The organism is bacterium (assembly GCA_024224155.1).
In the GTDB taxonomy this organism is placed as follows: Bacteria; Acidobacteriota; Thermoanaerobaculia; order Multivoradales; family JAHEKO01; genus CALZIK01.
In genome coordinates this window covers 1-57,671 of the sequence record JAAENP010000211.1, presented here as the reverse complement: position 1 = coordinate 57,671, position 57,671 = coordinate 1, and the positions used below count along the sequence as shown (strand labels likewise).

The window sequence follows — 57,671 nt, the reverse complement described above, 5'->3', positions numbered from 1 at the left end:
GATGTCGGTGCTCCTGGAAGACCGCGAGGTAAACCGTAAGTGATCATGAACAAAAGGCTTTTGGCCGCGAGCTGTTCCCTTGACAGCTTTCGGACCCTAAAGAATAATCGCCGAGTCAAAAGACTTGCGGCCCGCTGAGGGAGAAAACCATGAAGCTCTCGGATTATCTCGAAGATCTGGACCCAAAACTGGCCGCTAATCTCGAGCGCGCCTTGGAGAGCGTGCGCCGGGAGTTCGAGGACAAACTCGCGGCCACCGTCGAGCAAACGGTAACGGCTGTGGCTGAGGAGGCAGCCGCGCTGGCTGCCGAGGCTGCCGCGGCTGCGGAGGCTCCCGAGGTCCCTGCGGCTCCCGCGCCGGCAGCAGCCATTTCACTCGAGGCGGCGGATGAGCTTCGACTAGCCACATTGGATATCGACGTGGCTGCATCGCAGTCCGAGATACTCGAAGCCCTTTCACGGGGGGTCCTGCGCTTCGCCTCGCGGGTTGCCATCTTCGTTCATCGCGGCCCGGAAGCACACGGTTGGAGTGCCGCCGGCTTTGGCGAAGCCGACGGCAGAATCAAAGAGGTCTCCCTGGGAGGCGATGTACCCTTCCCGATGGCCGACCACCTGAACGAGGGCTCGATCGCATTGTCGGCCGAGGATTGCGCGTTGATCTGCGATGCTCTCGCCGCCGGACATCCCTCGATGGGACTGCTCATGCCCTTCGTGCTCGGCAACCAGGTCGTTGGGATGGTCTACTGTGACCGTGTCGGAGACGACGTTTTCTCGGTCTCGGCACTGCAGCTGCTGACCTACGTAGCCGGGCAGACACTGGAAACCCTGCCGGTTCGCAAGCGAGAGTCAACGGCGACGCTCTCCATCGCCGGCGGGGGAGCCGAGGTGGCTGCCACGGTTGAAACGGTCGAAGAGGTTCCCCTTCCACCAGAAACGCCGATCCCGGCCGTGGAGGAGTTGGAAGAGCCAGCCTCTGAGCCACCGCTCGAGGCGGCCATGCCCGAGGAGGCGGAAGAGGAGTACGTCATCGACAGCGTCGAGTTGCCGGAGGCCGATGCGGGCCTGTCGACACCTGAGATTGACGAGTCTCCGGATCTTCCGCCGGAGATCGCCGCACCCTCCTACGAGCCCCCGCCCAGCCTCGATGAAGAGGACACCCGCCCGGCCGCCTACATGCCCGAGCCGCCCTCTCCGGCGGAGACTCTTCCACCGCCGATCGAGCAACCGACCGAGCTCCCACCGGTCGCACAAGAGCCGCCGAAACCGGTGACGGCCGAGCCTACGCTAGGTCTGAGCAGCACGCAGGTGGCTCCGCCGGACGACCTTCAGGGTCCGGGGTGGGCCTTCACATCTACCACCGGCGAGCCCAGCGAGGCGAGTAGCGAGTCGGAACACGAAGAGGCCCAGCGCTTGGCCAGGCTCTTGGTTACCGAGATCAAGCTCTACAACGAAGAGGCCGTTGAGGAAGGCCGCCGCGACGCCAACGTCTATACGCGCCTCCAGGAAGACATTGATCGGTCACGGCAGATCTTCGAAGATCGCATCGATCCAGCGGTACGCGATGAAGACGACTACTTCAAGCAGGCGCTGGTTCGAATTCTCGCCGGCGGCGATCCGTCGCTCTTGGGAATCTAGTCCTCCCTGGAAGGCGTACTCGGAGACATGAGGCGCTATCGATCAAGCCTGCTGCCGGCAATCGCCGGGGCGACGGTGCTGATCGGAGTGAGCCTCGGCCAACCGCTGGCGATAGGCACGACGACCGACGTCACGCCCGGCCGCGCAGTCTCCGACGTCTATCCGAACATCGACCGTCTCGCACAGTCAATCTCGGATTGCGACCTTCCGCAAGCGGGAGCCCTGCTCGAAGCGGAATCCCAAGCGAGCCAAGAAGCGGCGGTCGACCCGGCGGTGCCACCGCCCAGTCTGGTTCTGGGACTGGCCGCGCAGAGCTGCGGACACTTTTCGAAGAGTCTCGAACTGTTCCGGAGCGCGCCACCGGATGGAGCGTATGGCGACTGGCACCTGTATGGCCTCGCGCGCAGCACGCTCGAGCTGGGCCAGTATTCGGCGGCAAAGGCCGCCCTCGACAGCCTGCGAACCCGCTACTCGAGCTCGCCCTTCTTCGAGAAGGCGATCCTCGCGGCGAGCGATCTCGCTCGAGAGCGCGGCGATCTCGACGACGTCATCGAGGCCGCCCGTCAGGGCCGACTCTGGCAGCTCGAGAGTGAGACTTCCGAGGCCCTTGAAGTTGCGGCTTGGCAGGCCGGAACTGAGCTCGACAACGCCTCGATTCGGCGCGCTGCGGCAATCCAGCTTCTCGTCGAGCACCCCCTGGCCGCCTCCAACCTCGAGGTCGTCGAGGAGTTCAGAACCCCGGACGGGACGATTGAGTGGCTTCGGTTTATGACTCCCGCCCAGTTGGTGCAGAGGGCCGAAAGCCTTCTGAATGCCGGTCTGCGAGAGCCGGCAATGAAGACACTCGAAGACATACCGGTGAGCGAACGTAGGTGGGCCTGGCACTTGATTGAGGCCCAAGCGCTCACCGCTTCGAAACGCGGCGAAGAAGCGCTCGAGGCACTCGAGGGGCTCGTCCCTCACAATCCGCGGCAGGAGTACGACCTCGAATGGCAACGAGCGTTCGCTGCCCTGGAGATCTCGGCCCCGAAGTCGGGACGCAACCTCACATCCGTGCAACGACGAATGATGCGCGAGCGAGCGCACCAGCACCTCGAAACCGCCATCAGGCTGGATCTGGATCGCGACCGCACCCGGCATGCGCTCCGGATTCTCTTCGAGGACGCGCTCGAGGACGATCTCTTTGAACAGGCGCTCGAGGCCCTGCGCCGACTCAAGGCGATCGACCCGGACGACAAAAGTGGCGCCCGACAGCTGTGGCGCCTGGGGTGGAAGCAACACAGCGAGAACAATTACAGCGGCGCGATTGGTTTTTGGACCGAGCTTTCGACGCTCTATCCAACCAGCACCTACAATCGCAGCGGACTCTACTGGACGGCTCGTGCACATGAGATTCTGGGTAACGAGGCTCGCTCCCGGCGGCTGCTGACGAAAGTGGCAGATGTGCCCTTCACCGACTTCTATCGCCGACACGCCCTTCGTCGTCTCGGCGAAGACATCGGCAAGAGGGATGACCCGCAGACTCCCACGGAGCCGTGGCCATACGACCCGATCCTGTCCAGGGCGGAGCGGTTGTCATCCCTGGGCCTTCATGAGGCCGCGCTGGTGGAGATCGATGCCCTGGCGAAGCACGCCGAACCACGCGCCGCCGGAGCACTCAGAGCCCTCACTCTCGCCGCCACCGGCCAACGGCGCGAGAGCATTATCGAGATCAAGGGTGTCTTCCCCCTCCTGGGCACGCCGTTCCAGGGCATCGTGCCCGGGCGGGCTCGCCACCTCTACTATCCGCTCGCCTTCGACGACATCATCGAACAGCACTCGGTGAAGAACCGGCTCGATCGTAATCTGGTGCTGGCCATGATTCGCCAGGAGAGCGCTTTCGATCCGGGCGCCCGCAGCTGGGCGGGCGCTCGCGGATTGATGCAAGTGATGCCTGCCACCGGCCGAGAAATAGCCCGTCGCCTGGGTTTGAAATACAGCCGCGAGCGCCTGAGCGACCCTTCGTTCAGCATCCAGCTCGGCACGACCTACTACAGACAAGTGCGTTCGATGTTCGGCGACGACGATGAGCTGTCTCTCGCCGGCTACAATGCCGGCCCCTACCGGATCAAGCGGCTCTGGAAGCAAGCAGGTGCAAACGCCGAGCTGGATCGCTTTCTCGAGACCCTTCGACTCGAGGAAACCAAGTCGTACGTCAAGAGGGTCTTGCTCTTTGCGGACAGCTACGACCGGCTTTATGCCGAGGCCGGCTAGCACCTCTCCAACCTCGGAAAAATTGGTTATACTCTCCGCTCCCCGGCTCCGGGGAGTGTGGGTCCATAGCTCAGCGGTTAGAGCATCCGGCTCATAACCGGCAGGTCCCTGGTTCGAATCCAGGTGGACCCAATGATCCGCGGGCCAAGAGGCGATTGAATGTACGCGAGCGTATTGGAAGTCAGGAGACGAAAAGGCCGGAGAGAGTGTTCGTCCGAACTGGGACGTAGATGTGAACTCGTAAGGGGTGTTGCGACAGAGCGACACCCCTTCGGCCTTTTGGACCAAAGCACGAAATTGGGGGAGGGCCCATGGCCAATCAGTTGAGCTTGGTCACGAAGCTCCAGCAGGCGCTCACCGAGGCGACCGACCTCGAAGCGCTGCTTTCCGGAATTCCGGACTGGATGCAGGAGCTGCACACCGAGCACAGCAGTCGCAAAGCCGAGATCGATTCCCTCGCGGAGGCCCTGCAGGCGGCGGCCAGCGACCGGCGCGCCGCCGAAGCAACCGAGGCAGACTGCCAGGAGAAACTCAAGGGATATCAGGAGCAGATCAGCAAGGTTCGCAACCAGCGCGAGTATGGGGCACTGCTGCAGGAGATCGACACGGTCAAGAACCAGATCCGCGAATCCGAAGAACTCGACCTCACCGCTCTCGAGCAGTACGAGACGATCGAGAAACAACTCGAAGAAGCCAAGGCCGCCTTTGCCGACTTGGACCAGCGTTACGCCGAGTCCTTGGAAAAGTGGGAATCTGAGAAACCCGACATCGCCCAGCAGGCAGAGGAGATCGGAAAAAAAATCGCGGAACTGGAGGAGGCCCTGCCACCGCACATACTCGCCCACTTCAGACGGGTGTTCGAGCATCATCAGGGCAACGCCATGGCCGCGGTCCAAGAGGTGCAGCAGACCGGAAGGAAAGGCGCGCAGATCTGGCACTGCGGCGAGTGTAACTACCGAGTGCGGCCCCAAGCGGTTGTCGAGATCGCGAACCAGGGCAACCTGGTCCTTTGTGACAGCTGCAAGCGCATCCTGTACATTGCCGAGGCTTAGAGAGGCAGATGAGTACGGGCGTGCCCGAGCGGCTCGCTTCGGTCGAGAATCGCATCGTCGCAGCATGCGAGCGGGCCGGTCGCGACCCTGCTGAGATCACCCTCCTCGGTGCGGCCAAGCGCCAGACCGGAGATCGAATCAAGGCCGCCTACGAAGCCGGACTCCGAAACTTCGGCGAAAACATCGTCCAGGAAGCTCTGGCCCACAGCCGACTTCTGACCGGCCCCGCGGTCACCTGGCATCTCATCGGACCGCTCCAGTCCAACAAGGTCCGCAAGGCCGTCGAGATCTTCGACTGGATCCACTCGGTCGATCGACTGAAGATAGCCCGGCGTCTGGATCGTGAAGCGAGCGCGACGGGCAAGTCCATCCGAGGCCTGCTGGAGGTCAACCTGGGCGACGAGTCGACCAAGCACGGTTTCGCCGTCGCCGAGCTCGACCACGTCGTGGCCGACCTTCGATCCCTGGAGCACCTCTCGATCTCCGGCCTGATGGCGATTCCGCCGGTCTCCAGCACCGAGGCCGAGGCGCGCCGCTGGTTTCGCCAACTGAGAATGCTACGTGACCGGCTGTTTCAAGGCGAGGCTTCTCTGTCGATGGGAATGAGCGGGGATTTCGAGATCGCCATCGAGGAGGGGGCGACTCACGTTCGGATCGGGAGTGCGCTGTTCGGGCCACGGGCTGAACGTCCCGCCCCTCAGGATCGAACCCCCGAGATCGGAGACTAGGAGCGCCGTCGTGAGTGACCTCATCATCACCGACCTCGCCGAAGTCGCGACGCCTACCGGCAGCGAGCCCCGGCGGGGCCGCCGGCAGGCATCGATCAAGCGCTACTCGAACGCCGTCGTTTGGTGCCGCGATGGCCGCATCGCGTTCGTCGGAGCCGCCGACGAGCTCACCGAGCGATTCGGTCCGCAGGCCGAGATCCCTCGGCTGAACGGCAACGGCGGCACCCTGATTCCGGGATTCGTCGATCCGCATACCCACCTGCCCTGGGCCGGAAGCCGCGAGCACGAGTTCGCCGACCGCCTGGCCGGCAAGACCTATCAGGAGATAGCCGCCGCCGGGGGCGGCATCCTAGCGACGGTGCGGGCGACCCGCGAGGTCGACGAGGAGGACCTCGTCAGGCTCGTGTCCCGGCGTATGGACCGAATGCTCGAATTCGGAACCACTACGGCGGAAGCCAAGAGCGGCTACGGACTCAACCTCGACGACGAGCTCAAGCAACTGCGGGCCATTCAAGTAGCGAGCAGTGGACATTCCGTCGACCTCGTTCCGACCCTTCTGGCCGCGCACGAAACACCTCCCGAGTACCGCGACCAGCGCGACCGCTATCTCGATCTGGTCTGTCAGGAGATCGTGCCACGGGTGGCCGAGCAGAAGCTGGCCGTTTTTTCTGACGTGTTCTGCGAATGCGGGGTCTTCACCCCCGAGGAGTCCCGCCGGGTTTTGGAGGCCGGCGTCCGCCACGGCCTGGCGCCACGCCTCCATGCCGACGAGTTCGTCGACTCGGGAGGTGCCCGCCTCGCTGCGGAGCTCGGCGCTCTTTCAGCCGATCATCTGATCGCGGTTTCCGACGCCGGCATCGAGGCTCTGGCCGACAGCGGAGTGACCGCCGTCCTCCTCCCGGGCACCAGCTTCTTCCTGATGAAGCACGACTACGCCCCGGCGCGCCGCCTGATCGAGGCCGGTGTCCCGATCGCGTTGGCGACCGACTGCAACCCGGGCTCTTCCCACACGGAGTCGATGCCCATGGTTCTGGTGCTGGCGGTGTTCGAGCTCGGCCTGTCGGTCGAGGAGGCCTTGACCGCCGCGACCCTCAACGCCGCCTGCTGCCTGGGGCTGGGTGAGGAAGTCGGCTCGATCGAGGTCGGCAAGCGGGCCGACCTGGTGCTACTCGACGCGCCCAACGCCTTCCACCTCGCCTATCACTACGGCATCAACCCGGTCGCCGCCGTGGTCAAGAACGGCCGAGTGGTGAAGAGCTAGTTGACCGAGTCGTCCCGGCTGGGCTCCGGCGCCTCGGCAAGCGGTCCGAAGTTCTTTTCGTAGCGCTCGAGGTTTTCGGCGAGCGCTCGCACGATCCGCTTGAGGTGGCCGGGGCTGGTCACCAGACGAGCGGTGACAATGGCCTGCGGCGGCACGGCATTGATGAAGTCGAGGATGAACTCCTCGCGGGTATGAGTGACCCGAAGAAGATTCGAGTATCGACCCTTGAGCTCCTCGTCGCTGACTTTGACATTGAGCCCCTTGACCTTCTCAGACATCGTGCTTCCTCCCGCGGTTCAAGCTAACTGACCGTCGGCACCCTGGACCATTTGACCCCGCCCTCGAACTGCCATTCGTGGCTCGGAAAATAGACGCCGACGCCCTGCTCCCGAGCGGTCATGGTGAAACTGAGAATCCTTCGCTGGTAGTCGTAGGCGTAGCCGTCGCGGGCGTGGACCGCCACATCCAATGAGTACTCACCCGGCGCCAGCCGAAGCTCCGGGCAAACGACCCGAACGGTTGCCCAGCCGTTTAGTGCGTCGGACTCGAAGCCCGCCAAGGTGGTGTTGGTGCCCCAGCACTCGACTCCTCGGAACGTAAAGATCCCGACACCGAAAACAAAGTCGTCGAGCTCCTGCTGTGCCTTCACTTGAATCTCGAACACGACTCTGTCTCCGGAATCGAAGTTGTAGCGCTCGGAGCCGTCGCGGTTCAGCATTCGGGCGGTCACAATCTCGGCCTCGCGGGTGCCCCAACGCAGAACCTCGGCCTCCGCATCCTCTTCCGGCTCTTCGGTTACCGCGCTTTTCGCCGAGTCCTCGGCGGTCTCGACCACGCCGGCGGACCCGACCTGAACCGCTTGCTCACGCTGCTCCTTTGCCTCTTGATGCACCCGGCCTTCGGCCTCGGCGACCGACTGTCGATAGGCGTTCACAACCCGTCGCGGGTCTCCGGTCAACCTTTCGCCCCCCCCTTCCAGCCAAAGACACCGATCGGCGAACTCCTCGACCAGGCTGAGCGAGTGAGTAACCAACAGAACGGTCCTACCACGGGCCAAGAACTCTTCGATCCTCCGGATGCATCGGTGCGCAAATGCTTCGTCGCCGACGGCCAAAACCTCGTCGACCAACAAGATGTCCGGATCGGTGTGAATGGCCACCGAGAAGCCGAGGCGTACGTACATGCCGGACGAGTAGTTCTTGACCGGCTCGTCCATGAACTTCTCCAAGCCGGAGAACTCGACGATTTCGTCATAGCGCCTGTCGATCTCTCGTCGCGAAAGGCCCAAGACCGCGCCGTTGATAAATACGTTCTCCCGCCCGGAGATCTCGGGATGAAACCCGGCCCCGAGCTCGATCAATGCGGCCACCCTGCCGTTGATCCTGATCTCACCCGCGGTGGGCTTGAGAATGCCCGCGACCATCTTTAGCAAGGTGGACTTACCCGAACCATTGGACCCTATGACCGCGAACGCCTCCCCGGGCTCGACGTTGAAGGAAAGTCCCCGGACCGCGGGAATCAATTCATCTTGGCGCAGACCGTCGGTCAGGCTGCGCTCCAGCAAAGCGCTCTTCAGGGTTCGAAGCTTGTAGCCCGCCGCCATTCGACGGTAGTCCTTTGAAACGTCACGGGCCTGGATCGCGAAACTCAAACCGCTTCCGCCAGACTGTCTGATAGCCGGCTGAATAGCCATGTCCCCAGGACCCAGGCAATCACGGCCCAGCCGATCATCTGCAGAAGAAGCAGCGGTTGCAGGGCGTCGCCTTTGAAGAGTGTCTCCTGAAAGGCAGTCGAGAAGGGCGCGAGCGGGTTCAGCCACCCGATCGCCCACTGTCCCGGTTTCCAGGGAATGAAACTCAGCGGGAAAAGGATCGGAGTGAGATAGAGAAGCACCGCCAAGACGTTGGTCAGGATGTCCTTGACGTCTTTGAAGTGGACGTTCAGCGCGGCAAGACCGAGGGTCAGCCCCCCGACCACCAGAAATTCCAAACCGACGATCAGGGGAAGCCATGCGGCCCCCCAGCCACTGACCGGGTAGCCGAGAAAGCGACCGATCAGGAGCCCGCCACTGAGCACCGGCAGTGCCAGCAAAAAGTGAACCAGATTCGACAGCACGAAGACCATGGGCAGAATCTCGGCCGGAAAGACCGCCTTTCGGATCAGGCCGGCACCCGCCAGCAGTGAGTCGGTCCCTTCGAGCAGCGAGGTGGACACCCAGACCCACGGAAACAACCCGCACATCAGGAACAGTGGATACGGCTTGGCGGCTCCCTCCGCGAACCTCGGGCTGAAGATGTAAGTGAAGACGAACGAGTACACCGCCAGCAGCAGAAGCGGATTCACCAAGGACCAGAAGAAGCCGAGGAAGGAGCCCCGGTAGCGGCCCTTGAGCTCGCGCACGACCAGCGTCCAAAGAAGGCCGCGGTAACGCAGCAAGCGTCGAGTTACATCCAGCATGTTGAACTTAGGGTAGACGAAACCGGGTCGGCCACGCGAAGCAGCCGATTCATTCTAGAGAAACAGCACCCGGTCAACCAGGGGCGTGCGCCTCGCCTATCCGGCGTTGCGGCGGCGCTGTGCCTCTTCGAGCCGGCGTAGCCTCTCCAGGAGCTGACGGCGCCGCTCTTCGATGTCCTTCTCGTAGTCCTTCAGATTCGTATCTTCGACGACATAGACGCGGGGAAACTTCTGAACATCGCCGCGCTCATCGAACTGAATCGTACCGGTCACGCCGGTGAAATCCCTCAGTCCCCGAACTTTCTTCCACACTTCGGTCGCCACCAGCTCGCCGTCCTTGAAGGCTTCGACCAGAACCATCACGGCGTCGTAGCCGTGGGCGGCGTAGAGATCGGGATTCAGACCGTATTTGCTGCGGAAGGCCTCGACGAACGCCTGGATCTTGGGGTCCTCGCTGGAGGCGTCAAAGGCGGCCTGGGTCAGAAAAACACCTTCGCCGGCTTCGCCGGTCTGCTCGATCGCCGCCGGAGCGGCAAAAGCCGAAGTCGTCAGGATCCGGTTTCGATACCCCTTGCTGCGAAGCTCGCTGATCATCATCCCGATATCCTCGGCAAAGGCGGCCAGGTAGACACCCGCGGGATTGAGTGCGATCACGCGGTCGATCAGACCGGAGAGGTCGGCTCCGGCCGGGTATTCGATCACTTCGATCACCTCACCGTCGTTGCGCTCGAACTCGGCCTGAAAAACCTCCTTGATGCCGCGGGCGTAGGTGTCGGATTTCGCCACGATCACGGCGGTTTCCATCTCGAGCTTGGCGGAAGCGAAGTTCCCCATCTTGGTGCCCTCGCGAGAATCTGAGGGAAACACCCGATAGAAGTTCTTCGAGATCCCAGTGAGCTGGGGATTCGAAGCCGAGGGTGAGATCAAGACCCGGTCGTAGCGATCCGCAACGGCCACCATTTCGAGCGCCTCGTCGGACATGACGCCGCCGATGACCGCCACCGCGCCGGCTTCGAATTCCTCCTTGAGCTTGGCGGCTGCCAACTCCGGGTTGCCTTCCGAATCGACCACCGTGAGCTCCAGCTGAAACGGCAGATCCGGATTGGCCCGGAGCTCTTCGTAGGCAAGCTCGACCCCCTTCTTGACCGCCTGCCCGTAAATCTCGAAAGAGCCCGTTATCGGGGTGATCACAGAGATCTTGATTGCCTTGTCCTTCTGGCAACCCAGAAGCGCCAGCGAAATTCCCAAGAACGCCAGGTATTTTCGAGTCATGGGCAATACTCCCGCAAGAAAATTGTGCTCCGCTCCACAATATCAACCTTTTCGGCAAAGTCCGCCCATCTCATGTTCAGACCTGCCGAAACCCCTGGCGGTTCCCCTCGATTCGACCCCGGGGAGCTACAATGGCCCTGATGACGGGGTCCCGCAAACTAACGCTTCGCTGTCCAGATTGCGAAAGCCGTCTCGTGATCGACCGCGAGACCGGCGAGGTACTGTTTCACAAGCCGAAGAAAGCCGCCCCGGCAGGGGGCCAAGACTTCGATCAACTGCTCGAGAAGCTCGACGAGGACAGGGTTCACGCCGAGGATCTCTTCGAGCGAGAGGTCTCGGCCCTCAAGAACCGGGACCGCCTCCTGGAAGACAAGTTCGAAGAGGCCCTCCGGGAGGCCAGGGAATCTCCAGAGGACGAGCCTCCCCCCCGCCCCTTCGATCTCGACTGAGCCCCGCCCCGGTCTCAGAACGAGCGGCTAGCCTGACCTTCTCACCAGCGTTCTTAGCGAGACGCCGGAAGTGTTTGAGGATGCAAGGCTTGCGACCGAGGCTGACGCAGGCGTACTCGACGTACGTCGAGGAAGCCGATGGGAGCGTAACGCTGCAGATTCAAGCATTTACGGCGTCGCAGCAGAAGGTTGGTGAGAAGGCCAGGCTAGAGCCTGAAGCTCAGATAGTACGACCTGCGCCCTCTGCTCACCACCAGCAGCAGGCCGCCGCGATCGAGCGCCCGCAGCACCTCGTGCGCCAACTCGTCGGTCGTCTCGACCGGTTGGCCGTTGGCGGCGAGTACCAGGTCACCTCTTTCGAGGCCTTTCCGATCGGCGGCCGACCCGCGTCGGACGCCGACGATCACCAATCGACCTTCAAAGGGCTCGACGAACAAACCGATCTGAGCTTCGAGATGGCTGATGCCGAGATCCGCAGGCGGAGTCTCGACCGGTAGGTCCAGAGCGCGCTGGCTGCCATCCCGCCAGATCTTGATCGGCACGCGGCTGCCAACGGCCACGGAATAGACAGCCGTCATTACGTCTTCCTTCGACGAAACCTTGCGGTCGCCAACTTCGAGCAACACGTCCGAGACACGAAATCCGGAGCGCGCGGCCGGCGATCCGGGATGAACCTGTTCGACGATGGCTCCGCGGTCGAGGGGAAGATCGTATTCCCGGGCTAGCTCTCGATCGAGGCTGACCAGTCGGAGCCCGGTCCAGATCGGCTGCAACGAGCCATAGCGCAGCAGATCGTCGACGACCCGGCGCACTCGATCGGCCGGGATCGCGAAACCGATGCCCTCCGCTCCGGCTACGATAGCGGTGTTGATTCCAATCACATCCCCTTCGAGGTTCACCAACGGACCACCCGAGTTCCCGGGGTTGATCGACGCGTCGGTCTGGAGAAAGTCCGTAAACAAGCGCTCGCCGGTCTCGGCCGGCACCGTTCGGCCACGCGCCGAAAGCACGCCGGTGGTGACGGTGTTCGAGAGGCCCAATGGATTGCCCAACGCGATCACCGTCTCACCGATCAGCAGGTCCGAGCTCGATCCCAGCTCGACGGCCGGCAGGTTCCGACCTGCCACTTTCAGCACGGCCAGATCCGAGTCTCTGTCGAAACCCAGAACTTCCGCCTCCAGCTCCCTGCCGGTACTCAGCGTCACGAGGATCCGGGAAGCTCCCTCGATCACGTGAGCATTGGTCACCACCGTTCCATTCGCGGCCACCACGAAGCCCGAGCCGAGAGACTCGACGCGGCGGCGGCGGCCGAAAAGCCGGCCGAAGAAGGGATCCGCCTGGCGAACGATCGCCTCGGCCGAGATGTTGACCACCGCCGGGGCGACCCGTTCGACGATCTCGACCACCCGTGTGCGTCGGGACTCAGCGGCCCAGGAGGGCTCGAGAGCTACCGCCAGCATCAGGCAGCCGAGCACGGCCGACTTCAGCTGCCGGATCATTCCCCGGCCTCCCGAACGGCGATCGGAGCCGCGAGGATTCGATCCGGTATGCCGAAGCTCTCCACCAGAGCTTCGGCCTCCGGGCGCACCTCTTGTGCTATCCGCGTGATCAGGTTTCGAATCGCTTTGGCCTTGGGGCCTTCGAAATAGCCGTTCGCCAAGAACCAACCGCGCCGTGTCTCGAGCCGCCAGAGGCAGAAAAGGCAGGCGAGGCGGTCCAGGATGTGGCCCAGTTCCCGGCCGCGATGGTCGGAGGCCGCCGCCAGAATCGCCTCTGCGACAACGCGCTCGACATGGGCTTCGGCCATCCTCAGTGCGTGATCCTGGCAGTCGTTGAACGCCTCGAACGTCTCCATACCGCGCTCGAGCCGGTTGCGCAGACGCTGGGCCAGCGTTTGGAGCAGCCGATTCTCTCGATATCGAAACGCACCGGCCAGAAACTCGAAGTCTTGAAGGTGCTCGTCGTCCGTCGTCCGAGTGACGACCGGGTTGAGCTCCGAAACCGCCGCTATCGCCTTCGACGCCATCAGCTTGACCAGGCCGCCCAGCCTCAGGTCGGAGAACTGGTGGCGATACTCGGTCAGTCGCGACTTCGCGACCAGCAGCATCAGAACCGTGTTGTCGCCTTCGAAGGTGGTAAAAGCATCGGTATCGTCGCGCAGCCGACAGATGCGGTTCTCCACCAGGTATCCCTGTCCTCCGCAGGCTTCCCGGCACACTTGCAACGTCTCGACGTTGAACCAGGACGCATAGGCCTTGAGGCCGGCGGCGAAGGTCTCGGTCTTGCGAGCCTCGTCGCCGGCAGCCAGAAAGCGCCGAACCAGGCGCTTGTGGGCAAAGTCGATCGCAAACACGGCCGCCAGACGCGGCAGGAGTTTTCTTTGATGGGCTTTGTAGTCCAGCAACAGGGTTTCGGGACGCCCCGCGGCTCCGAACTGCCTGCGCCGAGTCGCGTAGCGGATAGCAATTGCGAGGCCGGTTTTGGCCGACGCTATCGAGGCTCCGGCCACGCTGATCCGCCCACCCACGAGAGTGCCGAGCATAGTGAAGAAACGCTTCGAAGAGCTGGCGATGGCGCTCGAATACTCGCCCTCGGCGCTCACCGAGGCGAACCGATCGAGCAGATTCTCGCGCGGAATGCGCACCTCGGTGAAGGTGATCCGGCCGTTGTCGACCCCGTTGAGCCCCTCTTTCCGGCCACAATCCTCGATGGCCACACCGGGCAGCACTTCCCCGTCTTCGCCCCGAATCGGAACCAGAAACGCGTGCACCCCGAAGTCGTCCTCGCCGAGACGGAGCTGAGCGAAGACCGTCGCCATCTTGCCGTCGACCGCCGCGTTCCCGATCCAGTCCTTTCGATCGCCCGGGGTCGGGGTCGTGATCACGAACTCTCGCCGCTCGGAGTCGTAGCGAGCGACCGTTTCCAGTTCCTGAACGTTGGAGCCGTGTCCGGTTTCCGACATCGCAAAGCAGCCCGGCAGGGACATGTTGCCGATCGACTCGAGATAGGCGCGGTGATGTCGCTCGGTTCCAAGCTGCAAAACACTGCCGCCGAAGAGTCCGAACTGGACGCCGAATTTCACCAGGAGGCTGGAGTCATGATGAGCCAGAGTCTCGAAGACCGCGATGAAAGCCCCCAGATCGTCGGCTCCGCCGTAGGCTCCGGGAAAGCTGAGAGCCCCGAGCCCCTCTTCGGCAAGCCGCCGGCACCAGCGAGTCACCAGGCGGCGATGAGACGCGCGATCCATCTCCCACTGGTAGTGGAACTCCGACTCGCTCAAGAGTTGCCGAACACGGTCGCGAACGGAAGCGTAGGGCGCATCCAGTGATTCCTGCAGAACCGATGGTGAGAATGAAGCCCGTTCACGCTCGGGCTCCCCTTCCGGCGCCGGGCGAGCCCCGCTCAGAAGCTCGCGCGAGGCTTCGGCTCCGGCGAGCCCCACCGCCGCTTCGAGGTCGGCCAGAGTGGACTCCACGACCGGGTCGGCGGCCATCGTGCGCCCGTCGAGGTCTTTCTCCACCAGATGGCAGCCTAGACCGGCCAGGGTCAACTTGGCGTCGTCGGGCAGCGCCGGCGCGATCTGACGGATCGTCCTCAGAATCGCCGCCAGCTCTCTGGGCGATGGCGGGTCGGCCGGATCGAGCCAGCCGGCCAGACGTCTTCGGCACCCCGGGTCGAGACCTCCTTGCGAGGCGACCTGCTCTGCGATTGCCTCGATCTCGCCGCTACTGAGCTCGCCGTCGGCCCAGGCGACATAGATCAGCGGTAGAAATGGCAGTAGAGGCCGATCCTGCACGAGCTCATCGATCGAATGCGCACGTTTCGAATCGGGCTGCTGGTTCAATGTCTTGCTCCTCGCATCGCCTCGGGAGAACTACCGAGAGTCGCCGATTCTGGCTCTTTCGCGATCTGCGCGCTCCCCGAGCTTTTCGAGTTGCTCCTCCATCTGCAATCTGACCTCGATGTCCTCGGTCTGGGATATCGCCCGGTCGAAGAGCTCGAGCCCTTCGTCCCAGCGACCGTCGGCGAGCGCGGCCCGCGCGGCCAGCAAGAACTCGGCCCGTCGAATCTCGCGTCGCACCCTCTCTTGAAGCTCGCGCTCGGCCAGGACGGCGAGCGGGCCTTCGAGAAGGGCGCGGGCACGGTCCGTCGAGCCCATCTTCAGGTTGAGTCGAATCAAGGTGTGAACGATTTCGACCCGCGTCGGAAGAAGCTCTCGGGCGCGCTCACCGAAGACCAATCCGTCTTCCGCCTCGAGTCCCTCGAACAGATGAACAAAGGCCAGCATGACTTGAGCCTCGGCGTAGGACGGCTCGAGAACCGTTGCGGCGAGAAAGGCGGTCTTGGCCTCGAGAGCCAGCTCCTCCGGACGTCCTGTCTCGTCCCGGCGTGCGAGCTCCAAGCGCCGCAAGAGATGACGGCCGTAGCGTAAGTACGACCGTGCCGAGCGGGGTCCCAGGGCAAGGGCCTGGTCGAACAACACACCCGCTTCCTCGATTCTGCCCTGATCATCCCTGACACCTGCAAGCCCGGCCAACGCTTCCGCGCTTTCGGGCTCGTGAGCCAGCGCCAGGTCGAAGAGCTCCTCGGCGTGCCGTTCATGACCGAGCCGGGCGGCCAGTTCCCCCAGCACCGTCAGGACCGTGCTCGGCGAGGCCGCAGTTTGTTCGATCCCGATATGGCCGAGATCCTCGAGCGCCAGGCTCGTCGTCGGCAGCGACTCGGCCACGACGTAACGGCGCAGCTCGGATTCGAGCTCGCGCCCCGAAACTCCGAGAACCGAAAGCAAGCTCTCGCTGCGATCGGAACCCGACGCCACCTCTTCGAGGTAGGCCGCAAGCAGGTCCGCGCCTCGAGGCCTCGAGAGGAGATAGTGCGTGAGACCCCACGATACGGCATAGAACCGGCCTGCGCTTCCGAGAGAGTGGATCGGAGCGTCCCGAGCCTCTCCGACGACCTCCAACACTGACACGTCCCGGTTCTGCCGCCACCAGCGCAAATGACGGTCCACGGGACGACCGATCACCGCAAACCCGCTCTCGACACCGAACGTGCTGTAGTACTCGGCAAGGCCCTCGTTCAACCAACGAGGCACGCCCGGGAGATTCTGGTTCACGATGTGATGCACGTACTCGTGGATGATGATGCCCAGACCGCCGCTCATCCTCGGGTCGGCGTTCAAGGTTATGAAGTTGCCGTCTCGGTGGCCGAGGAACTGGCCCAGTATCCGAGTGCTCGTCGAATCGCTCTCCGACTTGAACGGCGCGTACGAGTCGGCATCGCGAAACGCGACGATCCGGGTCGGAACCGGAAAGCTCGAGTCGATCCCCGGTGCGAGTTCGTTGAAAGCCCTCCGGAAGCGCTCGAGATCCAGGAGAATCTCGGTACTGAGCTCCGGGTCGCCGTTGCTCAAGAGCCGGAACGAGGCCGACTCCAGGTTCTGCCAGCCCTCGGGATCGAGATCGGCACGAACCGGCGTCGAGACCAGTGCCACGAGCACTAGACAGCCGGCTGACAAGGGGACTCGTTTCGCCTGGACTGGCCGCATCGGACTTACGAAAAAAGGACGAGCAGAATGCTCGCCCGAGCAGATACCAGTTTAACATCGACAGCCGAACGGAGATCCGAGCTTCTTCCCCATGGGTTCAGCCATCATTCACGCCGAGCTCCTGCTGCCGGACGACCTCTGCTCGTTTGACACCGTCTCCGAGCTGGAAGAGCCTCTCGATCGGCGTCTGATCGCGGCCGGAGCCGGCGAGGTGCTCGGTGGCGGTATCGGATCCGGTTGGTACCGCTTCGACCTCGAGCTGACCGACTACACCGCGGCGATCACACTCTTGTCGGAATGGGCGCTCGACCTCGGGCTCCCCGAGGGCTCCTGCCTGCGCCGCAAGGGCGAAGCGGCAGCTACCGTGCTGGTTGCCGAGCCGGACTGACTCTCAAGCCGCGGGGAACCTGCTCCGGGCCGATTCCCAAGCTACGAGGGCCTGCTTGCGCGTCACTCCCCAGCGATAGTTGCCCAGAACGCCGCTCTTGCGAATCACCCGGTGACAGGGAATCAAGTAGGCCACCGGGTTGGCCGCGACCGCGCTCCCCACCGCGCGGGTGGCTCCGGGACGACCGGCCGCGTTGGCCACGGTTTCGTAGGACACCAGGCTTCCTCGAGGAATTCCCAGTAGAGCCTTCCAGACCGCGAGCTGAAAGTTCGTGCCGCTCACCCTCACCAGAATCTCGCTGGCGTCGTCGCTCGGCTCGAAGATCCGTCCGGCCAACTCGCCGGTGTGTGCTTGATCTCGGGTGATCGCTGCCGCAGGCCACGATCGACTCAGCTCGGTGATCTCCTGGCGCTCACTGCCGTCCACGAACGCCAACCGGCAGATGCCTCGACCGCTGGCGGCCAGAAAGACCCGGCCGAACGGGCTCGCGTGAACTCCGAAGACGAGCTCGAGGCCGTGCCCCCCGCTCTTGTACTCACCCGGAGACATCGCCTCGAGCTTGACGAAATGATCGTGCAGCCTGCCCGGACCGGAGAGGCCCACCGCCAGGCTGGTGTCGAGGACATTGATGGACCGATCGAGCAAATGCTTGGCATGCTCGACCGTCAGAAACTCGAGAAACCTCTTCGGGCTGACTCCGGCCCAACGCTTGAACAGGCGCTGGGTCCGGTTGCCGCTCAGCCCGACGGCATTCGCGACCTCGGCCAGTTTGGGTTGTTCCTCGACACGCTCGGCGAGAAAGCCGATTGCGCGCTCGACTCGCGCGTAGTCAGTGGATCGTTGTTCCGTCATCATGCCCGTACCCTAGCCGCGCCCGGAACACCGGGCCACCCGTTTCTTGCCTTCATCGATTCCAGCCGACGACCAGCAGAACTCCCGACACCGCCACCACGATCAGAAGAAGCCAACGGACGAAGCGAGCGCCGCGCTCGGTCGCGAGGCGCGTCGCCCACCAGGCGCCGGCCATGTTGCCTATCCCCAGCGTCAGGCCCGGCAGCCAGGAAACCTGGTCGTGGCGGATGAACACGGCGAGCGCGAAGACCGTGAAGCACAGGACAATCAGGACCTTGATCGCATTGGCGCGCACGAGATCATAGCCGGCGCCCAGGACCAGGCACACAAGCAGGAAGATCCCCACTCCAGCCTGAATGAAGCCACCATAGACCCCGACCAGGAAGAGCCCGACCCACAACGCCCAACCATGGCCGGGCAGATCCGACTGTCGACCCACTAGCCAGCGTTGCGGCCGAAATGCGATGACCGGCAGCAGCAGCAAAAACAGGGCGCCGATCGTGCGCCGCAGAATCTCCTCGTCCAGGTCCACCGCCAGGCGCGCCCCAACGATCGCACCAAACACGGCGGGCAAGGCCAGCCAGCCACTCTTGCGGATCTCCAGAACGCCGAAGTCTCTAAATCGCGACACCGCGACCACGTTCTGCATCAGAATCGCCAGCCGATTCGTGCCATTGGCCACGGTCGGCGGCAGACCGAGGAAGATCAACGCCGGCAGCGTCACCAGAGACCCGCTGCCGGCGAGCGTGTTGACGAAACCGGCCACGAATCCCGCCGCGATGAGAAGAGGATAGGCGTAGCCCGGCATCCGCTTAGTTACTCGACTCGACTCTCACCGGTGTTACTCTTCCCCCGCTTCCGAAGTCTACCTTCGGCGGAACCAACCGTCGGCCGTTATGCGGCGGCCGAGTTGAAGACAGAAGGAGTTCGATCGATGGCGAGCGGCGCAGCAGGATCCGGGACAGCATGGCTGATCTTTGCCCTCATGACGGTGGCGACCTGGGGTCTCTATGGCCTCTTCTTGCACGAAGGCCAAACCTCGATGGGCGATCCGACCCTGGGGCGCTACAAAGCGTTTCTCTTTGTCGGCGTGGCCTATTTCATTACCGCGATCGTCGGTCCCCTGGTTATCCTGGCGACGAGCGGGACCGACTGGAGCTTCCCTGGCAAGGGCATGGTCTGGTCTCTCTTGGCAGGGCTGGTTGGCGCCGCGGGCGCCTTTTGCGTGCTCCTGGCCTTCGGCGCCAAGGGCAGTCCGGCCGTGGTCATGTCGATCATTTTCGCGGGCGCGCCGGTGGTGAACGCGATCGTCGCCCTGCTCTGGCACCCCCCCGCCGGCGGACTTGGAGCCCTACGTTGGCAATTCGTGCTCGGCATTCTGCTCGCCGCGCTGGGCGGATTCATGGTCACGAAGTACAAGCCCCCGCCGGGAGCTGCCACCCATGCGGCGCAAGCGCCGCTGCCGGTGACCGCCGACAAGGCACCCTGACCCGGTCGCCCGCACTTTCCGGGCTCACCCTTCGAGCAGCATACCCACCAGCAACCGCTCGCGTGGGCGGTTGTCGAAATTGAGCATAACGATCTGCTGCCAGGTGCCCAGCGCCAGCGCTCCGGATCGAACCGGAACCACGAGCGAGGTTCCGAGTACGGCCGAGCGCAGGTGGGAGAAACCGTTGCCGTCGTGCCAGCGTTCATTGTGCGCATAGTGACCGGTCGCCGGCGCCAGCCTCTCCATAGCTCGCTCGAGATCGGCCAGGGCTCCGGACTCGTACTCGATCGTGGTGATGCCGCCGGTCGAGCCGACCACCTGTAGGCAAGCCACTCCATTCTCACAGCCGGACTCGGCTACCCAGCCGGCCACCGTGCCGGTCACGTCGGTGTGCCCGAAAACCGCCTCGAGCGGAAACCTCGTTTCGAAAGCTCTCATTCTGCTTCCCCAGGAAAAAGTAGCACTTTGACGCAACCGGCTTCGCGCCGGTCGAAGCGCCGGTAGGCGTCGACCGCATCCTCCAGGCGGATTCGGTCGCTGACGATGCCGGCGATATCGAGCTCGCTATCCCCTGCCAGCTGCAGTGCCTCGTCCATGTAGGAGCGCACCGGGCATCGACCCGCCCGGTACGTCAGATTATTGTCGTAGGCCTCGCCGGGGGAGAAAGCGAACTCGGACTCGGTGTGAACCCCGGCGGCGGCAAGCGTCCCACCGGAGCGCAGAAGGTCGACGCCGAGCCGCGTCGCCTCCGGCGAGCCGACCATCTCGAGAACACAGTCCACGCCCCGGCCTCGGGTTGCGTCATCGACGTGAGATCGAACGGTCCCGCCTGGATCGAGAGCTTCGGCTCCGAAGGCCTCCGCCAATCGCCTGCGCTCGGGCACCGGCTCGATCGCGAGAACCTTGCCGGCGCCGCGATGGCGACAAGCGACGATGGCCATCAAACCCACAGGGCCGCACCCTATGACCGCGGCGACCGAGCCCTCTCCCACCCCCGCCATGTCGGCGGTAAAGAGACCGGTCGAGAGAATATCGCCGGCAAAGAGCGCGGCCTCGCGGGGGGTTTGATCCGGCACGACCGCCAGGGTCGTGTCCGCAAGGGGTACGCGCACGTATTCCGCCTGCCCGCCGTGCAGCCCGCGGCCCTTCTCGATCCAGCCGAAGAGCTCGCCCTTCTCGCAGCGAGCGGTCAAGCCCTCCGCACAGAAAAAACAAACCCCGCAGCTGGTGGTGAAAGGGGCGACAACCCGGCTCCCCGGCCGGAGCAGCCGGAGACCCTCTCCGCACTCGACCACCTCTCCCAGAAACTCGTGCCCCATCACCGTTCCGGACTCGATGCCGATCTCGTTGCCGCGATAGGGGTGGAGATCGGACCCGCAGATGGCCGAAAGCTCGACCTTCACGATCGCGTCGGTAGCGCTCTGCAGCACGGGTCGTGCAACCTCCTCGAGGCGCACGTCGAACGGAGCGTGGAACACGACCGCTTTCACGTCGAGGATTATGACCGAAGAGAGAGCGCACGGCCGGGCAGGTACCGGCCCTGCCGATTCGATAAGATGCCGCCTCGTGGCGGCATGCGTCCTGCACCCGTCGTCCCCTTCTGAAGCGAGGAAATGCCGAAATGCCGATGAAATCTGCAATGAACCTCTGTCTTCGCCGGAGCGCCGTCTTGACGGCGTTGCTCATCCTATCGATGCTGGGCTGTGCCTCGACGGCACCGATGACCGACTCTCCCGGCGCGCCGGCAGCTAGCGCCATGGCCGAGCCGACGACGACGGAGGCGGTCGCAAAGGGTCCTTCCAAGTCCCCCGGTGACACGGAGTGGATGAAATGGGCCAACTGGAGGGGTCCCTGGCGCAACGGCGTCAGCCCGGAGACCGATCTCATCTCGTCCTGGTCGGTAGACGGCGAGAACCTGCTCTGGAGGGTTCCCTGGGTCGGAAGATCGACTCCGATCGTCCTGCCCGGCAAGGTCTGCGCCAACGGCAGAGTCGGCGAGGAGATTCGTCGCCAGGAGATCGTAGCGTGCTTCGATACCGCCACCGGCGAGCAGCTCTGGGAACACCGATTCAACGTCTTTCACACCTCGGTACCCTGGACTCGCGTCGGTTGGGCCCATATCACCGGCGATCCGGAAACCGGCTATCTGTACGTGCAGGGGGTCGGCGGCATCTTTCTGTGCCTCAACAGCGCCACCGGAGAGGTGGTCTGGTCTCGGCGCCTGATCGAGGAGCTCGGCTTCATGGAAGGCTACGGCGGTCGCACCCAGACGCCGTTCGTCGACGGCGACAAGATCATCGTGACCTTTTCGAACACGTCCTGGGGTCCCGAGGGCAAGCCGCTGCATCGTTTCCGGGCCTTCGACAAAAGGACGGGCGAGCTGCTCTGGGTGTCCCAGCCGGCGCCTTCCCAGGCGGATAAGAACACGCAATCGACGCCCAATCTGCTCGTGGTCGACGGCCGGCGTCTGATCGTTGCCGGCAACGGCGGCGGCGGAATCTACGCGGTCGAGGCCGAGACCGGCGAGCCGGTCTGGGGTTTCCAGCTTTCCAAGCGCGGTATCAACAGCTCCGTCCTCGTCGACGGCACCCGGGTTTTCGTCTCACACAGTGAAGAGAACGTGGACGAAGCGACCATGGGCCGGGTGGTCGCGATCGACGGCACGGGCACCGGAGACGTCACCCAGACCCACGAAATCTGGCGGGCTGCCATCTCGGCCGGTTTCACCACCGCGGCCCTAGCCGAAGGAGTTCTCTACGTCGTCGACAATTCGGCCAATCTCCATGCTCTCAACGCGGACACCGGGGAAGAGCTCTGGGAGCTCAGCATCGGCCGGGTCGGCAAGGGTTCTCCGGTGTGGGCCGACGGCAAGCTCTATCTGACCGAGGTCAACGGCAGAGTCGTGATCGTCGAGGCGGGCGAGACCGAGGGCACGATTCTCGATGTCGAAGAGATCAAGATGCCCGACGGGCGCACCGCCGAGATCTACGGCTCGGTGGCAATCGCCGACGGCCGAATCTTCTTCACCACCGAGGAAGGTCTCTACGCGATCGGGGACCCGGAGGCGGCATCCGCCTCGGCGGCTCCGGTCGAGAGGGTAGGCGCCGAGATGGCAAGCGAAGCCATGGGCCATCGCGCACCGGCCAAGTTGCGCGTGATCCCTGCCGAGGTCTATCTGCGCTCGGATGAGACCGCGGACTTTCGTGCCATGACCTTCGATCCCTTGGGCCGGCCCCTAGGCGAGCAAGAAGCGACCTGGAGCCTGACAGGTCTGACAGGCACGGTAGATAGCGACGGTGTCTACACTCCCGATCCGGGGGCCGCCTCGGACACCGGTATGATCGTAGCCCGGGTGGGCGACCTCGAGGCCAAAGGGCGAATCCGGGTCCTGCGCTACCTGCCGCTCGAGGAAGATTTCGAATCGACCGAGCCCGGCTCGCGTCCGTCCTACATGATGGCCTATCTGGCCCGGTTCTCGGTCACCGATCTGAACGGTAACCGGGTACTCACCAAAGGACCGTCGCCGATCAAGATTCACCGCCACATCACCTTTCTCGGTCACCCCGCCGAAACCGACTACACGATCGAGGCCGACATCATGGGTACCAAGAACCGGCGGCGAATGCCGGACATCGGCCTGATCAACTCCGGTTATACCCTCGATCTCCTTGGCGATCATCAGCGAGTCCAGGTGCGCTCTTGGCAGGCCGGCCTGCGCATGATGCAGCAGATCGACTTCGCCTGGGAGCCGGACGTCTGGTACCGGATGAAGTTCGAGGTCCGCGCGCAGAACGGCGAGGCCCTGGTGCGCGGCAAGATTTGGCCCCGCGGCGAAGACGAGCCCAGCGGCTGGACGCTCTCGGCTACCGACCCCTTGCCGATTCCATCAGGTGCCCCGGGACTCTCCGGTTTTTCCCCCACACCGCTCTACTACGACAACATCCGTGTCATGAGGAACAACTAACCATGAAAAAGACATTCTCACCCCTTGCAATGCCGGCCCTTGCAGTTCTTCTGGCCGCGCTAGCGGCTCCCGCGTCGGCGGCCGACGACGTCGCCATGTTCGGGGGCACGCCGTCACGCAACATGGTGTCCGATGAAACCGGCTTGCCCGGCAGCTGGGACCTCTCGACCGGCGAGCACGTGCTCTGGCGCCAGCCGCTTGGCACCCAGAGCTACGGCGGACCCGTGGTCGCCGGCGGCAAGATCTTCGTCGGCACCAACAACGAGGGCCGCCGCAATCCCAAGCTCGAAGGCGACCGCGGTAACGTCATGGCGTTCGACGCCATGACCGGCGAGTTCCTCTGGCAATCCGCTCACCCCAAGCTCCCGGCCGGCCGTGTTCACGACTGGCCTCTTCAGGGAGTGTGCTCGGCGCCCTACGTCGAGGGTGATCGCCTCTACTACGTCTCCAATCGGGCCGAGTTCATCGCCGCCGACACCGAGGGTTTCCGCGACGGCGAGAACGACGGCCCGATCACCGACGAGGTCAACAAGAGCGAAATCGACGAGGACGTCATCTGGCGACTCGACATGATCGAAGAGCTCGCGGTGTTCCCCCACAATCTCGCGGTCGGCAGCGCGCTCGCCGTGGGCGACATTCTCTATGTGGTCACTGGAAACGGGGTCGATGAAGGTCATATCAACGTCACCTCGGTGCGAGCTCCGAGCTTCATCGCGGTCAACAAGAACACCGGCAAGGTGGTCTGGGAGTCCGACCTCCCAGGAGAGAGCATCCTTCACGGCTCCTGGTCGAACCCCGCCTACGGCGTCATCGGCGGCAAGCCGCAGGTGGTCTTCCCCGGCGGCGACGGCTGGCTGTATTCGCTCGACCCTAAAGACGGCTCCCTGATCTGGAAGTTCGACGCCAACCCCAAGGGCTCCACCTGGGAGCTCGGTGGCTCCGGCACCAAGAACAACATCATCTCCACGCCGGTGATCCACAAGGATCGGGTCTACATCGGGGTCGGCCAGGACCCCGAGCACGGTGAAGCGCCGGCCCACTTCTGGGTCGTCGATGCCACCGGTAGCGGAGACATCACCGGGTCCGGCGTGGTCTGGCACCGGGGCGGTACCGACTTCAACCGCACGATGTCGACCGCCGCAATCGCGGATGGCATTGTCTACATAGCGGATCTCTCCGGGTTTCTCTACGCTCTGGATGAGGACACCGGCGAGCACTTCTGGACCTACGATGCGTTTGCGGCGATCTGGGGCTCGGCGTTCGTCGCCGACGGCAAGGTCTATCTGGGCGACGAGGATGGCGACGTCGTCGTGATCAAGGCCGGCAAAGGCAAAGACGGCGAGCCGGAAGTTCTGGACGAGCTCAACATGGGCAGCGCCGTCTATACGACCCCCTTGGCCAAGAACGGCGTTCTCTACGTCGCCAGCCGGAACAAGCTCTTCGCGCTCAAGCAAGGCGCGAAGGAGAAGACTCCGCCCGGCGAAGAGCCCGCACCCTGAGACCAAGAGAAAACCATGAACGTCGCACCCGGAGGCAATCTCGAAGCGCGAGCTCAAGAGGCTCGCGCCGCGCTCGACGCCCACGTGCGCGAGATGATCGCCTGGCACTTTTCTCCCGACACCGGGAGCCCCTTCTGGCTCGACTACGCTCGCAAGCTACCCTTCGATCCGCGCGAGAAGATCCAAAGCTATGACGGCCTGAAGCACCTCGGCCATTTCGAGGACGAATGGCTGCGCGGCGGTCCGGTTCGGCGCTGGCTCCCCAAAGGGCTCGAAGGTGAGCCGCTCTACGTTTTCGAGACCGGCGGGTCCACCGGGCTTCCCAAGACTCGGCTCAACATTCAGGACTTCCGCATTGACTATTCCCAGTTCAGCGAGACGCTCTCCGACGAGACCTTCCCAAAAGGGTCGGACTGGCTGATGCTCGGGCCGTCTGGCCCTCGCCGGCTGCGGCTCGCGATCGAGCACCTGGCCCAGGTCCGCGGCGGCCTGGCGTTTCACGTCGACCTGGACCCGCGCTGGGTCAACAAGATGATCAAGGCCGGCAAGCATCAGGACCTCGAAGATTACAAGGAGCACGTGGTCGACCAGGGCCTCAAGATCCTCCGCGGTCACGACAACGTCAAGTGCCTGTTCACGACGCCCAAGCTGCTCGAAGCGCTGTGCGAGAAGATCTCGCTTGCCAAGGCGGGGATCACCGGTATCTTCTGCGGCGGCACCGAGATGAACGCGCAGTTTCATCGCTTTGCCCGCGAGGAGCTCGTGCCCGGCGTCGACTTCGTGCCCACCTATGGCAACACGCTCATGGGCCTGGCCTGCTCGAAGCCGTTCGACCCGGAGACCAAGGACTACACGATCACCTATTATCCGCCCCATCCGCGCGCGGTTTTCAAGCTTGTTGATCCCGACGACCCCGAGCGGGTGGTCGAGTACGGCGAAACCGGCCGAGTCATGCTGACCACCCTGACGAAGGACTTCTTCATGCCTCGTTTCCTCGAACGCGACGAAGGCGAGCGCACCGAGCCGATCGACCTCTACCCCTGGGACGGCGTCTCCAATCTGCGTCTTTTCACGCGCTTCGAAGAATCCGTCGTCGTCGGTGTCTATTAACGGCTCACCCCTCTCGGAGACCCGAACGATGCTCCATATTCCGCTCTTACGCGCCGGCAAGACCTACCGAAGCCTGAGCACCAGTGTTCTGGGTCACCTGTCAACCGGTGAGCCGGTGGCCGAAATCAGCCAAGCCAACTCCGGCCTGATCGCCAGAGACCTGGCCGAAATCGCTCGCGCTCGCCGCGAGCTCGAAAGCCTGACCACGCGCGAACTGGTGGAGATCTCGAAGAAAGCGGGTACGCTCTTCGCCGAGGCCGACCTGCCGCTGGGAGACTCGACTCAATCAGCGGACGACTACGTGCTGCAGACCTCGGTCACAACCGGGCTACCCCAGAGCATGGTGCGGGCCAACATGGCGAAGGCCCGGTTTGTCCTGGAAGAGATGGAGACCGTACTCGGAGGGCTCACTCGGGGACTCGACCTCGACATCCTGGACCAGGGCTTCGGCGAACAGGGCGGACGCATGGTCTCCTACCGCCGCGAGACCGACGCGTTGGGAGCCGTGCTGCCGTCGAACTCTCCCGGTGTGCACTCCCTCTGGCTGCCGGCGATTCCACTCAAGACCGCGCTGGCTCTGAGACCCGGAAGCCGTGAGCCCTGGACTCCGTTCCGACTCGCCCAAGCGTTCATTGCCGCCGGCTGCCCGGAAAGCGCCTTCCACTACTACCCCTCCGACCACGCCGGTGCAGGGCAGATCCTGCTGCGCACCGGGCGCTCGATGTTGTACGGAGACCGGGCGACCGTCGACCCCTGGCGCTCCGACCCGGCGGTCCAGATCCACGGCCCGGGCTGGAGTAAGGTCGTCTTCGGAAACGACGCGGCCGGCACCTGGTCGGACCACCTCGAGCTCATGGTGGCATCGGTCGCCGACAACGGCGGCCGCTCTTGCATCAACGCTTCGGGGGTGTGGACACCGGCCAACGGACGTGCGATCGCCGACGCCATCGCCAGAGAGTTCGCCGAGATCGAAGCCCTGCCCCTGGACCATCCCGAGGCGCGGCTGGCCGCTTTTCCGAGCCGAAAGGCCGCCGAGAGCCTGTCCTCGGTCATTGATTCACAACTCGCTCGGAGTGGCGCCGAGGACATGACCGCCCGCTACCGCTCGGGCTCCCGGGTGACCGAGGTCGAAGGCTGCTGGTTTCTTTTGCCAACGGTCGTGTACTGCGAGGATCCGGAACACCCGCTGGCTTCGGCCGAGTACCTCTTTCCCTTCGCCTCGGTCGTCGAGGTGCCGCAGAACGAGATTCTGGACAAGATGGGCCCCAGCCTGGTTGTCACCGGTTTGACCGAGGACGCCGAGTTCCGCCGCGACCTTCTGACCTCGACCCATGTCGAGCGGCTCAACCTCGCGCCGATGCCGACCAGCAAGGTGGCTTGGGACCAGCCGCACGAAGGCAACCTCTTCGAGCACCTATACCGGCAGCGCTCCTATCAGGGCGTGGCTTAGCCACTCGAGCATCGGATGATGAACTCGACGGTCGAAGCCTGGTCGGGTGAGCTGGCCGGAGTCCGGGTCACGACCGGCGCGGGTAGCCTGGAGCAGCTCGGCAAGGAGGTGTCGGCTCTCGGCGCGACCCATGCACTGCTGATCACCGACCCGGGGCTTGTGCGAGCCGGACACGCTGAACGCGCCCACGAGGCGATTCGCAGCGCCGGCCTCGGAGCCTCGACTTTTACCGAGGTCCATGAGAATCCGTCGACCGAAGACGTCACGCGAGGTGTCGAGGCAGCTCGATCGTCCGGGGCGGACGCGCTCGTGGCCCTCGGCGGCGGCAGCGCCATGGACTGCACCAAAGGGACCAACTTCGTCCTGACCAACGGCGGCGAGATGTCGGACTACTGGGGCTATGGCAAGGCCTCCCTGGAGATGCTGCCGATGGTGGCCGTTCCGACAACCTGCGGCACCGGCAGCGAAGCGCAGTCCTACGCCCTGATCTCCCAAGCCGGTAGCCGTCGAAAGATGGCCTGCGGAGATCCCAAGGCCCTTTTCCGAGCCGTAGTCCTCGATCCCGAGCTCACGATCAGCGCTCCGAAATGGGTGCGGTCGGTGTCGGGCTTCGATGCCGTTGCTCACGCGGTCGAGAGCCTGGTCACCACCCGCGCCACCGAGGTGTCGAAAGCCCTGTCCGAGCGCGCCTACGAGCTTCTGGATGGTGCTTTCGAGCAGGTGCTGGGCGATAAGCCGCGGATCGAGCCCCTGGGCCGTATGCAGCTCGGGGCCCACCTGGCCGGCGCCGCCATTGAGAAATCCATGCTCGGGGCGGCTCATGCGGCGGCGAATCCGTTGACCGCCCGCTGTCGAATAACTCATGGAGAGGCCGTGGCGCTGATGTTGCCTCACGTGGTTCGCTTCAATTCCGAGGCGGCCGAAGAGGCTTACGCTCGGCTTCTACCCGGAGGCTCCCGAGCATTGGCAAGGCGACTCGAGACCCTCCGCCACCGCGGCGGCCTGGCCAAGTGCTTGCAGGACCTAGGGGTTGCGCGAGACACTCTCGGCTCGCTGGCCCGACTCGCGATCGAGGAATGGACCGGCAGTTTCAATCCCCGGCCCGTCACCGAACGAGATTTCATCAAACTCTATGAGCAAGCCTATGCATAGGAAACCTTTGGCGACCGTTACCTGCGGTTCGGCCTTCATCGCGCTCATCGCCTGTCTCGCTCTCGCCCAACCCGCCGGCGCCGAGTGGACTCAGTTTCGCGGTGGCCCCTCGCTCACCGGGGTCTCATCCGAAACCCTCACCGCCGAGCTTGAGCCACTGTGGAGTTTCGAGGCAGGCGACGCGATCGAATCCACCGCCGCCATCGCCGGCGGCCGGGTCTTCGTCGGCTCGCTCGACGGCTCGCTCTACGCGCTCGATCTGGCCGACGGCTCGCTCACCTGGCGCTACGAGACCGGAAACGAGATCAAGTCCTCGCCGTCGGTGAACGGCGGTGTGGTCTACTTCGGTGACGAGGCCGGTGTCTTTCACGCCGTCGGCGCGGCGGACGGCAAGCCCCGCTGGACGTTTCAGACCGACGGCGGCATCATCTCCTCGGCGAATTTCTTCGGCGATCTGGTTCTCTTCGGATCCTACGACCAGTTTCTCTATGCCCTGGATAGAAAGTCCGGCGAAATGCGCTGGAAGATCGAGACCGAGGGTTACGTCCATTCGACGCCCGCTATCGCCGGGAAGTACGCCGTGGTTTCGGGCTGTGACGGCTATTTCCGGAAGGTCGATCTCGCCAGTGGCGCCGAAGCGAGCAAACTCCAGATCGGTTCTTACGTAGCTTCAAGCATGGCGATCGACGGCGACCTGGCCTTTACAGGCACATTCGACAATGAAGTGCTGGCGATCGATTGGCAGAACGAGAAGATCATCTGGCGATACAACCACCCCGAGAAGAACTTCCCGTTTTACTCGTCGCCGGCGATCACCGACGGGATCCTGGTCATCGGTGGGCGCGACAAACTGCTCCACGCGCTCGACCCACAGTCGGGCAAGATCTCGTGGACGTTTCCGACCCGGGCCCGGGTGGATGCGTCGCCGGTGATCTCGGGAAACCGCGTGTACGCCGTCGCGGGAAACGGAGATCTCTTCGCTCTCGCTCTCGAGGACGGGACCGAGCTGTGGCGTTTCGAGATCGCGGCGCCGGTGACCTCGTCGCCGGCGATCGCAGAGGGCCGCCTGGTTCTTGGAACCCTCGACGGCGTCGTGCTCGCCTTCGGCAGGGCTTCAGAGCAGAAGGGAAGCGGCTCATGACCCAGCCCGAAGCGGCGACATCCGGACGGCTCACTGAAGAACAGGAGCTTGGCAGCGTCTTCGTCTCCAACTACCCACCCTACTCCGCCTGGAGTGAAGACGCCGTCGCCGAGGCTCGCCGCGCTCTCGACGAGCCGCCGATTGAAGGTAGAGACCTTGGACTCTATCTACACATTCCGTTCTGCCGGAAGCGCTGCAAGTTCTGCTACTTCCGCGTCTATACGGACAAGAATTTCGACGAAATCGGCTCTTATCTCGACGCGCTGTGCCGCGAAGTCGAGATGTACTCCGAACGGCCCGCGATTGCGAACCGCCGGCCGCGCTTTGTCTACTTCGGCGGCGGCACCCCGTCCTATATCAGCGCTAAGCACTTGAGAGCTCTAGTCGAACGACTGCAACGGGCGATCCCCTGGGACGGTGTCGAGGAAGTCGCCTTCGAATGCGAGCCGGGCACCTTGACCGCGGCCAAGCTCGAAGCCATCCGGGAAATCGGCGTCACCCGTCTTTCTCTCGGAATCGAGAATTTCGACGACGACATTCTGCGACTCAACGGCCGGGCCCACGTCTCGCATGAGATCAATCGCTGCATGCCCTGGATCCGAGACCTCGACTTCGAGCAGCTCAACGTCGACCTCATCGCCGGCATGCTCGGTGAGACCTGGACCAAGTGGAAGCAGACGGTGGCTCGAACCATCGAGGTGGGCGCGGACAGCGTCACCATCTACCAGCTCGAGCTGCCGTTCAACACGCGCTTCACCAAGAACATCCTGGACGGTGAGTTGGAGGTTCCGGTGGCCGATTGGGACCTCAAACGCGAGTGGCACGCCTACGCTATCGAGGAGTTCTCCAAAGCCGGTTACGAGACCTCGAGCGCCTACACCCTAGTGCGAAAGAGCGGCGAGGAGAACCGGGCACGATTCCTCTACCGAGACTCGGTATGGAACGGCTGCGATCTTCTCGGAACCGGGGTCGCCTCGTTCTCGCACGTCAGCGACGTGCATTTTCAGAACTGCGACGGCTGGGGCGAGTACCTGGCTCGAATCGGGGACGGCGAGCTGCCCTTGAATCGCGCGTTCGCAACCCGCCCCGATGAGCGCCTCACGCGCGAGTTCATCCTGCAACTCAAGCTCGGGCGGCTCGAGGCGCAAGCCTTCTCCAAGAAGTTCGGCGTCGACGTTCTCGAGCGCTTCTCCGAGCCACTCGGCCGGCTTGAAAAGGAGGGTTGGCTCGAGGTCTCCGGCGGCGCCGTCAAGCTCTCCGGTGCGGGCCTGCTCCGGGTCGACAGCCTGCTTCCGGATTTCTACGAAGACTCCTACCGCAACGCCCGTTACACCTGAAGAACTGCCATGAGTCGAGCTCACCGAACGCGTACTTTCGCACTGCTTGTCCTCCTGGGTTGTGCGATCGGCGCCGCCCGCCTCCCCGCCGCCGACTGGCCTTCGTATCGCGGCGAAGACGGCGCCGGTCGATCGGCCGAGACCAACCTGCTCACCACGTGGTCCCTCGGCGCGCCCGAGGTGTTGTGGCGCATCGATATCGGACGGGGTTACTCCGGTATCGCGGTCCGGAACGGTCTGGTTTTCACCCAGTTCGGCCGAGGCGGCGAGGAGATCGCCGCCGCGTTCGATGCCGAGACCGGTCGTGAGGTCTGGCGCGCGATCACCGGCAAGGACCGACCCGATGGCCAGGGCGGGGGGCCCCGCTCGACGCCCACGGTCGAAGACGGTCTGGTCTTCGTGGTCGGCGCGTCGGGCGGGCTGCACGCATTCAAAGCGGCCGATGGAGCGCGCGTTTGGTCGCGCAACCTGGTGGCAGATTTCGGAGCACGAGTTCCCCAGTGGGGGGTTTCGGCCTCGCCCGTCGTGACCGGGGACCTGCTCTTGATCGAGGCCGGCGGCAGAACCGATCATGCCCTACTCGCGCTCGACAAGAAGACCGGCGCGGTTCGTTGGCACGTTCGCGGTGACAAGCCCGGATACTCGACACCGATCGTGGCCAGAATTGCCGGCCGCGAGCAGGCGGTGTTCTTTACCGCCGACGCGCTGGTGGCGACCACCCCCGCAGACGGCAGCGTGCTCTGGGAGTACACGTGGAAGACCTCGTACGGGGTCAACGCCGCCATGCCGGTCTTCGTGCCTCCGGACAAGGTCTTCATCTCGACCGGCTACGGCAAGGGCGCGGCTCTGCTGAGAGTCAGCTCGACCGGCGCGGAACTCGGCGTCGAGGAGCTCTGGCGCAGCAAGATCATGCAGAACCACTTCAACTCGTCGGTTCTGGTGAACGGCTATCTCTACGGCTTCGACAATGCCACGCTCAAGTGCATCGAAGCCGCCTCGGGCCAGGAGGCCTGGGCCAAGCGCAGCTTTGGAAAGGGCTCGCTCCTCTACGCCGACGGACACCTGCTCGTCCTGAGCGAGCGCGGGGTCTTGCTTTCGGTCGAGGCCACACCCGAGGAGTACAGAGAAACCGGGCGCGCACAGATCCTCAAGGGCAAGACCTGGACCATGCCATCACTTGCGAACGGCCGGCTCTTTCTGCGCGATGAGCGCGAGATGGTCGCCGTCAGTCTTAATCCCTAGGAGACCTCATTTGCGAAACCTGTTCTTGACAGCGGCCCTCGCCGCGTTGACCTCCTTCGCCGCCGTCGATCCAGTCGCGGCTCAAGCCCCGACGCAGGGCGACTCGGAACCGAAGGCCGGGGCGACGATCCAGAACGAGGAGTCGGTTCCGGCCGCCGAATACGTCGAAGAGCTCTTCGTAGAAGAGAGCCTGCCATTCCTTCCCGACACCAATACGATCACGGCCAAGCTCCCGCTCCAGACCGGGTGGACACCGGCCAACGTCGGCGTGGTCGACCTCGAGACGCTATCCGAGCAGCAGGCTCGCATCCTCGGCCATGCCCTCGAGAACGTCAGTGGCATCAACGTCCACACCGGCAACGGCGTCTTCGACTTTTTCGTCCTGCGCGGCTTCGATTCGCTCAACAGTGGCCTGGTTCTGACCGACGGCGCTCCGGAGCCCGAGACGACCTTCTATCAGATGTACAACACCGAACGCGTCGAGGTCTTCAAGGGACCGGCCGGGTTCCTCTATGGCAGCAACCCGCTGGCCGGAGTCATCAACCTGGTGCGCAAGCAGCCGGTGCCCCAGGACTTCGGTTCGTTCAGCCTGAGCCTGGGCTCCTGGAACACGGCCGACGGTTCCATCGACCTGAACCGTTCCAACGACAGCGGCAGTGCGAGCTTCAGGCTCAACGGCCTTTTCCGGTCGGGCGACGGCTATCGTGACGGCCGCGAGCAGGACGTTGCCGCCATCAATCCGGCGTTCACGTGGCGACCGGACGATCGGACCGCGATCCACCTCAACCTGGAATCTCTCAGCTCGGAGTACGTGCCCGACGCGGGATTGCCTCTCGTCAACGGTGCGCTGCCCGCGGTTTCGCGTGATCGCTCGTACGCCTCGCCGTTCGATTTCTCGGAACAGGATCTCTTGCGCGTGCAGCTGGATCTCGAGCGCACCCTCTCGGACCGGCTCGAGTTGCGCAACAAGCTCTATTTTCGTGAGCTCGATTGGAAGACCGACGGCACACTTCTCAATGGCGCCTTCCCGAGCTTCTCGACCGGTCGAATCGAGGTCTTCCGGACTCTCGTCGACCTCGACGACCGCCAGGATTTCGTCGGCAATCAGCTCGAGCTCCTTTGGAGTCCCCAGGACAGCCGCCATCAACTCCTCGCCGGTGTCGAGATAGCGCGGTTTTCGGACGACTATTCGCTCGATGTCGGTCTGCTGCCGTCCATCGACCTCCTGGCGCCGGTCGAAACCGCCACCCGGCCGATTTTCTTTCTGCCGAGCCAATCGACCCAAGGCGACTCGACCAGCGATATCGTCGCGCCCTACTTGATCGAGCGCTTTCAGGCGACCAAGAAGCTGATGCTCTTGGCCGGCCTGAGGCTCGATGCCATCGACTTCGAAGACGCGGTCAGCGGGGCCTCCCGAAGCCAGGAAGAGGTCAGTCCGATGCTCGGGATCGTGTACTCACCCACCGAGGGATCTGCCTTTTACATCAACGCAGCGGGCTCGTTCGCTCCCCCGTCGCCTCGGGTCGTCGGTGAGCGCGAAGCGGAAGAGAGCCGACAGATCGAGGTCGGGACGCGCCGCAGTTCCGGCAACGGACGTTTCCGCTCCACCTTCGCCCTGTACCGGCTGGAGCGCGACAACATCGCCATTCCCGACGACAACGGCTTCACTCAACAGGCCGGGGACCAGCGCTCGCAGGGTCTCGAGGTCGAGCTGGCGGGCGACCTGGCTCGCGGGCTCAGCGCCACGTTTAGCTACGCCTACACCGACAGCGAGCTCACCCGCTTCAGCGAGCTCGTGGCCCTGCCCTTTTCAAATCCGCCGTTCGCTGTCTTCGACCGCTCGGGCAACAGCTCCACCTTCGCGCCCGAGCATCTGGCGAACCTCTGGCTGAGCAAGACGCTCTCGAACGGATTCAGAATCGGCGGTGGTGCGCGCTTTGTCGACGACCAGTTCATCTCCGAGGACAACTCGGCATCGATTTCGAGCTACGTACTCCTGAACGCCGCGCTTTCCTACGGCCGAAACGACTGGCGCTTCGGCTTGAGGCTGCGCAACCTGACCGACGAGGACTACGAGACCCGCGGATTCGGATCGAGTGCAGTTATTCCCGCCGAGCCGCTCTCGGCGTCTCTGTCCTTCGAGTACCGGATATGACCTTCTCGACAATGGAATATGACGCCGTCGTCGCCGGCGGTGGCCCCGCCGGCGCCACCGCGGCCACTCTGATTGCTCAGCGTGGCTGCAAGACTCTGCTGATCGAACGCTCCCCGGCGCCCGAGTTCAAAGTGGGGGAGTCTTTGATGCCGGCGACCTATTGGATCTTCGAGCGGCTGGGCGTGCTCGATCAGATGAAGGCCAGCCGCTTCCCCAAGAAGTACAGCGTGCAGTTCTTCAGCTCCGACGGCAAGGCCTCGACGCCGTTCTACTTTCGCGACCACGATGCCCATGAGAGCTCCCAGACCTGGCAGGTTCTGCGCAGCGAGTTCGACCAGATGCTCCTAGACAATGCCGTAGCCCAGGGCGTCGAGGTCCGGCGTGGCGTCACGCTCAAAGACGTTCTTTTCGACGGCGACCGAGCAGTGGGCGCCCGAGTGAGCACGGGCGATGACGATCCAATCGATCTTGCGTCCAGGGTTTTCGTCGACGCCACGGGCCAGCGCGCTTTCTTGGCCGGTAAGCTGGGGCTTCTCGATATCGAGCCGAGCTTGAAGAACGCCGCCTTCTTTAGCCACTTCAAAGGTGGCTACCGCGATAGCGGGGTGGACGAAGGCGCGACGATCATCTTTCACACCGACGAGAGGAAGTCCTGGTTCTGGTCGATTCCACTGCCGGACGACACGGTCTCGGTGGGCGTGGTCGGCGACATCAGTCACCTCATTCTGGGTCGCTCGCGCGACCCGCAGACGGTCTTCGAAGAAGAGCTCGCGCATTGCCCGGCGATCGCCGCCAGAATCGACGGCGCCGGGCAGGCCATGCCGATGAGGGCCATCCGTGACTTCTCCTACAGCTCGGCCAGAAGCGCCGGCAACGGCTGGGTTCTGGCCGGAGACGCGGTCGGCTTCATCGACCCGGTGTACTCAACCGGCGTCTTTCTGGCACTCAAGTCGGGCGAGATGGCTGCCGATTCCATCTGCTCGAGTCTCGAGGCCGGAGACCTGTCGGCACAGAGCCTCGGCTCGCACATCGAGTGCTATCGGCATGGGGTCGACGCGATGCGGCAGCTGGTCTATGCGTTCTACGATCCGGAGTTTTCGTTCGCCCGTTTCCTCGCGCGGTATCCAGGCTGCAAGGGCGAGCTCGTCGACCTGCTGGTGGGTAACGTCTACCGCAAGCCCCTGGACCGGATTCGCGCGGCTCTGGCCGAAGAGGCCGGCCGTGATCGTTCGGAGATGGCTCCGACGCGAAGCTGACGGGAGCCCTGCAGCAGTCGGGAGGGGACACGAAGGAATCGTGTCCCCGATCGTGTAGCCTTCGTGGTTCCATGAAACCGGTACCGGACAGCCGTCTCTTCAAAACCACTGGGCTCTTCGCCCTTGTCGTGGTCGTCCTTTTCGCGCTGCATCAGGACTTCTGGCTGCGGGACAACCCCAGCCTGATCGCGGGGCTGCCGATCGGACTCCTCTATCACCTCGGCTACTGCGTTCTGGTCTCGATGGTGCTGGCTGCCTTTATTTCGAGGCGGCGGCAATGACTCTGGCGATCGTCCTTCTCTATCTGGCGACCGTCTTCAGTATCGGCATCCTCAGCCATCGCCTGTTCAGAGGCACCGGCGTGGATTTCTTTCTCGCCTCGCGCACCATCGGTCCGTTCCTGCTATTGATGTCCCTTTTCGGGACCCACATGACGGCCTTTTCGCTACTTGGAGCCTCCGGCGAGGCCTACCATCGGGGCGTTGGGGTCTTCGCGCTGATGGCCTCGTCGTCTGCTCTCGTCGTGCCTCTGGCCTTCCTGTTTCTGGCTCCCCGCGTCTGGCGACTGGGCGAGCGACACGGCTATCTGACCCAGGTCGAGTTCTTTCGCGACCGCTGGCAATCCGACGGGCTGGGCCTCCTTCTCTTCGCGGTCATGGTCGTTCTTCTGGTTCCCTATCTCCTGATCGGCATCAAGGGCGGCGGCATCACGCTGGCGCAGATCACCGGCGGCGCTACCCCGGAATGGGTAGGCAGCGTCCTGATGTCGGTGGTCGTCCTGGGCTACGTCTCGATCGGCGGCCTGCGCGGCACCGCCTGGGCCAACACGTTCCAGACCCTGGTGTTCATGACACTCGGTGCCGTGACCTTCTTTCTGATCACCCACAAGCTCGGCGGGCTCGGCAGCGCCATGGAACGCCTCGACAAGACCTCTCCGGATCTCCTGGCGCGCGGTCAACACATCGCACCGCTCGAGCTCCTGACCTACACCGCGATTCCGCTCTCGGTGGCGATGTTTCCGCATATCTTCATGCACTGGTTGACCGCGAGAAGCGAGCGCGCGTTCCGGCTTCCGATCGTCGCCTATCCCATATGTGTCGCCATCGTCTGGATTCCGAGCGTGGTGCTCGGCCTCCTGGGCAACCTGGATTTTCCGGGCCTGGTTGGTCCCGAGGCCAACGCCGTGCTGGTCAAGATGATCGGCGAGTACGCCCCCGGAGCCATGGCCGGTATGCTGGCAGCGGGCGTCTTCGCCGCGGTAATGTCTTCGCTCGACTCCCAGGTACTGTCGCTGAGCACCATGTTCACTCGCGACATCGTCCGGCATTACGGCTTCCACGATCACCTCGGCGACCGGCGGTCGATTCTCGTGGGCCGGATCTTCGTCCTCGGAATCTTCGCGGTGGCACTGACTCTCTCCCTCACCGTCGACCGCAGCCTGTTCAAGCTCGGTGTCTGGTCTTTCACCGGCTTCGCGGCGCTGACACCGGTCATCGTCGCCGCCCTGTACTGGAAGCGAAGCACCCGTACCGGAGCGTTCGCGGCGGTTCTGGTCACCGCGGGCCTCTGGATTTGCTTCTTCGCCCAGGCGGGGTGGCCCGGCTATACGGTGTTGGGAATCGGCATCATGCCGGTCGCGGTGATCCTGGCAGCCTCGGCAACCGCGATGGTGGTGGGATCGCTGCTCTCCGAGGCGCCACCCGAAGAACATCTGGCGAGATTCTTCGAATAGGACCGTGAGCCAGCGTCTACTGAAAACCAGTTGGGAGGGGACACCATGTGAATGGTGTCCCCGAATCCCCCGATGAGGATCGCCTATATCGCCGCCGGCGCCGGTGGCATGTACTGCGGCTCGTGTATTCATGACAACACGGTCGCGGCGCAGCTGCAGAAATTCGGTCACGAGGTGGCGCTTCTGCCCACCTACACACCGATCCGCACCGACGAGGCCAGTGTCAGCGGAAAACGGGTGTTCTACGGCGCCGTCGGGGTCTACCTGGAGCAGAAGAGCGAGTTCTTTCGGACTCGCCACGCGGCGATCGACTGGCTCTTGAACCGTCCTTTCTTGCTCAACCTCGCAGCGAAGTTCGGCGGTTCGACCGATGCCCGCGAGCTCGGCGAGCTCGCCCTGGGTGTGCTTCAGGGCGAAAACGGATCGGCCCACAAAGAGCTCGACGAGCTGGTCGGCTGGCTGCGAGACGAGTTCAAGCCCGACGTCGTCCACATCACGAACTCGATGTTTCTGGGCCTTGTACGCAGACTCAAACAAGAGCTGGGAGTTCCGGTTGTGGTTGCGGTGCAGGGAGAGGATCTCTTCATCGATGATCTTCCGTCCGCGTATCGCGAAAAAGTCGTCGCCGAGATGCGCGCACGTGCGCAAGATGCCGACATCTTTCTCGCCCCCAACGAGTTCTACGCCGACAGAATGGCCGAACTGCTTGGCGTCGAGCGCCACAAGCTCACCGTAGTACCGCTGGGCCTCAAGCTCGACGGGCACCGCGAGCCACTTGCCGACCGAGGAGCCGGTGAGTCGCTCTCGATCGGCTACCTTGCGCGGATCTGCCCCGAGAAGGGCCTCCACATTCTGGTCGACGCCTTCCTGGTCCTGGCCGCGGAAGACGGGCGCGAAGATCTTCGGTTGCGGGTCGCCGGCTATCTCGGTGCCAAGGATCGCTCCTACTATCTGGACCTGGAAAGAAAGCTCCACGAGGCCGGTCTGATCGAGCGCTTCGACTTTCTCGGCGAGGTCGATCGACGCGCCAAGATCTCGTTTCTGCGCTCGCTCGACGTCTTCTCGGTGCCGACCGTCTACCGCGAAGCCAAGGGCATTTCGGTTCTCGAGGCCATGGCCAACGCGGTGCCGGTCGTCCAGCCCGAACACGGGTCCTTCCCGGAGATGATTCGAGCCATCGGCGGTGGCACCCTGGTCGAGCCGCGCTCGGTCGAGGCCCTGGCCGAGGGGCTGCGAGAACTCCTCGACGCGCCCGACGAAAGGAGTCGTCTCGGCGAAGCCGGCCGAGCCGCCGTCCTCGGGCGCTTCGGCGAAGAGCCGATGGCGGAAGCCACGGCTGCGCTCTACCAGACCCTGATCGACGGCTAGCGGAGCAGAGCGGGCCCCACCGCGGGCACAGGTGTGGGCGGCCCGCTCGCTCCTATCTGCAGTATTCTGGTGTCCGTGAGCGTCACCAAGCAGCCCGTCCACACCTATCGCCGCCGCATCGAGTTCGTCGACACCGATGTCAGCGGCAATATCCACTTCTCCCGCTTCTTCGTTTTCATGGAGACCGCCGAGCACGAGCTCCTGAGATCGCTGGGTACCACGGTTCACCTCGAACAGGACAACCGGACGATCGGCTGGCCGCGGGTCGACGCTCACTGCAAGTACCTCAAGCCGGTTCGATTCGGAGACGAGCTCGAGGTTCGAGTCTTCATCGAGCGTCAGGGCACGAAGTCCATGACCTACCGCTTCGGCTTCCATTGCCGTGGCGAGCAGGTGGCCGAAGGCAAGATGTCTTCGGTCTGCTGCGTCCTCGGGGACAACGGCGCTCTCCAGACAATTCCAATTCCCGACGTCATCGCCGACAAGCTCCGAGCGGCGCTTGTGGGCACATCCGACTCCGGAAAGACATCAGGGGCAGGAGACACGCCATGACCGAAGCGAAAGCACTTCGCGTTCAGGACCTCCACAAGAGCTTCTCAACCGGCGATGAGACGGTGAGGGTGCTCGATGGAATCTCGTTCGAGCTCGGAGAGAACGAGGCGGTTGCCGTCACGGGCCCGTCCGGCTCCGGCAAGAGCACCCTCCTCCATCTTCTGGGAGCTCTCGACACACCCACATCCGGGACGATCGCAATCGACGGCAGGAGTCCCTTCGATCTCGCCGAAAAGGAGCTCGCTCGCTTCCGCAATCGCACCCTGGGATTCGTTTTCCAGGAGCACCATCTCCTGCCGCAATACACCGTGCTGGAGAACGTCCTCTTGCCGACACTCGCCTTCCCGCCGCCGCCCGACTCCGCCGAAGCGACGGCGCGCGAACTTCTCAAACGGGTGGGCCTGAGCCACCGCCTTTCTCACCGGCCGGCGCAGCTCTCCGGAGGTGAGCGCCAACGGGCCGCGGTGGCGCGAGCTCTGGTCCAGGGGCCCAAGGTAGTGCTGTGCGACGAGCCCACCGGCAACCTCGACCGCGCGAACGCCGACGGCGTGGCGAAGCTCTTGTTCGAGCTTCATCGCGAAGCCGGCAACGTCCTGATCGTGGTGACTCACAATCAGGAGCTCGCATCGCAATTCCGACGCCGGTTCGACCTGGTCGACGGCAAGCTCTCGGACATCTGATGCGCGGGCTCATCCACTTCTGGCGCTCTCACCTGGCGGTGACAATCGGAGCCGCGGTGGCCTGTGCGGTCTTGACCGGCGCTCTCATCGTCGGGGATTCGGTTCGCGGCAGTCTCAGCGATCTGGTCCTGGATCGACTCGGTGAAGTGGACCAGGCCGTCGTCAGCGACGGTTTCATTCGTAGCGAGCTGGCCGAAGACCTCGCGGCCCAAGCCGGAGACGGTACCGCGAGCGGTCTTCGAATCGAGCCAGCCATCTCCGTCAGAGGATCCGTGCGGCACCGTGACAGTGACGACCGTCAGCGACGCGCCTCGGAGGTCCAGATCTTCGGCGTGAGCGCCGGCTTCTGGGATCTCTTTCCGAAAACCGGGGCGTTCGCCTTCGAGCAGAGCGTTGGACGAATCGCGCCCTCTGCGATCGTCAACGAGGCCCTGGCCCGCGAGCTCGACCTCCAAGCCGGTGACACCGTCCTAGTAGCGGTCGAGCGACCGGCGGAGGTACCGCGCGAAACGCTGGTCGGACGCGAAGAGGCCGAGGACACCATCGAGCGCTTCCGTCTTGCGGTAACCGCCATCATGCCGGACACCGGCGCCGGCGGCTTTCGCTTCAGTCCCCAGCAAGCCGCTCCGCGCAACCTGTTCGTCGAGTTGGAACGACTTCAGAGGGCACTCCTGGGCCGAGACCACCGAGGGCGCGTCAACACCTTCCTGATGTCTTCGGATACAGAAACAGCCGACTCGAGCCGAACCAGCGTGGCCGAGCTGGTAGCCGAGACCGTCGAGTTGGAGGACCTCTCACTCATGCTCGAGCCTACCGAGTATGGCTTTCGCCTGGGCAGCCGGCAGTTCGTGCTCGCCGATGCCACCACGGAGACGGTCATCGAGCTTGCCGAGGACAACGGGCTGGCCCTGCGTCCGTCGCTCACCTACCTCGCCAACTCACTCACCTCGCCGAACGGCTCGGTGCCCTACACCACCATCACGGCGCTAGATCCGGTAGGCGATTCGCGGTTGCGTCTACCGGGGCTCTCGGGGCTGCCGGCCTTGACGCTGACGAGCGGCGATTCGGTTCCTCGGCTGGCCGAAGACCAGATCGTCGTCGACGCCTGGGCGGCCGAAGATCTCGGAGTCGACCCCGGCGATCTCACCGGTCCAGGCACCGACCTCGACGCCGGGCTCGGTCAACCTATCCAGCTCACCTACTACAAGCTCGGGGCCCGCGACGAGCTCTCTGAGAAGACCGTAACGCTCGAGCTCGCCGGTGTCGCGGCCCTTGCCGGGCCGGCCGTCGACCCCGGTCTCACGCCCGATTTCCCCGGCATGGCCGATGCCGAAGACATCGCCGCTTGGGATCCGCCGTTTCCGGTCGAGCTGGGGCGGATTCGAGACCGCGACGAGGAGTACTGGGACCTCTACCGCGCCGCGCCCAAGGCCTTCGTCTCGCTAGCCACCGGACGCAAGCTCTGGTCGAGCCGCTTCGGTCACACCACCACCGTGGAGATCGCACCCGCACCGGGCGGCTCGACCGAAGGTCTCGAGCGTCTGCTGCGCGAGGACCTGCCCCGGCGACTGGCGCGTGGCAGTGGGCTGACGATCCTCGATCTGCGTGCCGACGGTCTCGAGGCCGCCCGCGGGGCTACCGACTTCGGCGGTCTGTTCTTGGCTCTAAGTTTTTTCCTGATCGGTTCGGCAGCGCTTCTGGTGGCCCTGCTCTTTCGGCTCGGAGTCGAGCAACGCGCCCGCGAGGTTGGTCTGTTACGCGCGGTCGGCTTCCCGGAGGCCAAGGTTCGACGCCGCTTCCTGGTCGAGGGCCTCGTGCTTGCAGCGGTCGGTTCTCTCCTCGGCGTCGCCGCGGCCGCCGGCTACGCCGCCGCCATGTTGGCGGCTCTTCGAAGCTGGTGGCTGTCGGCGGTTGGCACGACCGGGCTCGCGCTCCACCTGGCTCCGATCTCGCTCGCGATCGGCTGGCTGGCTTCGGTTCTGACCGTCGCATTCACTCTCTGGCTCGCGCTGCGCAACCTGAGACGGGTTCCGGCCCCGAGTCTTCTCGCCGGCGCGGTCGAAGCGGTGCGAGCGAAACCTGCCTGGGTGTCGTCTCGGAGGATTGCGTGGGTGGCGGCCGCGACGGCGATCGTCCTGCTCGCGGTCGCACCGTTTCTGGGTACCCAGGCCCTGCCGCTCGTCGCCATGGGAATCGGCTTTCTTCTGCTCATCGCCGGAATAGCCCTGTTGGCCAATTGGCTGCGCTACGGCAAGCGCTCGGCGAGTCGGCTCTCCGGCATGCTCGGACGAAGGCCGGTGATTGCGATGGGTGCGCGCAACAGCGGCCGCAACCCGGGCCGGAGCCTGGCGAGTGTCGCCCTGATCGCGAGCGCGGTTTTTCTCTTGGTGATCGTCGGAGCCAACCGCCGAAGCGGGGTCGTCGACGCCGACTCGCGAGACTCCGGCGCCGGCGGCTTCCGGCTGCTTGCCGAGAGCGACGTTTCGATCCACGTCGACCTCAACGACTCGGAGCTACATTCCGGGCTCGGACTCTCGCGTGAAGACTCCGCGATCCTGGCGGGCTCGCAGATCTGGCCGCTCCGCCGCCTGCCGGGCGAAGACGCCAGCTGCCTCAATCTCTACCGACCCGGCCGGCCCAACGTTCTCGGAGTTTCGGACGAGATGATCGCGCGCGGAGGCTTCTCCTTCCAGTCCGCTTCCGAAGACGTCGAGAATCCCTGGGAGCTGCTCCAGCGCGAGCTCGAGCCCGGCGTGATCCCCGCGATCGCCGACTACAACTCGGCGGTTTGGATCCTCCACCTCGGTCTCGGCAAAGACCTCGTCCTCGAGAGCCAAAACGGAGAGGAAGTGCGTCTGCGCCTCGTCGGGCTGCTCAAGAAGAGCATCTTTCAAAGCGAACTGCTGGTCTCGGAGCAGAACTTCCTCGAACACTTTCCTCGCCAGACCGGCTACTCGTTCTTCCTGGTCGAATCTCCCGCGGGCGACGACCTCGCGCAGGGAACCGTCACCGAGATCCTGGAGGGCAATCTCGACCGGTTCGGCTTCGACGTCACCTCCTCGGCCGAGCGCATCGCGAGCTTTCAGGCGGTCGAGAATACCTATATCGCCACCTTCCAAACTCTCGGCGGCCTCGGGCTGCTGCTCGGCACCATCGGACTGGGCGTGGTGCTGCTCAGGAACGTTCTCGAGCGCCGCAGCGAGCTCGCCACCCTGCGGGCCTTCGGGTTCCGCTCCGGACTGCTCGCCCGCATGGTGCTCGCCGAGAACGGCGTCCTGCTGATGGTCGGTATCGCCATCGGCACGATCGCCGGCATCGTCGGCGTCCTGCCCAACCTGCTTTCCGAAGGCCATCAGCTGCCGGGGCTGTCGCTCGCCGCAACCATCCTCCTGGTCTTCGTGGTCGGCATGCTGGCCAGCATTTTCGCGGTCGCCGGCACCGTTCGAGCACCGCTGTTGCCGGCGCTCAAGGGCGACTAAGCGAGAAGCTCCCGATGACAAGGCACGTCGCTTTCTTGCGCGGAATGAACGTCGGCGGCCATCGAATCAAGAATCCCGCACTCTGCAGCCACTTCGAGGCCCTCGGGTTCGCCAACGTCTCAGCCTTTATGGCAAGTGGCAACGTCATCTTCGACGCGCCGGACGAGCCGAGTGTGCTCGCCCGTCGCATCGAAGAAAGTCTTGCGTGTTCACTGGGCTACGCAGTACCGACGTTCCTGCGCGCAGCGGACGAGATTCGCGCAATTGCCCAGCGAGAGCCGTTCGCGCAACAGGTGCGCGAAGAGTCCGTAGGAAGAATACAGGTGGCTATGCTCTCGAACAGGCCGACCTCCCCGGCTCGCCAAGCGGTATCGGGACTGGCAACCGAACAGGATCGGCTCACGATCCACGGCAGCGAGCTCTTCTGGCTGCCGCTCGGGTACATGTTGGAATCCGAGCTCGACCTGGCCGCGATCGAAGCCGTGCTGGGGCCGATGACGTTCCGCAGCAAGCGGACCGTGGAGCGGATCGTAGCGAAGTTCTTCAACGATTGAGAGAATCCGGCGCTGGTCGCGCTCATCGCCTAGGTGGTCGCCCGTAAGCCGAGACCTCTCTTCAACCTGCGCCGGTCCCAGGCGAGCGCCGCCACGTACAGCGCCACCGCCGCCAGGTTCCACCAGGCGAAGCTCCAGCCCATGGTGCCGGCGCCTCCGGGCAGGAGCGTAAAGACCGCCACCGCGAACAACCCGATCCGCTCGGCCGCCTTGAGCTCGGTGAAGAGTCGGCCGGTGATCGCCGCGGCCAGCGGCAGGACTCCCAGGAGAGCGATCGCCAGCGCGGCGATCGTGTCTCCCAGCGGCGCCCGGGAGCCATCCGGGGCGAGCATCAGGAGCGCCGGGCGCAGGACGAAGATATAGGGCAGTACGAACCCGACCAGCGCGAAGCGGAATGCCGACCAGCTGGTCTTCAAGAACGACGAGCCCGAGATCGAGCTCGCGGCGTAAGCGGCGAGCGCCACCGGCGGCGTCACCATCGACATCATGCCGAAATAGAAGATGAACAAATGTGCCGCGAGCGGCACGACCCCGAGCTTGCCCAGGACCGGACCGATCAGGGTCGCGAGCAGCAGGTAGCAGACCGCCGAGGGCAGGCCCATCCCCAAGACGATCGAGGAGAGCATAATTGCGCCCAGAGCCAGCAGCAGGTGGTCCTGCGCCAGCGGCAGGATCAACGCCGGCAGCCTGGTGCCGATTCCGGTCAAGGTCACGACTCCAATGACGACCCCGACACACGCCGCCGCCGACACCAGCGGCACCGAATCCCGGCCGGCCTTGAGGACCGCCAGCAGTAGCTGTTTCGCGTTCAAGCGCGTGGCGCGATGGAAGCTCGAGACCAGGAGCACCATGGCGAGTGCCAGGCTGACGGCGCGAAACACCGAGAAGCCCAGAAGCAGGAACAGGATCAGTCCGCCCAGCGCCGAGATGAATACCAATCCCTCGAATCGAAACATCGAGGCCTTCGGAAGCGATGGGGCCGACGAGTCCGGTCGCGCCTCTTCCGTTTCCTCCGGCTCTCCATCCAAGCCGAAAGCGCTGAACCGGCGGGCCGTCAGATGGACGACGGCGAAGATCGAAAAATAGTAGACCAGGGCGGGCAGAAACGCCGCTTGTATGATCTCGAGGTAGGTCACGGGCGGTGTCACGATCTCAAGCATCATGTAGGCACCGGCGCCCATCACGGGAGGCACCAGCGCGCCGCCCGAGCTGGCCGCGGCCTCGACCCCGCCGGCGACATGACGCGGGAAGCCGGAGCTGCGCATCATCGGAATCGTGAAGGTGCCGGTGGTCGCGGTGTTGGCGACCGCGCTCCCGGAAAGCGAGCCCATCAGGCCGCTCGAGAGCACCGAGACCTTGGCCGCGCCGCCGGTCGACTTGCGAAACAGGCGCCGGGCCGCTTCAACTATGAACCCGGTCGCGCCGGTGGCCTCGAGGAGCGCGCCAAAGAGCACGAACAGAAACACGTAGGTGAACATCACCCGGAGGGCGATCCCGAAGACGCCCTGGCTCTGGAGAAAGGTCTGCGCCACGATGCGCTCGGCGCCGTAGCCGCGATGGGGGAGAAGCCACGAGGGGAGCGAGGCCCCGAAGTAAGCATAGAGCAGAAACGCGCCGGCGAGTGCCGGCAGCACCCAACCGATCGTCCGGCGGGTGGCCTCGAGAACCACGATCAAGCCGACCGCCCCGACCAGCACGTCGAGCCCGGTCTCGGCACCCGCGCGGTCGCCGAGCGACGAGCCGAGGAGCCATGAGGCTTCGAACAACGGCTCGGTCTGGACGACGACCCAGGCGCAGACCCCTACGGCCAGGACGGCCAGGACCACGTCGGCGGCAGCGGCCAGGGGCGAATGCTCACCGAGCTTGCGACGGGTCCCCAGAAAGCAGATCACCAATCCCAGCGCCGCGAAGATCGCGAGCTGCGACTGGGGCGCGAGATGCGGGTAGTTGATCTCGGCAAGGGCGAAAATCGGCAGAACGACGGCCGCGGCTGCGGCGATCCGCGATCTCAGGCCCTCATCGAGGGTCATTCGCCGTCGTTGCCGGCAGGGGCGGCGGGCCAGATACCGATCTCACGATAGAACCGCACTGCACCCGGGTGGAACTCGGTGCCGGTATCGCGCACCACCACCTTGGGGTTGATCGCCTTGCCGGCCGGGTGCTTTTCCACCACCTCGGCGCGGTTCTCGTAGATCGTCTTGGTCACCTGGTAGACCCGCTCGTCGTCGACCGCGGCCGAGGTGACGAGGTGCATCGAGCCGACGTTCATGCCGGTATAGTCCTCGTCGAGCCCGCGATAAGTCCCGGCGGGAATCGTCGCCCGATCGAAGAACGGATAATCGGCCAACAGTTGCTCAACCGCCTCGCCGTCGAAGGGCACGTAGGTGATGTTCTGCGAGGACGAGGCCTGGGTGATCGAGGCCGTCGGCACCGCTCCGCCAAGAAAGGCCGCCGCGGCCGAACCGTCGGCCAGAAGATCCACCGCGCCGGCCTGGGTCGCGTTGAGCGGTGAGACGTCGTCATAGGTGAGTCCGTGGGCGCCGAGAATCGGCCGCAGGAAGTAGTCGAAGCCCGCGCCCGCCGGCCCCAGCACAACCCGCTTGCCGCGTAGATCGGCGATGGTCTTGACGTCACCGCTCTCGGGCGCGATGAAAAGGGCCACGTTCGGCGCCAGGGTCATCACCACCCGAACCGGGAGCTCTTTCTCCCAGGCGCCCTCGCCGCGGACCGCGAAGTAACTGATCGCCGAGTTGGCCAGCGCGAAGTCGAGCTCGCCGCTGTCGAGCCGGCGCAGGTTCTCCTGGGTCCCCTTGGTCGCCTCGGCGGTCACCTGCCAGCCACTCGCGCCGGGATGGGCGTTCAGCACCTCGGCCAGCGCGCCGCCGACCACGAAGAACGCGCCGCCGGGCGGCGCCGTGCCGACGCTCAGGAAACGGTTCGTCGGAGCGGCCGTCTCACCCTCACCGGGGCCACCGCCGGAACATGCCGTGGACACCGCCAGGACGGCAACGAGAAGCGCCGCCAGAGCGGCTCTGGAGATCAAGGACTTCGAAAACATCGCGGCAGCTTAGCAGAGGGCCAGCTCCTTCTACCCCTGCACGGGCAGCTCGTAGAGCACGGCTTCCTTGTCGGTCCGGAGCAGCAGGAGCGAGCCCGCGAGCGCCGCCGGGTTCCAGGTCTTGCCCTCGAACGGAGCGATGCGGCCGAGCTCGCGAAGCTCGTCGGGATTGGGCTCGATCAAGACCACCTCGCCCTTCTCGGTGGTGAGGAGCAGCAGGTCCTGGGCCAGGATCATCTGGCCGTGGCCGTAGCGGCCTTTTTTCCAGCAGCGCTCGCCGGTGGAAGGATCGAGGCAGACGAGAACGCCGTCGTCGAGCCCGTAGACGAAGCCTCTGTGCGCGACCAGGTTGGTGAACTTGGCCTTGAGGCGCGGGCTCTCCCAGAGCAGCCGGGGTTCCAGGGTGCCGTTGCTCTCGGCGATCTCGAAGAGCTTCGAGCCGATGCCGTAGCCGCTCGAAAACAGCACCCGATTGCCGCCCAGGAGCAGGGGCACGGCGACGTTGGGCTGCTCGGCCGACCAGTTCTCGGACCACAGGATCTTTCCGGTGGCCGGATCGTGGGCGGTCATCGAGCCCTGGTTTCTCATCAGGATCTGCCGCCGCCCGGCGAGCTCGGCCAGAACCGGTGAAGAGTAGCTCGAGGTGTCGGTGCCCGCGGCCCAGGCGAGCTCGCCGGTCGCGCGGTCGTAGGCCACCAGCGACTGGTTCGAGACCCCGCCGGCGCTCACCACCACCAGGCCGTCGACAACCAGCGGTGAGCAGCTCTTGCCCCATTCGCGGTTGCGGGCGCCGTTCTCTTTCAGGATGTCATGCGACCAGAGTCTTTTGCCGGTCGCGAGCTCGAGCGCGTTGAGGATTCCGGTGGCGCCCAAGGTATAGACCGCGCCATCGGCGATAGTGGGCGTCGAGCGCGGGCCCATGCCCCCGATCGTGGTCTCGTAGCGGGTCGGGTCGGCGTGGCGCCAGCGCTCCGCGCCGGTCTCGAGGCCGTAGGCCACGACCTGCTCTTCGTCGCCGTCCTGCTCCTGGGTGATCGCCCAGTCACCCGCGACGGCGAATCCCGACCAACCGGCGCCGACCGCGCGACGCCAGATCTCGCGCGGCGGCGCGGCATCCCAGTCCCGGGCCAACTCGACTCCGGTCACACTCGCGTTGCGACTCGGACCCAGAAACTGCGGATAGTCGCCGCGCACGCTGCCTTCGAACCGGCCGGACGCACGAACGGCCCGGTCTTCTGAAGCAACGGGGGCCAGCGCGGCCGAATCGCGCTCGGAGCGCCCTTTCAGGCCCAAGATCGGAACCAGGTCTCCGGAAACCCCGCGAATGGTCATCATCTGAGAGGCTCCGAAGCCGGCAAGAATCGCCAGCCCCAGAGCCGTCAGCCGCCATTTCCACGGCGCCCGCGAGGCCAGGAGAAGCCAGAGCAGCAGAAGAACCAGCGCGAGAAGGACCGCCGCAATGGTCTGCATCACGCTGTACTGGCGGGTCTGGTCCAACAGCCACCAGGTCCGCGCCAGAAATCCGCCGAACAGAATCAGGACCACGGCCGCCGGCCACCATCTGATGGGCCGGCCGATGGGCCGGCGAACCGGGCTCGCTTTGTCACTCATGCAACAATCATAGTCGCAACCAAATCTCCAAGGAGAATCACGCCTCTTGAGCCAAGACGAGTCGAAGAAGAAAGAGAAGAAAGTATCGCTGGCCGCCGTGCGGCGCGAGGCCAAGCGAGTGATCTGGGCGTACCGCTGGCGGCTCGCCCTGGGCCTGGTCCTGCTGGTGGTCGGGCGCCTGTGCGGCATGATCCTTCCGGCCTCGTCGAAGTACCTCATCGACGAGGTCATCGGCAAGAGCCGCTACGACCTGCTCCCACTGATCGCGATGGCCGCCGGCGGAGGCGCGCTGGTGCAGGCGATCTCGTCCTTCTCGCTGGCGGTGCTGCTCGGTGCGGCGGCTCAGCGCTCGATCAACAACTTGCGCCTCCGGGTGCAGAGTCACATCGGCCGACTTCCCATCGAGTTTTTCGAGAACCACAAAAGCGGCGAGCTGATCTCGCGCATCATGACCGATCCCGAGGGAGTGCGAAACCTGGTCGGAACCGGGTTCGTGCAACTGGTCGGGGGTGTGCTGACCTCGGCGGTCGCGTTCTCGGTGCTGGTTTGGCTCAACTGGCGCCTCACCCTGATCACGATCTCTTTTCTTGTCGTCTTCGCGATCATCATGGTGATCGGGTTCAGCCGACTGCGCCCGCTCTTCCGCGAGCGGGGCAAGATCAACGCCGAGATCACCGGGCGCCTGGTCGAATCCCTGAATGGCGCCAAGATCGTCAAGGCCTACACGGCGGAAGCACGCGAAGAGAAGACCTTCTCCGGTCAGACCCAGACCTTTGTCGATCTCGTCGTCAAGACGGTCATCGGCATCTCTTCCATGTCGACCGTGGCGAGCCTGATCTTCGCCATCGTGTCGCTCACGATCGGCGTTCTCGGAGTCCGGTTCGTCGCCGCCGAGGTGATGACCGTGGGGGATCTCTTCATGTTCCTCATCTTCACCGGGCTGATGGTGACGCCACTGGTCCAGATGAGCGCCATCGGCACGCAGATCACCGAGGCCTTTGCCGGGCTCGACCGCATCAACGAGATCCTCCAGCAGAGCACCGAATACGAAGATGAAGAAGACCGCAAGGCCCTCGGCGAGCTCCGCGGCGAGGTCCGCTTCGAGGACGTCTGGTTCGAGTACAAGGAAGGCGTTCCCGTGCTGCGCGACGTATCGTTCGAAGCCCCGGCGGGGACGACGACCGCCCTGGTCGGCTCGAGCGGCGCCGGCAAGAGCACGCTGATCGCCCTGGTCCTGACCTTTCGCCGGCCGACCCGAGGGCGCGTTCTGGTCGACGGCGAAGATCTTTCCGGGATTCGCCTCAAAGACTACCGCTCGAATCTCGCCGTCGTTCTCCAGGACGATTTTCTCTTCGACGGCACCCTCGCGGACAACATCGCCTACAGCCGGCCGGAGGCGACGCGCGAAGAGGTTCTCCGCGTCGCCAAGCTCGCGCACTGCGACGAGTTCATCGAGGGGTTTCCCGACGGCTACGACACCATCATCGGCGAACGCGGCGTCAAGCTTTCGGGGGGCCAGCGGCAGCGCGTCTCGATCGCGCGCGCGATGCTCGCGGACCCGCGTATTCTGGTCCTGGACGAAGCCACTTCGAGCCTCGACAGCGAGAGCGAGCAGTTCATCCAGGAGGGCCTGCAGGAGCTGAGAAGCGGCCGCACCACGTTCGTTATCGCCCACCGGCTCTCGACGATCCGCGACGCCGATCAGATTCTGGTGCTCGAGGAAGGCAAGATCGTAGAAGGTGGTAGTCACGAAGAGTTGATGGCGAGCAACGGTCGCTACCGCGAGCTCTACGAAAAGCAATACCGGCTCGAGAGCAACCGGTTTCTCAACCCCGGAGAGACGTTCGCAGACGAGGACGACGAGCGCGACGAACCGGACTCGAAGCCCAAGGCCGCTTCGATGCCCGCTCCGGGACTGGGAGGCTTCGGGCGTGGACAAGTCTGAGAGTGACAGGCGGCTGAGGTAATGGACGTGCTTCTGGTCCTGCTGGGCATCGGCCTCCTCTACGGTGGCGGCGAAGCGTTGGTGCGCGGCTCGGTGCAACTCGCCCGCGCCGTTGGCATGAGCCCGCTGGTGATCGGACTGACCGTGGTCTCCTTCGGCACCTCCTGCCCGGAGCTGGCGTCGACCCTGGCGGCAACGCTCGAAGACGCACCGGCCGTGGCCTTCGGTAACGTCGTCGGCTCGAACATCGCCAACATCGGCCTGATTCTCGGATGCACGGCGCTGGTCTGGCCGCTGGCGACCCAGGCCCGGATCCTGCGCCGGGAAGTCCCTTTCATGCTGGCCGCCTCAGGACTCCTGTTTCCGCTCGCCGCGGACAGCCGCATCGGCCGGCTCGAAGGGCTCTTTCTGTTCTCGCTTCTGGTCGTCTTTCTGGTCTACCTGGTCTGGGGTGTCCGCGACGCCGGACCGGAGACGCGGCAGGAATTCGAGACCGCGTACGGTGAGAAGGCCCGAGGACCGTGGCTCGCCCTGGCTCTGGTCGTCCTCGGTCTGGCCCTCTTGTTCGTCGGCGCCGAGTCGCTGATTCGTGGAGGCCTCAACCTCGCGCGCGCCTTCGGGATCAGCGAGCGGGTAATCGGCCTCTCGCTGGTCGCTCTGGGCACCAGCCTGCCGGAGCTCGCCGCCTCGATCGTCGCGGCCCTCAAGAAGGAAGGCGACATCGTTCTCGGCAACCTGATCGGCTCGAACATCTTCAACGTGCTTTGCATCCTCGGCCTCACCGCCATCGTGCGGCCGGTCGAGATCGACTGGCTCGCGAGCTGGCCCGACCTCGTCGTCATGCTCGCGCTATCGGCCCTCATCTGGCCCTTCCTGGCTACGCGCATGAAGCTCGAGCGCTGGGAGGGATTCCTCCTGCTGGGCGGCTATGTGACGTACATGGCCGTGCTGTTCAGTTTCTGAGCGATCTAGCTCGGAACGGCGGCTCGTGGCGCCTCGCCCCTCGCGAGACCTTCCGCGAGTTCCGCTCTCGACCCGTCGCCGATCGGAATCGTCACGGTGAACGCGGCGCCGCCCTCCTCGGCTTTCGGCTCCACCTCCACCCAGCCGCCATGAGCCTTGGCTAGGTTGCGCACCGTGACGAGACCGAGCCCGGTACCTTTCCTCTTGCCGGTGGCGAAAGGCTCGAACAGCGAATCGACCCGGTCCGAGGGAATACCGGGACCGGTGTCGGCAACCCGAACCCGAAAGAGGCCCTTCTCGACCTCGCTCTGCACGAAGACGATTCGGTCTCCGGAATGATCCACCAGCGCGTCGCGCGCGTTGCCGACCAGGTTCTCCAAAATCCTGCCAAATCGATCCGCGTCCAGTTTGACCATGAGGTTCGAAGGCAGCTCATCTCGGAACCTCAGCTCGACTCCCTGGCTGGCCAGGTGCTTCTTGATCGGCTCGAGAGTCCCGCGGATGTAATCGCGGACCGGGATCTTGGTCAGCTTCAGGTCCGCGGCGCCGCCGCGCGCATACTCCAGAATCTCGGTCGTCATCCTTTGCAACCTTTGAGTCGCGGACTGCACCTGCTCGATGTCGGCGACCAGCTCGTCTTGTTGCCCTCCGCCGACCGCAATCGAGTGCGCGAGGTCCGAATAACCCTTGATCAAGGTGAGGGCATTGCGCAGGTCGTGCACGACGGTACTGGTCAGATGACCAATCGCCGCAAGCCGCGTCTCGCGCTCGCTCAACTGACTCTCCATATTCTTGGCTCGGAGTTGAGCGGCAATCCGGGCTTCCAGCTCCTCCATCGAGAAGGGCTTGGTGACGTAGTCGTCGGCGCCGATCTCCAACCCTTCGACAACCGCCTCGGACCCCGCCTTGGCCGTCACCAGAATGATCGGGGTCGCCTTCAACATTGGCTCGGCGCGTAATCGGCGGCACAGCTCGTAGCCATTCATCACCGGCATCATCACGTCCGATATGACGAGTTGCGGTCGAAGGTGCAGTGCCTTCTTGAGCCCCTCGACGCCGTCTCCAGCGGTTTCGACTCGATACTCTCTCGAGAGCTCGCTCGCCAGATAGGCTCGCAGATCGGCGTTATCGTCAACAACAAGAACCGTCGGCGCGTCCAGCGGCGCCTGGTGCTGAGCCAGTGCTCCCGGTTCGAGCCTCGGTTGGCGTATGTCGGCGAGCAGGGTGTCGCTTCGCGATCGCCTCTGGTACTCGCGGCGAGCCAGCGCGTCGGCTCGCGCCCGGACCATTTGATCCTCGCGGCGACGTGGATTCACCCGGCGGTCCGCGGCGACACCCACCTCGCGCGGTAAGGTCACCCGAAAAACCGAGCCCCTGCCGGCTTCGCTCTCGACAACGACGTCACCGCCATGGAGCCGGGCAAGCTCGCGCGCCAGGGTCAGGCCGAGCCCGGTTCCCTCCTCTCTCCGCGTCAGGCTGCTGTCCACCTGGTGGAATCGATCGAAGATCAAACCACGCTGGTCTTGCGGAATCCCGGGGCCGTTGTCTTCCACCTCGAAGACGACCGCACCGATCTCCACCCGCGCCCGAACCGCAATCCGGCCTCCGTCAGGCGTGAACTTGAGCGCGTTCGACAGCAGGTTGGCCGCGATCATCTCCACCTTGTCGGGGTCGAAACTGAACTCGGGAATCGAATCCAAGCCTTCGGTCGCAATCTCGATTCCCTTTCGCCCGGCATGCGGCAGGCTTGCGGTCACCAAATCCTCGAGCATGGCAGCCAGGTTGGACTCGACCAGGTCCAACTGCAGCTGCCCGGCTTCGAGCTTCGCGGTGTCGAGCAGCAGGTTGACGTGTCGCAAGAGTCGATGGGTATTCGCCAGCATTGCCCTGAGCAAGGTGCGGTGCTCTTCGGTGCTCTCCTCTTGGAGAAGAGTCTCGACAGGGCCGAGCATGAGCGTCAAAGGAGTGCGAAGCTCGTGGCTGACGTTGGCGAAAAAGGCCGTCTTGGCTTCATCCAGCCGCATCAGATCGTCGTTCGCCTGCTCCAGGCTGCGCCGCAAAGCGAGGTCCCGGCGCCGGAAGTTCTCTCCCACGGCAGTGGCAACGCAGGTGAAGATGCACGTCGCCAGCAGAAAGAAGGAGGGCGCGATCATTTCGGGGCCGGCTCCGTGCACAGCCAGGTTCACACCAAAGTAGCCGACCATGAGCAGACCGCAAAAAAGTACGGTCACCGCCAGCCGCCACGGTATGAACAGGCCGACCAGGAAGAGAATCAGAAGGTGGCCGTAGTAGTAGTCGCTTACGAACCCGCCGACGGACATCGTCATGAGAGAGATGCCGAACGATGCCGTGGCCACCATCGTGACCGAGATCGGCACGAGATTTCGCTCGCCGAACTTGGTATGGGTGAGCCAGATCGTGATCGCGGCTACGGCCACCACGATGGCGCGGATCGTGAGGAAGCGCTCGCTGAGCCCGGGCGCCTGGATCAAGTCCATGAACCAGAAACCGCCGTAGATCGGAATGCCGATTCCGAGGGCCAAGCGCAGACGATCGATCAGAAGCTGATCGATCTCGAGCTGATAGGCCCGTTCGAACTTGGCATCTTGCCCGCGCTTGATCTTCTGCGCCGGAAAGCTGGCGGTCTGTGAATTTTCCTTGTTCAATCGGAAGTTACACCTATATTTCGACGACCTTGGACCGACCCGATGCTGTAGTATAGATAGCTCGCCACAACTATGTGTGAACCGAATCGCTTCCCAAAGCGCAAGCCTCCCAGAGATGCCGACTGATTCCAAGCCCTCCGCGCGGCATTCAGGAGCGTTTCATCCCGACCTTCTGGGTGGCTCCGAGGCCCTACGCTACCGTCCCCGGCGCCTTGACACCGAGGAGCTGAGTGCCGGTCTGACCTGCCAGTTTCTCGTCGACGACGCCTGCCTCGGCCCGTTCGCGGTATTGGATCTTTCACCTACCGGTCTCGCGATCGCGCCCAACGGCGACTGTGTTCTCGCGCCCGGCAGCTCGGTTAGCGACCTGGAAATCTCGTACGGGCGCGACCGAATCTGGAAGGGCACGGCGCAGGCGGTCTACCAGGTCGACGGCGACTCGCCCCGGACAGGTCTCCGGTTCACTTCCGGCATGTTCGATCTTCAGCTCCTCCAGCTCAGTGACTCGATCGTCGAAACCAGGCTGGCTCTGAATCTCGAGCAAGCCGCGAAATACGGGACCAGGCTACCGGCAGATTGGCGCGCCCGAGTCGCCTCGGTGCGCCATCTCCTCGAGGGTGCCAGAGAGGTCGTGGAAGAAGCCGAGTCCCAGCTCAACGAGGACAGCGTTGTGCGAGCCAACGAGGAGCACGCTCTCTTCCACCGCGTTTTCGACCGCTGGGGCCCTATTTTTCACGAGCAGCTCCGGACACTTCATAGTGAATCCAAGGTCTTCGATGGAAGCACCAGGGAGCTTGCTCGAGCCTACGCGACCCGCGAGCTCCTCTCGCTCGTATCGCCCTGCCCCATGCACCGGCGGGCCTACGAGAAGCCTCTGGGGTACGCCGGCGACTACCGCATGATGATGCTCATGCTGCAAAAGGGTTACAACGGAGAGAGTATCTACTCTCGCTTTCTCCACCATGTGTCGAAGAACTACTCCTTCGGAAGAATGGTGACGACCCGTGAGTTCACGATCCGCCGGGTGATCCGCAAGACGATCTCACAAGATCGACCGGTGCGAATTCTGTCTCTGGCCTGTGGTCCCGCGGTCGAGCTACAAAACCTCATACGAGAGATCGACAAGATCGACTCCGTGGTCGAGCTGGTTCTGATCGACCAGGATGAGGAGACGATGCAGTACTGCCATGAGGCGGTCAGCAGGGAAATCCTGAAGCGTGGAGCCGACTTCGCGTCGAAGGTCACGCTCAATTGCCTCCACCTGTCGGTCCGCCAAATCCTGCAGCCCCAGGGCGCCCCGGAGAGGGAGTTTATCGAGAGAAACATCAGCGGAGTGGACTTGATCTACTCGGTCGGCCTCTACGACTACTTGCCCCAGTCAATCGCCAAGAAGCTCACCAGAAAGCTCTATCGGTACTTGCGACCGGGCGGACAGCTCTGGCTCGGCAACCTTGCCGAGTGCCCCGATACGACCTGGATGATGGAGCATGTTCTGGCGTGGCACCTCGAGTACCGGACCGGTGAGACGATGCTCGCCCTTGCCAAGGGGCTCAATCCCGAGCCTTCGGAACAGCGCATAGCCACGGATGAGACCGAGCTGTGTCTCTTCTTGAACGCGGTGAAACCGGAAGCCTGAAGGACGACGGGGCGTCGAGGACCGACTCGACTAACCCTGGGCGGTTCTCTCGAGCTCGCGAACCGCGCTCTCGAAACCTTTCGTCAGTGCTTCGGGATCCGGTACCAACCCGGTGTCGGTCGCAACCCCCACGCGCACCCGGTCGTTATAGCTGAGAATACTGACGCCGAGACCGAGACGGCCGGACTGCGGCACCCAAAACATCATGTCGTCGACCTCGCAACCGCACAGGTGAAGCGGACGCCGCGGGCCGGGCACGTTGGTCATGACGGCAGTCGCGTTCTTGCTGAGCAACTTGACGACCTTGCTCTGGAGACCACCGTGGGTCGCGCCCAAAGCCTTGAGCACCGCGTAAACCACGAACGCCTGGGGCGACTTCTTCAGGCGGTCCATCCGCTCTTTGACCTCCAGGATCCGTTCTCTCGAACTTGTCCCCCCGATCGGTAGCTCCAGATAGACCAGGCCGAACTGGTTACCGAGCTCATCGTCTCCGGAAGGGCGGATGTTCACCGGAACCACCGCCCGCACGTCCCGCGCGGGCACCGACTCACCGCGCCCGGCCAGATACGTGCGCAAGGTCTCGGTTACCGCAGCCAGAAGAACGTCGTTGACCGTGGCACCCATGCTCTTGCCGATCGCCTTGATCGTCGGCAGAGGGATCTCCCTCGACCAGGTTGCTCGCTTCTGCTTGCCAAGCGGACCCTTGAAGGCGGTCTTCGGATCCGCGCGCATCGACAGAAGATGTCCCAGCGAACGCGTGGCGCTGCCTCCGGCCTTGAGCGCCCGCAGGAGCTTCGAGCCCGAGGTCACCGGCCCGTGACCTCCGGCTCCCTGCCGGTGGACACCCACCTTTGTGATCTCCGCCTCCTCGGCCTCCGGATCGGTCATCCCGAGAACGACCTTCATCAGCGAGATCCCGTCGCCGATGCAGTGATGAACTCGAGTCACCAGCGCGGAGCCGCCCCTGAAGCTCTCGATGAAATGGAACTTCCACAGCGGTCGACCGAAATCGAGGGGTGTCGACATTTCGGCGCTTACCAGATCTCGAAGAGCCTGCTTGTCATTGGCCGGTGACAGCTCGGTTCGAACGATGTGTCGCTCCAGCCGGAAGTCGTCCTCCACCCAAGCGGGCTTGCCGAGCTTGCCCTTGGGATCGGCTACCCGCATGCGAAAGCGATCGTGGGTAAGGAAGGTCGACTCCACCCGGCGACAGAAGTCCTCGTAGGCCAACGGCTGACGAAAGGTCATGACGCTGGTGATGGTCATGAGATTGGTCGGATCCTCCATCCGCAGCCACGCGCTGTCGGCGGCTGTGAGGGGGGTTCTCGTCGTTCCGTCGGCCATCGGCGGAATTCTATGTCCGAGTCGTCAAGAGCGGTATTACCCGTCGTCGGAATGGTCTTCGGAGCCAACGGCTTCGCCGAACTCGACGAGCACCGTCTCCGCCGCCTCGCGCCTCGTCTCCGGTACGAGAACCACGGCGCCCAGAAGCCGCTTGTCCTGGCCGCCGCCCAGAGAGCCAAAGGGGTAGAGGCCCTGAGCTTCTTCTCCTTGAATCACATACGGGATTCCGGCTCCCGAAAGCACTGATTTGATAACCGGCAGCAGCGACGCATCGGCGCTTCGGAAGACCTTGACGAAAGGCTCGTCCACTTCCTTCTCTTCGGGAAGCTCCGAAACCAAAGGGGTTCCGCAATCCGGGCACGTTGTGACCTCGTCGACGAACTCGCCACGACAT

Annotated in this window: 45 protein-coding genes and 1 tRNA gene; 29 read left to right on the top strand and 17 right to left on the bottom strand. The window is 64.1% G+C overall.

Features of this window, described 5'->3' with window-relative positions; translation table 11 throughout:
• Window positions 1–149: 149 nt before the first annotated feature.
• From GY769_11790 to GY769_11765, 6 genes are all read left to right on the top strand, one after another.
• A complete protein-coding gene (locus GY769_11790) occupies window positions 150–1,634 on the top strand; it encodes a hypothetical protein (protein MCP4202603.1) in 1,485 nt (494 codons plus the stop codon).
• A 27-nt stretch (window positions 1,635–1,661) separates the two neighbouring features.
• On the top strand, window positions 1,662–3,887 hold the full coding sequence (locus tag GY769_11785; GenBank protein ID MCP4202602.1) for a lytic transglycosylase domain-containing protein: 2,226 nt from the start codon (window positions 1,662–1,664) through the stop codon (window positions 3,885–3,887).
• Window positions 3,888–3,946: 59 nt separating this feature from the next.
• A tRNA-Ile gene (locus GY769_11780) sits at window positions 3,947–4,019 on the top strand.
• A 179-nt stretch (window positions 4,020–4,198) separates the two neighbouring features.
• Window positions 4,199–4,939 (top strand): hypothetical protein, encoded by a 741-nt coding sequence (locus GY769_11775; protein MCP4202601.1) that lies wholly within the window; start codon window positions 4,199–4,201, stop codon window positions 4,937–4,939.
• Between the two features lie 8 nt (window positions 4,940–4,947).
• Window positions 4,948–5,667, top strand: a complete 720-nt coding sequence (locus GY769_11770) for a YggS family pyridoxal phosphate-dependent enzyme (protein ID MCP4202600.1) — start codon at window positions 4,948–4,950, stop codon at window positions 5,665–5,667.
• Window positions 5,668–5,677: 10 nt separating this feature from the next.
• Window positions 5,678–6,928 carry an imidazolonepropionase gene (locus GY769_11765; GenBank protein MCP4202599.1) on the top strand — a complete coding sequence of 417 codons (1,251 nt, stop codon included), beginning with the start codon at window positions 5,678–5,680 and terminating at the stop codon, window positions 6,926–6,928.
• On the opposite strand, the gene GY769_11760 is transcribed toward GY769_11765, so the two are convergent.
• The 4 genes from GY769_11760 to GY769_11745 form a co-directional block, all read right to left on the bottom strand.
• Window positions 6,925–7,206 carry a DUF3467 domain-containing protein gene (locus tag GY769_11760; protein ID MCP4202598.1) on the bottom strand — a complete coding sequence of 94 codons (282 nt, stop codon included), beginning with the start codon at window positions 7,204–7,206 and terminating at the stop codon, window positions 6,925–6,927. The two genes, GY769_11765 and GY769_11760, sit on opposite strands and share 4 nt — an antisense overlap.
• 23 nt (window positions 7,207–7,229) lie before the next feature.
• Complete coding sequence (locus GY769_11755; GenBank protein MCP4202597.1) at window positions 7,230–8,579, bottom strand: ABC transporter ATP-binding protein; 1,350 nt, start codon at window positions 8,577–8,579, stop codon at window positions 7,230–7,232.
• The gene (locus GY769_11750) at window positions 8,576–9,385 is read right to left on the bottom strand and encodes an ABC transporter permease (GenBank protein ID MCP4202596.1); all 810 of its coding nucleotides are present in this window, start codon (window positions 9,383–9,385) and stop codon (window positions 8,576–8,578) included. The genes GY769_11755 and GY769_11750 overlap by 4 nt, the downstream gene beginning before the upstream one ends.
• A gap of 96 nt (window positions 9,386–9,481) precedes the next feature.
• Window positions 9,482–10,657 (bottom strand): ABC transporter substrate-binding protein, encoded by a 1,176-nt coding sequence (locus GY769_11745; GenBank protein ID MCP4202595.1) that lies wholly within the window; start codon window positions 10,655–10,657, stop codon window positions 9,482–9,484.
• Window positions 10,658–10,797: 140 nt separating this feature from the next.
• On the opposite strand from GY769_11745, the gene GY769_11740 reads away from it, so the two are divergent.
• Window positions 10,798–11,106 (top strand): hypothetical protein, encoded by a 309-nt coding sequence (locus GY769_11740; protein MCP4202594.1) that lies wholly within the window; start codon window positions 10,798–10,800, stop codon window positions 11,104–11,106.
• A gap of 206 nt (window positions 11,107–11,312) precedes the next feature.
• On the opposite strand, the gene GY769_11735 is transcribed toward GY769_11740, so the two are convergent.
• Genes GY769_11735 through GY769_11725 form a run of 3 tightly spaced genes read right to left on the bottom strand, consistent with a single transcriptional unit; the run spans window position 11,313 to window position 16,624 of the window.
• Window positions 11,313–12,605, bottom strand: coding sequence for a PDZ domain-containing protein (locus tag GY769_11735; GenBank protein ID MCP4202593.1), 1,293 nt, complete (start codon window positions 12,603–12,605; stop codon window positions 11,313–11,315).
• Window positions 12,602–14,950, bottom strand: a complete 2,349-nt coding sequence (locus GY769_11730; GenBank protein MCP4202592.1) for an acyl-CoA oxidase — start codon at window positions 14,948–14,950, stop codon at window positions 12,602–12,604. The genes GY769_11735 and GY769_11730 overlap by 4 nt, the downstream gene beginning before the upstream one ends.
• A 30-nt stretch (window positions 14,951–14,980) precedes the next feature.
• A complete protein-coding gene (locus GY769_11725; protein MCP4202591.1) occupies window positions 14,981–16,624 on the bottom strand; it encodes a DUF1570 domain-containing protein in 1,644 nt (547 codons plus the stop codon).
• A 121-nt stretch (window positions 16,625–16,745) separates the two neighbouring features.
• On the opposite strand from GY769_11725, the gene GY769_11720 reads away from it, so the two are divergent.
• Window positions 16,746–17,042: a hypothetical protein gene (locus tag GY769_11720; GenBank protein MCP4202590.1), complete on the top strand. Its 297-nt coding sequence runs from the start codon at window positions 16,746–16,748 to the stop codon at window positions 17,040–17,042.
• Window positions 17,043–17,045: 3 nt separating this feature from the next.
• Here the strand turns inward: GY769_11720 and GY769_11715 are convergent, their stop codons facing one another.
• Window positions 17,046–17,894 carry a methylated-DNA--[protein]-cysteine S-methyltransferase gene (locus tag GY769_11715; protein MCP4202589.1) on the bottom strand — a complete coding sequence of 283 codons (849 nt, stop codon included), beginning with the start codon at window positions 17,892–17,894 and terminating at the stop codon, window positions 17,046–17,048.
• Window positions 17,895–17,946: 52 nt separating this feature from the next.
• Window positions 17,947–18,702 (bottom strand): sulfite exporter TauE/SafE family protein, encoded by a 756-nt coding sequence (locus tag GY769_11710; GenBank protein ID MCP4202588.1) that lies wholly within the window; start codon window positions 18,700–18,702, stop codon window positions 17,947–17,949.
• Between the two features lie 213 nt (window positions 18,703–18,915).
• Between GY769_11710 and GY769_11705 the strand changes: the two genes are divergently transcribed.
• The gene (locus GY769_11705) at window positions 18,916–19,383 is read left to right on the top strand and encodes a hypothetical protein (protein MCP4202587.1); all 468 of its coding nucleotides are present in this window, start codon (window positions 18,916–18,918) and stop codon (window positions 19,381–19,383) included.
• 24 nt (window positions 19,384–19,407) lie between these two features.
• Here the strand turns inward: GY769_11705 and GY769_11700 are convergent, their stop codons facing one another.
• Together GY769_11700 and GY769_11695 are read right to left on the bottom strand one after the other, a co-directional pair.
• Window positions 19,408–19,821 (bottom strand): YjbQ family protein, encoded by a 414-nt coding sequence (locus tag GY769_11700; GenBank protein MCP4202586.1) that lies wholly within the window; start codon window positions 19,819–19,821, stop codon window positions 19,408–19,410.
• Entirely contained in the window at window positions 19,818–20,873 is a 1,056-nt protein-coding gene (locus GY769_11695; GenBank protein ID MCP4202585.1) for an alcohol dehydrogenase catalytic domain-containing protein, read from the bottom strand. The genes GY769_11700 and GY769_11695 overlap by 4 nt, the downstream gene beginning before the upstream one ends.
• Before the next feature lie 131 nt (window positions 20,874–21,004).
• On the opposite strand from GY769_11695, the gene GY769_11690 reads away from it, so the two are divergent.
• From GY769_11690 to GY769_11610, 17 genes are all read left to right on the top strand, one after another.
• Window positions 21,005–23,347, top strand: a complete 2,343-nt coding sequence (locus tag GY769_11690; protein MCP4202584.1) for a PQQ-binding-like beta-propeller repeat protein — start codon at window positions 21,005–21,007, stop codon at window positions 23,345–23,347.
• Between the two features lie 2 nt (window positions 23,348–23,349).
• Window positions 23,350–24,846 (top strand): PQQ-binding-like beta-propeller repeat protein, encoded by a 1,497-nt coding sequence (locus GY769_11685; protein ID MCP4202583.1) that lies wholly within the window; start codon window positions 23,350–23,352, stop codon window positions 24,844–24,846.
• Window positions 24,847–24,861: 15 nt separating this feature from the next.
• Complete coding sequence (locus GY769_11680) at window positions 24,862–25,956, top strand: hypothetical protein (protein MCP4202582.1); 1,095 nt, start codon at window positions 24,862–24,864, stop codon at window positions 25,954–25,956.
• Between the two features lie 28 nt (window positions 25,957–25,984).
• Window positions 25,985–27,406, top strand: coding sequence for an aldehyde dehydrogenase (locus tag GY769_11675; protein MCP4202581.1), 1,422 nt, complete (start codon window positions 25,985–25,987; stop codon window positions 27,404–27,406).
• 18 nt (window positions 27,407–27,424) lie between these two features.
• Window positions 27,425–28,558 carry an iron-containing alcohol dehydrogenase gene (locus GY769_11670; GenBank protein ID MCP4202580.1) on the top strand — a complete coding sequence of 378 codons (1,134 nt, stop codon included), beginning with the start codon at window positions 27,425–27,427 and terminating at the stop codon, window positions 28,556–28,558.
• Window positions 28,551–29,699, top strand: a complete 1,149-nt coding sequence (locus GY769_11665; protein ID MCP4202579.1) for a PQQ-binding-like beta-propeller repeat protein — start codon at window positions 28,551–28,553, stop codon at window positions 29,697–29,699. The genes GY769_11670 and GY769_11665 overlap by 8 nt, the downstream gene beginning before the upstream one ends.
• The gene (locus GY769_11660) at window positions 29,696–31,036 is read left to right on the top strand and encodes a coproporphyrinogen III oxidase family protein (protein MCP4202578.1); all 1,341 of its coding nucleotides are present in this window, start codon (window positions 29,696–29,698) and stop codon (window positions 31,034–31,036) included. Before GY769_11665 ends, GY769_11660 begins: the two co-directional genes overlap by 4 nt.
• A gap of 9 nt (window positions 31,037–31,045) precedes the next feature.
• Window positions 31,046–32,278 (top strand): PQQ-binding-like beta-propeller repeat protein, encoded by a 1,233-nt coding sequence (locus GY769_11655; protein ID MCP4202577.1) that lies wholly within the window; start codon window positions 31,046–31,048, stop codon window positions 32,276–32,278.
• Between the two features lie 10 nt (window positions 32,279–32,288).
• Window positions 32,289–34,433 carry a TonB-dependent siderophore receptor gene (locus GY769_11650; GenBank protein ID MCP4202576.1) on the top strand — a complete coding sequence of 715 codons (2,145 nt, stop codon included), beginning with the start codon at window positions 32,289–32,291 and terminating at the stop codon, window positions 34,431–34,433.
• A complete protein-coding gene (locus tag GY769_11645) occupies window positions 34,430–35,689 on the top strand; it encodes an NAD(P)/FAD-dependent oxidoreductase (protein ID MCP4202575.1) in 1,260 nt (419 codons plus the stop codon). The genes GY769_11650 and GY769_11645 overlap by 4 nt, the downstream gene beginning before the upstream one ends.
• Before the next feature lie 71 nt (window positions 35,690–35,760).
• Window positions 35,761–35,970 carry a hypothetical protein gene (locus tag GY769_11640; GenBank protein ID MCP4202574.1) on the top strand — a complete coding sequence of 70 codons (210 nt, stop codon included), beginning with the start codon at window positions 35,761–35,763 and terminating at the stop codon, window positions 35,968–35,970.
• A complete protein-coding gene (locus GY769_11635) occupies window positions 35,967–37,421 on the top strand; it encodes a sodium:solute symporter family protein (GenBank protein MCP4202573.1) in 1,455 nt (484 codons plus the stop codon). Before GY769_11640 ends, GY769_11635 begins: the two co-directional genes overlap by 4 nt.
• A gap of 72 nt (window positions 37,422–37,493) precedes the next feature.
• On the top strand, window positions 37,494–38,789 hold the full coding sequence (locus GY769_11630; protein ID MCP4202572.1) for a glycosyltransferase family 4 protein: 1,296 nt from the start codon (window positions 37,494–37,496) through the stop codon (window positions 38,787–38,789).
• A gap of 75 nt (window positions 38,790–38,864) precedes the next feature.
• Window positions 38,865–39,341, top strand: coding sequence for an acyl-CoA thioesterase (locus GY769_11625; GenBank protein MCP4202571.1), 477 nt, complete (start codon window positions 38,865–38,867; stop codon window positions 39,339–39,341).
• On the top strand, window positions 39,338–40,021 hold the full coding sequence (locus GY769_11620; protein MCP4202570.1) for an ABC transporter ATP-binding protein: 684 nt from the start codon (window positions 39,338–39,340) through the stop codon (window positions 40,019–40,021). Before GY769_11625 ends, GY769_11620 begins: the two co-directional genes overlap by 4 nt.
• Complete coding sequence (locus tag GY769_11615) at window positions 40,021–43,500, top strand: ABC transporter permease (protein ID MCP4202569.1); 3,480 nt, start codon at window positions 40,021–40,023, stop codon at window positions 43,498–43,500. The genes GY769_11620 and GY769_11615 overlap by 1 nt, the downstream gene beginning before the upstream one ends.
• Before the next feature lie 14 nt (window positions 43,501–43,514).
• The gene (locus GY769_11610; GenBank protein ID MCP4202568.1) at window positions 43,515–44,054 is read left to right on the top strand and encodes a DUF1697 domain-containing protein; all 540 of its coding nucleotides are present in this window, start codon (window positions 43,515–43,517) and stop codon (window positions 44,052–44,054) included.
• A gap of 29 nt (window positions 44,055–44,083) precedes the next feature.
• On the opposite strand, the gene GY769_11605 is transcribed toward GY769_11610, so the two are convergent.
• From GY769_11605 to GY769_11595, 3 genes are read right to left on the bottom strand one after another with little or no spacing between them, the layout of a single operon-like run.
• Window positions 44,084–46,084 (bottom strand): TRAP transporter fused permease subunit, encoded by a 2,001-nt coding sequence (locus tag GY769_11605; GenBank protein MCP4202567.1) that lies wholly within the window; start codon window positions 46,082–46,084, stop codon window positions 44,084–44,086.
• A complete protein-coding gene (locus tag GY769_11600; protein ID MCP4202566.1) occupies window positions 46,081–47,112 on the bottom strand; it encodes a TAXI family TRAP transporter solute-binding subunit in 1,032 nt (343 codons plus the stop codon). The genes GY769_11605 and GY769_11600 overlap by 4 nt, the downstream gene beginning before the upstream one ends.
• 30 nt (window positions 47,113–47,142) lie before the next feature.
• Window positions 47,143–48,723, bottom strand: a complete 1,581-nt coding sequence (locus GY769_11595) for a PQQ-binding-like beta-propeller repeat protein (protein MCP4202565.1) — start codon at window positions 48,721–48,723, stop codon at window positions 47,143–47,145.
• 46 nt (window positions 48,724–48,769) lie between these two features.
• On the opposite strand from GY769_11595, the gene GY769_11590 reads away from it, so the two are divergent.
• Together GY769_11590 and GY769_11585 are read left to right on the top strand one after the other, a co-directional pair.
• Window positions 48,770–50,668, top strand: coding sequence for an ABC transporter ATP-binding protein (locus GY769_11590; GenBank protein MCP4202564.1), 1,899 nt, complete (start codon window positions 48,770–48,772; stop codon window positions 50,666–50,668).
• 21 nt (window positions 50,669–50,689) lie between these two features.
• Window positions 50,690–51,631: a calcium/sodium antiporter gene (locus GY769_11585; GenBank protein MCP4202563.1), complete on the top strand. Its 942-nt coding sequence runs from the start codon at window positions 50,690–50,692 to the stop codon at window positions 51,629–51,631.
• 5 nt (window positions 51,632–51,636) lie between these two features.
• On the opposite strand, the gene GY769_11580 is transcribed toward GY769_11585, so the two are convergent.
• Window positions 51,637–54,297 carry a response regulator gene (locus GY769_11580; protein ID MCP4202562.1) on the bottom strand — a complete coding sequence of 887 codons (2,661 nt, stop codon included), beginning with the start codon at window positions 54,295–54,297 and terminating at the stop codon, window positions 51,637–51,639.
• A 115-nt stretch (window positions 54,298–54,412) separates the two neighbouring features.
• On the opposite strand from GY769_11580, the gene GY769_11575 reads away from it, so the two are divergent.
• Window positions 54,413–55,933 carry a class I SAM-dependent methyltransferase gene (locus GY769_11575; GenBank protein MCP4202561.1) on the top strand — a complete coding sequence of 507 codons (1,521 nt, stop codon included), beginning with the start codon at window positions 54,413–54,415 and terminating at the stop codon, window positions 55,931–55,933.
• Window positions 55,934–55,963: 30 nt separating this feature from the next.
• On the opposite strand, the gene GY769_11570 is transcribed toward GY769_11575, so the two are convergent.
• Together GY769_11570 and GY769_11565 are read right to left on the bottom strand one after the other, a co-directional pair.
• On the bottom strand, window positions 55,964–57,277 hold the full coding sequence (locus tag GY769_11570; protein MCP4202560.1) for a wax ester/triacylglycerol synthase family O-acyltransferase: 1,314 nt from the start codon (window positions 57,275–57,277) through the stop codon (window positions 55,964–55,966).
• Window positions 57,278–57,313: 36 nt separating this feature from the next.
• Window positions 57,314–57,671 (bottom strand): DUF2007 domain-containing protein (locus GY769_11565; protein MCP4202559.1); only part of this gene is annotated, 358 nt, incomplete at its 5' end.

What these genes read in the sequence shown, in the direction of transcription:
- GY769_11790 (MCP4202603.1), top strand. Translation starts at nt 150, where the DNA reads ATGAAGCTCTCGGATTATCTCGAAGATCTGGACCCAAAACTGGCCGCT.
- GY769_11785 (MCP4202602.1), top strand. Translation starts at nt 1,662, where the DNA reads ATGAGGCGCTATCGATCAAGCCTGCTGCCGGCAATCGCCGGGGCGACG.
- GY769_11775 (MCP4202601.1), top strand. Translation starts at nt 4,199, where the DNA reads ATGGCCAATCAGTTGAGCTTGGTCACGAAGCTCCAGCAGGCGCTCACC.
- GY769_11770 (MCP4202600.1), top strand. Translation starts at nt 4,948, where the DNA reads ATGAGTACGGGCGTGCCCGAGCGGCTCGCTTCGGTCGAGAATCGCATC.
- GY769_11760 (MCP4202598.1), bottom strand. Translation starts at nt 7,206, where the DNA reads ATGTCTGAGAAGGTCAAGGGGCTCAATGTCAAAGTCAGCGACGAGGAG.
- GY769_11750 (MCP4202596.1), bottom strand. Translation starts at nt 9,385, where the DNA reads ATGCTGGATGTAACTCGACGCTTGCTGCGTTACCGCGGCCTTCTTTGG.
- GY769_11745 (MCP4202595.1), bottom strand. Translation starts at nt 10,657, where the DNA reads ATGACTCGAAAATACCTGGCGTTCTTGGGAATTTCGCTGGCGCTTCTG.
- GY769_11740 (MCP4202594.1), top strand. Translation starts at nt 10,798, where the DNA reads ATGACGGGGTCCCGCAAACTAACGCTTCGCTGTCCAGATTGCGAAAGC.
- GY769_11735 (MCP4202593.1), bottom strand. Translation starts at nt 12,605, where the DNA reads ATGATCCGGCAGCTGAAGTCGGCCGTGCTCGGCTGCCTGATGCTGGCG.
- GY769_11720 (MCP4202590.1), top strand. Translation starts at nt 16,746, where the DNA reads ATGGGTTCAGCCATCATTCACGCCGAGCTCCTGCTGCCGGACGACCTC.
- GY769_11715 (MCP4202589.1), bottom strand. Translation starts at nt 17,894, where the DNA reads ATGACGGAACAACGATCCACTGACTACGCGCGAGTCGAGCGCGCAATC.
- GY769_11710 (MCP4202588.1), bottom strand. Translation starts at nt 18,702, where the DNA reads ATGCCGGGCTACGCCTATCCTCTTCTCATCGCGGCGGGATTCGTGGCC.
- GY769_11700 (MCP4202586.1), bottom strand. Translation starts at nt 19,821, where the DNA reads ATGAGAGCTTTCGAAACGAGGTTTCCGCTCGAGGCGGTTTTCGGGCAC.
- GY769_11690 (MCP4202584.1), top strand. Translation starts at nt 21,005, where the DNA reads ATGCCGATGAAATCTGCAATGAACCTCTGTCTTCGCCGGAGCGCCGTC.
- GY769_11685 (MCP4202583.1), top strand. Translation starts at nt 23,350, where the DNA reads ATGAAAAAGACATTCTCACCCCTTGCAATGCCGGCCCTTGCAGTTCTT.
- GY769_11680 (MCP4202582.1), top strand. Translation starts at nt 24,862, where the DNA reads ATGAACGTCGCACCCGGAGGCAATCTCGAAGCGCGAGCTCAAGAGGCT.
- GY769_11675 (MCP4202581.1), top strand. Translation starts at nt 25,985, where the DNA reads ATGCTCCATATTCCGCTCTTACGCGCCGGCAAGACCTACCGAAGCCTG.
- GY769_11670 (MCP4202580.1), top strand. Translation starts at nt 27,425, where the DNA reads ATGAACTCGACGGTCGAAGCCTGGTCGGGTGAGCTGGCCGGAGTCCGG.
- GY769_11665 (MCP4202579.1), top strand. Translation starts at nt 28,551, where the DNA reads ATGCATAGGAAACCTTTGGCGACCGTTACCTGCGGTTCGGCCTTCATC.
- GY769_11660 (MCP4202578.1), top strand. Translation starts at nt 29,696, where the DNA reads ATGACCCAGCCCGAAGCGGCGACATCCGGACGGCTCACTGAAGAACAG.
- GY769_11655 (MCP4202577.1), top strand. Translation starts at nt 31,046, where the DNA reads ATGAGTCGAGCTCACCGAACGCGTACTTTCGCACTGCTTGTCCTCCTG.
- GY769_11645 (MCP4202575.1), top strand. Translation starts at nt 34,430, where the DNA reads ATGACCTTCTCGACAATGGAATATGACGCCGTCGTCGCCGGCGGTGGC.
- GY769_11640 (MCP4202574.1), top strand. Translation starts at nt 35,761, where the DNA reads ATGAAACCGGTACCGGACAGCCGTCTCTTCAAAACCACTGGGCTCTTC.
- GY769_11635 (MCP4202573.1), top strand. Translation starts at nt 35,967, where the DNA reads ATGACTCTGGCGATCGTCCTTCTCTATCTGGCGACCGTCTTCAGTATC.
- GY769_11630 (MCP4202572.1), top strand. Translation starts at nt 37,494, where the DNA reads ATGAGGATCGCCTATATCGCCGCCGGCGCCGGTGGCATGTACTGCGGC.
- GY769_11620 (MCP4202570.1), top strand. Translation starts at nt 39,338, where the DNA reads ATGACCGAAGCGAAAGCACTTCGCGTTCAGGACCTCCACAAGAGCTTC.
- GY769_11615 (MCP4202569.1), top strand. Translation starts at nt 40,021, where the DNA reads ATGCGCGGGCTCATCCACTTCTGGCGCTCTCACCTGGCGGTGACAATC.
- GY769_11610 (MCP4202568.1), top strand. Translation starts at nt 43,515, where the DNA reads ATGACAAGGCACGTCGCTTTCTTGCGCGGAATGAACGTCGGCGGCCAT.
- GY769_11605 (MCP4202567.1), bottom strand. Translation starts at nt 46,084, where the DNA reads ATGACCCTCGATGAGGGCCTGAGATCGCGGATCGCCGCAGCCGCGGCC.
- GY769_11600 (MCP4202566.1), bottom strand. Translation starts at nt 47,112, where the DNA reads ATGTTTTCGAAGTCCTTGATCTCCAGAGCCGCTCTGGCGGCGCTTCTC.
- GY769_11595 (MCP4202565.1), bottom strand. Translation starts at nt 48,723, where the DNA reads ATGAGTGACAAAGCGAGCCCGGTTCGCCGGCCCATCGGCCGGCCCATC.
- GY769_11585 (MCP4202563.1), top strand. Translation starts at nt 50,690, where the DNA reads ATGGACGTGCTTCTGGTCCTGCTGGGCATCGGCCTCCTCTACGGTGGC.
- GY769_11575 (MCP4202561.1), top strand. Translation starts at nt 54,413, where the DNA reads ATGCCGACTGATTCCAAGCCCTCCGCGCGGCATTCAGGAGCGTTTCAT.
- GY769_11570 (MCP4202560.1), bottom strand. Translation starts at nt 57,277, where the DNA reads ATGGCCGACGGAACGACGAGAACCCCCCTCACAGCCGCCGACAGCGCG.